Here is a 57,671-nt window from a genome sequence, read left to right as displayed (position 1 = left end):
TTGTGGCGGGGTTGTCGAGATCGTGTGCCCTAATTGGCCGATTTCGGTGGGTCTTCGCCCGGATACGCTCACCGAGGTCACTTGCCGGAGGGAGCAGGGTGCCCGGGCCAGGGGAACTGCGGGTGCTGGGCCCGGTCGAAGCGATCGGCCCCACCGGGCGGGCGGAGTTGCACGGCGCCCGCCAGAGAGCCGTGCTCGGCGTTCTCGCCCTGCACGCGGGCTCGGTCGTCCCGATCCCCCGGCTGGTCGACGTGCTCTGGGGCGAGGATCCGCCCCGCACCGCGGTGAAGACCCTGCACAGCCACGTCGCCCGGATCCGGCAGGCGCTGGAGGACTGCGGATTCCCGCCGATCCTGCTGACGCGCAAGCCCGGGTACGTCCTGACGGTCGCACCGTCCTCTGTCGACGCTCTCCGCTTCGAAGAGGAACTTCGTGCCGCCAAGCGGAGCAATCCCGGCCAAGCGGTGGCGGCGTTGCGTGAGGCGTTACGGCTCTGGCGCGGCGAAGCCTTCGCAGATGCCGAACTCGACGGCTGGGGCCAACGCGAAGTCGAACGGCTTCAGGAACTGCGGCTGTCCGCCTGGGAAGAACTCTGGGACGCCGAACTCAGGCTCGGCGAACACGAAGAAGTCCTCCGGGAGCTTCCGCGGCTTCGGGCCGAGCAGCCGTACCGCGAACGGCTCGCCGCGCTGCACATGCTCGCCCTGCATCGCTGCGGAAGGCATGCCGAGGCGTTGGAGACGTTCCGGGCCGTGCGCCGCGGACTGGCCGACGAGTTCGGCGTCGATCCAGGCCCCGAACTGGTCGAGCTGCATACCTCGATCCTGCGGCGCGCGCCCGAACTCGACGCGCCGGCGCGAGGCACCGCGCCCGCGCAACTCCCCGCCCGTGTCGGGCATTTCACCGGACGGCAGCAGGAACTCGCTTCGCTCGACAAGCTCCTCGACGAACCCGAACCACCGGTCGTGGTCATCTCCGGTGCGGCCGGGATGGGCAAATCCGCGCTGGCCGTGCAGTGGGCGCACCTCATCGCGGACCGCTTCCCCGACGGTCAGCTCTTCCTCGACCTCGCCGGGCACGACCCGAACGAAGCACTCTCACCGGGTGACGCGCTCGCGCATTTGTCGCGTGGACTCGGCCTCCCCGACGATCGGCTGCCCGACGCGACGGCCGAACGCGCGGCGCTCTACCGCTCCTTGCTGCACGGCAGACGTTGCGTGATCGTCGCCGACAACGCGGGTGGCGTCGACCAGATCCTCCCGCTCGTCCCCGGCACGGCGAAGGCGATGCTGATCGTCACGAGCAGGCAGACGCTGGCCGCGCTCGGAAGCAGGCACGCCGTCCACGTATTCGCCCTCGACGCGCTGGCCGACCCGGAGTCGATGACCCTGCTCACCCGGGTGCTGGGCGCCGAACGGGTCGCCCGAGAACCCGCGCAGGCCGCGCGGCTGGCCAGGCTCTGCGACGGGATGCCGTTGGCGCTGCGGATCGCCGCCGCGCGCCTGACCGGTGAACCGGGCCGTCCGATCGCGGCACTCACCGCCGAACTGACCGGCGTCGGCCGACTGGAAACCCTTGCGGTACAGGGAGATTCCCGGACGGTCAAAACCGTTCTCGCGAGCGCCTATCTGCCGTTGGACCGGGCGCCGGCTCGGCTGTTCCGGCTGTCCGGGCTGATCCCGGGGGCGTCGTTCAGCTCGGCTCTCGGCAGCGCGTTGTGCGGGGTGCCCGTCGAAGCGGGCCGGGCCGCGGCCGCCGAACTGTCCGCGGCGCATCTGATCACCCCGGCGGGCCCGGATCGCTTTCGCCTCCACGACCTGATCCGCGAGTTCGCCGTCGGGTGTGCCCGCGCCGACGAAACGACGTCGAGCCGCGCCGAGGCCGCGGACCGCCTGATCGATTGGTACCTGCACGTGGCCGCCGAGGCGAACCGGGTCATCGACCCGAACCGCGATCTGGTGGTCCCGGCGCTGCGCCACTCGCCGCCCGAGCGGCCGTTCCCGGCGGAAAGGCGTTCGGCGCTGGCGTTCCTGAGTGCCGAACGCGCGAATCTGCTGCCCGTGGTGCGGTTCGCGCGCGAACACGGCCGCAACACCGCCGCCTGGCAGCTCACCTATCTGCTCACCAGCTTCTACGACACCACGGGTGGTTGGAACGAGCGGATCGGGCTCTGCCGCGAAGGGGCCGCGGCGGCGGCCGAACTCGAAGATCCCTTGGCGGAGGCGGAAATGCTGCGCGCGCTGGGTGCGGCCTACTTCATGACCCGCAGGCTGACGGACGCGCTCGAAACCAACGCCCGCGCGTTGAAGGCGGCACGCGCGGCCGGTGATCTCGAAGGCGAAGGGCATATCTACAACAACACCGCGAACGCCTACGCCGCGCTGCGCCGGTTCGACGAGGCGATCACCGCGTACCGGCTCGCGGTCCAGCGGTGCACCTCGGCGGGCAACCGGCTCGGGCGCGCACTGTCCCAGCGCAACCTCGGCCACGCCTACATCCGCCGGGGCCAGCCGATGGACGGCCTCAGCCCGCTGACGGACGCACTGGAGACGTTCCGCGCACTCGGCAACGCGCGGCTGGAGGCCGCCACCCTCGACACGCTCGGTGAGGCCTACGAGGAACTCGGCGATCACGACGTCGCGCTGGACCACCTCGGCAAGGCGCTGGCCGCGTCCCGGGCGATCGGCGACCGGTGGCAGGAGTGGGAATCACTGCTGCACGCCGGCCAGGTCCACCTCGCCCGCCGGGATTTCCGGGCCGCGCGGGACGATTTCGACCAGGCGCTGCTGATCAGCCGGGACGTCGGGAACCGGCACAGTGAGGCGGCCGCGCTCGATCGGCTCGGCCGCGCCCACCTGGGGCTCGGTGATCTGGTGGCCGCGCGGGAACACCTCGAGCGCGGCGTCGCCGTCCGGGCGAGCGTCCCGGATCCGTACGAGGAGGCGCACCTGCACCGCGACCTCGGCGACCTGGAGGCGCGTTGTGGTGACACGGCCGCCGCGGCCGCCCACTGGGCTCGAGCGATCGAGCTGTACCGGCGGGCGAACGCGACGGCCGATGCCGACCTCGTCACCGGGCGGAACTGATCACCACGGTCGAGGTCGCGTACACGAGCTTGCCCTGCGACGGCTCGAAGAATTCGACCCGCGCCTTCCCCGTTTGACCGGACAAGACCGTGAACTCGGCGTATCCCCTGGTTTCGCCGGGCCGGAAGGTGACGACACCGTCCTTCACCGGCACGTGAGCGGACCCTTCGGTGCGATAGCGGATCGTGAGCGGCCCCGCGAGCCACGGGCGGGACAGCACGAGCGGCACCTTGCAGCTGGTGCCTTGCGCGAAGTTGGGCGGGATCGACCAGCAGATCTCGCCTTCCTGAGTGGTGGCGAGCGGTGGAGCCTTCGTGACGTCGTCGTCGGCGATCCAGGCGACGCCGACGCTGTGCCCGATCCGCAGCCCCTTCTCACCGGACAGACGCAGGGAGAACATCTCGTCGTTCTCCACGAGGGAGTCGGCGCGGACCCTGACCGCGACGGTGCGCGTGTCCGCCGTCCCGGACCAGGTCAGCGTGCCCGCACTCGGCAGGTAGTCGACGCTCTCCTTCGCGATGAACGCCGGGTCGACCGGCGAGCCGTTGCCCTCGATCGTCCGGTATTCGACCGCGCCCTGCGGCGCGCAGCCGCCATCGGCGAGCGAAACGGTGAAAAGAAGGGTGGTGTATCCGGCGCTGGTTCCCTCGGCCTGGCTGACCCCGCTGACGTTGACCACGGGAGCCGTGCAGCCCGTTTCCCCGCCTTCGGCCACCGGAACCGCGAGCCCGAACGTGACCGCGAGCGCCGCCCCCAGCGTCGCGATCCGTCTCATCTTCGTTCCCATCGAGCTTCCACCCCTTCCGGCGGGCCGTCGCGGCCCGCTGCGACATGGGTAGCCGAGTGAGGTTGTCGTGAGGTTGTGACCACCGGAAAGCAAACATGAAAATGATTCATGGCCATCCCCGCCCACGACGTACTACGCTTCGGTAACCAGGCAAAGAAGCGTGAGGAAGGGCAGTCGATGGGCGATGTTGCGGCACGGTTCGCCGAAATCGTCGGGGACGCGAACTTGCTGTCAGGCGAGGCGATCCCCGAGGACTACGCACACGACGAGGCTTTGACCACCTCCGCGCAGATACCCGCCTACCTGGCGAAACCGGGTAGCGCCGAAGAGGTCGCGGAGCTGCTCAAGGCGGCGACCGAACACGGCGTGCCCGTCACCGCGCGAGGGTCGGGCACCGGACTTTCGGGTGGTGCGCGGCCACGCGAAGACAGCCTGGTGATCTCCTTCGAGCGAATGAACGCGGTGCTGGAGATCGACACCGAAAACCATGTCGCCGTCGTCCAGCCCGGCGTCACCTTGTCCGAATTGGACGAAAAGACCACGGAAGCCGGACTCGGCTACACCGTCTATCCCGGGGAACTGAGCGCGAGCGTCGGCGGCAACGTCGGGACGAACGCGGGCGGTATGCGCGCGGTCAAGTACGGCGTCACTCGGCACAACGTCGTGGGTCTGCAGGCCGTGCTGCCCACCGGCGAGATCATCCGGACCGGCGGCAAGACCTCGAAGGTGTCGACGGGGTACGACCTGACGCAGCTGATCATCGGTTCCGAAGGCACCCTCGCGATCGCGACCGAGGTCATCGTGAAGCTGTACCCGCGCCTGCCACACGGCGCCACGGTGTTCGCCCCGTTCGAGACCTTCGACGAGGTGATGACCGTCGTCCCGAAGATCATCGCCAGCGGGCTCGCGCCGCACATCCTCGAGTACATCGACAACCTCACGCTCGCGGCGATCAGCTACAACGAGAAGCTCAGCCTCGGTGTCCCGGACGCCATCCGTGACAAGGCGCAGGCGTATCTGGTGGTGGCGCTGGAAAATCGCGACAACGACAGGCTGCACGCCGACATCGAGGAACTCGGTGGGCTGCTGGGTGATGTCGGCGCGATGGACGTGTACGTGCTCGAAGGCGCTTCGGCGCGCAAGCTCATCGAGGCGCGTGAGAAGGCGTTCTGGACAGCCAAGGCGGCCGGCGCCGACGACGTCATCGACGTGGTGGTCCCGCGGTCCGCCATGCCCGAGTTCCTGCGCAAGGCCAGGGAAATGGCGTTGTCGCGCGAGGCGGGCGCGCTCGGTTGCGGGCACGCCGGCGACGGCAACGTCCACCTCGCCATCTTCTGCAAGGACCCGGACAAGCGGAAGCAGCTGCTGACCGACATCTTCGCGCTCGGGATGGAACTCGGCGGCGCGATCTCCGGCGAGCACGGCCTCGGGAGGGCCAAGTCGGGGTACTTCCTCGATCTGGAGGACCCGGCGAAGATCGCGCTGATGCGCCGGATCAAAGAGAGCTTCGACCCGGCCGGGATCCTCAACCCCGGCGTTCTTTTCGCTGAGAGGGCTTGAAAAGTGAGTGAGATGAACGGCGCCCAGTCCCTGATCCGCACGCTCGTCGACAGCGGTGTCGACGTGTGCTTCTCGAATCCGGGCACCTCGGAGATGCACTTCGTGGCCGCGCTCGACACCGTGCCCGAGATGCGCGGCGTGCTCGGCCTGTTCGAAGGCGTCGTCACCGGTGCCGCGGACGGGTACGCGCGAATCGCCGACAAGCCGGCGGCCACGCTGCTGCACCTCGGCCCCGGTCTCGGCAACGGGCTGGCGAACCTGCACAACGCGCGCCGCGCGCACACCCCGATCGTCAACGTGATCGGCGATCACGCGACCTATCACAAGCAGTACGACGCCCCGCTCGAATCGGATATCGAAGGCGTCGCCGGTTCGCTCGAAGGCTGGGTCCGCCGTTCCGAGCACACGAAGGACGTCGGTGCCGACGCCGCCGCGGCGGTCGCCGCGTCTCGGGACGCCCCCGGGCAGATCGCGACGCTGATCCTCCCCGCCGACGCGTCCTGGGGTGAGGGCGGCGAGACCTGCGCGCCCATCCCGCCGCGGATCCCGCAGGCCGTCGACGCGACGACGGTGAAGAACATCGCCGAAGTGCTGGCCAGTGGTGAACCGGTGGCGCTGCTCGTCGGCGGCAGCGGCTGCCGTGAGGCCGGCTTGCTCGCGACCAGCCGGATCGCCGCCGCGACCGGGGTGAAGGCGTTCGTCGAGACCTTCCCCGCCCGGCTCGAGCGTGGCGAGGGCCTGCCGACGATCGAGCGGCTGGGTTACCTCGCCGAGCAGGTCGCGTACCAGCTCGACGGGATCAAGCACGTGATCGTCGCCGGGACGAAGGCGCCCGTGTCGTTCTTCGCCTACCCCGGCAAGGCGAGCAATCTGGTTCCCGAAGGCGCGCAGGTCCATGTGCTGGCAGAGGTCGGGCAGGACGTGCCGCGTGCCCTGAACGACGTCGCGGCCCTGGTCGCCGCCGAGACGGAGCCCGTACTGCAGCAGGCCGCCAGGCCCGCGCTGCCGTCCGGGACGTTGACCCCGCAGAACTGGGTCGACGTGATCGGCGCGCTGCTGCCGGAGCGCGCGATCATCGCAGACGAGGCGAACACCTCCGGTCTGCTGTTGCCGGCCGCGACCGCGGGCGCGCCGCGGCACGACCTGCTGACCCTGACCGGCGGCGCGATCGGCTACGGCATGCCGGTGGCGACCGGGGCGGCCGTCGCCGCGCCGGACCGGCCGGTGATCAACCTGCAGTCCGACGGCAGCGCGCTGTACACGATTTCGGCGCTGTGGACGCAGGCGCGGGAGAACCTCAACGTCACCACGGTCCTGCTGAACAACCGCGCGTACGCGATCCTCCGGCTGGAGTTGCAGCGGGTCGGCGCGGACGCCAACGGGCCCAAGGCGAACGAACTGCTCGATCTTTCCCGGCCCGACATGGACTTCGTCAAGATCGCCGAAGGCATGGGTGTCCCGGCGACCCGGGCGACGACCGCGGAAGAGCTGGCCGAGCAGTTCCAGCGCGCGCTCGCCGAGCCGGGACCGCATCTGATCGACGCGATCGTCCCGACGCTGTTCTGAGTACGTGACATGAAAGGCCCCTTCATTGCGAAATGTGCGATGAAGGGCCTTTCATGTCATGCGGGCTAGTGGACCGAGGCGACCAGAGGTTCTGGCCGACGTTGCTTCGGGACGAAAGCGGTCAAGACGAGGCCCAGGAGCGCCGCCCCGGCGGCGACCACGAAGCTCAGCCGGAAACCCGCCGCGGACGGAACGGAAACCCCGCCGACGGTGATCGCCAGCGACGCGAGCATGGTCGCCATCACCGCACTGGACGTCGATGTGCCGACGGAGCGCATCAGCGAGTTCAACCCGTTCGCGGACGCGGTTTCGGTGACCGGGACGGAACCCATGATCAGCGCGGGCATGGCCGCGTACGCGATGCCGACGCCGCCACCGATGATGATCGACGCCGTGATCAGCTCGAAGGCGTTGTCCATCAACACGGTCGCGAAGATGTATCCGGCCGCGATGGTGGTGGCACCGACCATCAGCGTCGTACGCGGGCCGTAGCGCTCGATGAGCCGGGCCGAAACCGGCGACAGCATGAACATCACCAGCCCGTTCGGCGCCAGGCAGAGCCCGGCCTGGACCATCGTCAAGCCGAGCCCATAGCCGGTCGACGCGGGCGCTTGCAGCAGCTGCGGGAACGACAACGCCATCGAGTACAGCGCGAACCCGATCATGATCGACGCGAGGTTGGTGAACAGCACCGGCCGCCGCGCGGAGACCCGCAGGTCCACGAGCGGATCGCGGCGCCGCAACTGGTAGGCACCCCAGACCAGCAGGATCGCCACCGCCGTCCCGGCGAAGCCGAGGGTGCGGCCGCTGCCCCAGCCCCATTCGCCGCCCTTGACGATCGGCAGCAGCAGGCAGACCAGCCCGACCGTCAGTCCCAGAGCTCCGAGGTAGTCGAACGGCGCTGGTGTCTTCACCGGCGACTCCGGCACCACGAACAGGATCAGCAGGCCGCAGACGAGCCCGAGCCCGGCCGACGCCCAGAAGAGGACGTGCCAGTCGGCGTTCTGCGCGACCAGCGCCGAGACCGGGAGACCGATGGCGCCGCCGACGCCGAGCGTCGAACTCATCACCGAGATCGCGGCGCCGACCCGTTCCGGCGCGAGTTCGTCGCGCATGATGCTGATCCCCAGTGGGATCGCGCCCATCGCGCAGCCCTGCAGCCCGCGGCCGACGACCATCAACGCGAGTGAGCTGGTCAGCGCGGACACCACCGAACCGGCGACCAGGAAACCCAGGCTGATCAGCAGCAATTTGCGCTTGCCGTAGAGGTCGCCGAGCCTGCCGCTCACCGGCATCACCACGGCTCCGGCGATCAGGGTCGCCGTCACCACCCACGACGCGTCGGACGGGGTCGTGTCGAGCAGCCGGGGGAACGCCGGGATGAGCGGGACGACGAGCGTCTGCATGAACGAGGCCACCAGACCGCAGGTGGCGAGCACGACGACGAAGATCCGGGGCGAAGGTGCCCGTCCGACCGGTTTCACCATGCGCATCCCATGATCCGACCTTACACAGCACCACCCTTCTCAGTGAACGGTTGACCGACGGGATCACAACCAGGTGCGGACCCCACCGTGTCCGGAACAGGTACCGCGACGATTCTGGCTGTAGCTATAGGAACCGTCCTTGCAGATGGCAGTCGCGCCGTCTGCCGCGCCCGGTCCGGTCGCCGGCCGGTGGACACAGACACCGTCGGAGTTGCGGTAGTGGTCGCTTCCGCATTCCGCCAGGTTCGGCGCCTTTGCCGTCGGCGTCGTTTTCGGCCGGGTTTTCGTCGGAGCCGGCTCGACCTGCTTCGGCACGTCGACCGCGGCCGTGGTCTGCGGCACGAGCTGCTGAAGTGTCGGAGTCGGCGTGGCTGTACTCGTAGGCGGTGCCCAGCTACTGCTCGGCGTCGATGTTGTGGACGTTGCCGACGCGGGGCCGTTCTGCGGCGTGACCCGCCCGGTGGGCACGGTCTCCACACCGCAGCCCCCGGCGACCAGAAGCCCGATCGCCAGCGCCATGCCCAGCTTCGTCGCTCTCTTCGGCACAACGGCCTCCCCGGCACTTGGTGTAGTGCCGCATAGTCGGGAGAGCGTTCGCCGTCGTTACAGAGAGAACGTCAATCGACCATCGCGCCGCAACTGATGTTCAGTGCCGTCGCCGTCATGCTGCGCGCGTGATCCGACGCGGCGAAGGCGGCCACACGGGCGACGTCATCGAGCGATGCCGTCCGCCTGAGCATCGTGGCTTCTTCCATGTCGCGGATGGCGTCGTCGAGTCCGGCGCCCGCCGGTATCGTCTCCGGGATCCCGCCGGTGCGCAGGGTGACGACACGGATGCCGCTCGGTCCGAGTTCGCACGCCAGCCCTCGCCGCAACGCCTCCATCGCACTGAACGCGACCTGCAGCCCGCCGAGGTGGTACCCCGGCAACGGATCACCGTCGCCGCCGAACATCAGGATCACCCCGGACCCCTGCCCGATCATGTGCCGGGCGGCCGCCCGCGCGGTCAGGAAGTTCGTCCGTACCGCCGTCCGGACCGGGCTTTCGAGGTCCGCCAACGACATCTCGACCAGTGGAGTGCCCTGGACGTCGTTGTGCGTGATCACGTTCATCGAGATGTCGACACTGCCCGCCGACGAAGCCACCGAAGCGGCGTGCTCGTCGATGGCCGTTTCGTCGAGTGCGTCGAACTCCGCGGTTTCCGCTTTTCCGCCCGCCGCGCGGATTTCGTCGGCCAGGACGTCGAGTTTCTTCAGTGTGCGGCCGGTGAGATGGACGGTCGCGCCCTCCCTGGCGAAGCCGCGGGCCACCGCGCTCCCGATTCCGCCGGCCGCCCCGTAGACGATCGCGTTCCTGCCTTCGAGCAACATCGGATCCTCCTATTTCCCGTCCAGTGTGATGAGTCCTTCGGGTGTCCCCTCCAGGCGGACGTCGACCCAAATCGGGAGCCACGGGTCGACCTCGTGGAACCTGCGCAGTTCCGCCAAACCACTGAGCCAGCCCATCCACATGCCGTACGGCGGTTTCCCTTCGGAGAATCCACTTTGGACGAAGGTCAGCTTCGTGCCGCCGCCGGATTCTTCGAGTTCCCAGGAGGCGACGATGCCGTCCTCGTACGCGAGCGACATCTTGGAATCGGGCACCAGATCGACGATCTTCGCCGGATCCGGGTCGTTCTCCAGCGAACCCATCGCCCAGCGGCCGCCGACGTGGGTCTCCGCCTCGATGCGGGCACCGAACCAGCGCGTGAACACGGCGGGGTCGGCGATCGAGGAGTAGACCTCGCCTCGCGGCGCGTCGATCCGCACTTCTTCGTTCATCAGCGAGGAAGTGAGGTCGCAGCGGGCGGTGAGCGGCCGTCCTTCGACGTGGTCCACGAGGTTCGCGACGGACAACGCCCAGAACGTGTACATCATGCCGAGCGACGAGTCGGGGTCGGCCAGCATCGCGGCATAGTCCGGCAAACCGGTCTGGCTGAACGACAGGGAGGTCGCCTCCCCGTCTTCGGTCAGCGCGATCTCGACGACGGTCTCCGTCTCGCCGAGGGTCCAGGCGAACCGCAGGACCTTGCCGTCGGCCAGCAGGAGTCGCTGACGCGGACGATCTCCCTCCGGCGTGTAGCGACCCCAGAATTCGTACCGGGACGGCAGATCGACTTCCGCGTACTCGGAAAGCCAGATACACAGCGCCCCGGGATCGACCAGCGCGTGCCAGACCTCGTCGATCGGCGCGCGCACCCGCACCTGGAATCTCGTCGGCTCAGTCACGGACATTTCCCTTCGGGTAACAGGCCACGGCGAGCTTGAAGGCGTCGCCTTCCGCTCCGCCGTAGCGGGTGAACAGATCCTGCAAAGTCGTCTTCAGTTCGTCGAGGAACTCCTGGCGCCGCTCCGGCTCCACCCGGATCTCGCCGGAGACTCCGATCGACGGCAGTTCCCGCACCGTCCTGTCGAGCGCGGCGACGTCCGACTGGACCTCCTCCATGAGGTCCACCAGATAGCCGAGACTCAGCTCGTCCCGCGCTGCCCGTGGGCCGATCCGGCCGACCAGCCCGGGCGACAGCCAGTACGAACGCGCGCTCGCCTGGTACACGCCTTCACTGACGGCGCGCACCTTCCGCTCCGACACCTGCTTCACCAAACCGGCTTCCACCAGTCGTTTCACGTGGTAGTAGACGCGCTGCGGGGTCTGGTCCAGCACCGCCGCCACCTCGGTGCAGGACCGCGGCTCCGCCAGCTGCCGCAGGACGTCCACCCGCTGCGGTTTCAGCAACGCCTCCGCCTGCTCGAGCCGCTCGAGGTACTCCACGTCCTTCACGGCCGCACATCCTTGATCACAAAAATGAGTTTGAACGTAAAAATCATTTTTGTCAATCGCGCCGGATCGCGCTACTCTCGTCGTGTGGCGATCCTGCGGCGGTACTCGGCGGACATCGCGATCACCGTCGCGGTGCTCGCGGGGTCCGCCATGGCCTTCTTCGGTGACAACGCCGAGGCGCCGCGCAACGCCGCCCTCGGCTGGGTCTGCGCGGTGCTCGCCTGTGCCGCACTGTTCCTGCGCCGCCGGTATCCGCTCCCCGTCGCGATCTTCACCGCGGTCTGCTGCGCGATCTACTACCCGAACACCGATCCCGACGGGTTCGTGCTGCTCGCCTTCGCCTTCGCGCTGTACAACAACGCCTCCACCGGGCGGATCCGCAGCGCGGCGGTCGTCGCGGCGGCTTCGATGGGCGGCGTCGCGATCGGCGAGTCACGGGCCGGCGCCTCACGGCAGGTGGACGACTTCGCGTTCCTGCTGATGGCTGGTTGGTTCATCGCGCTGGTCGCGGTCGGAGCGGTGACGTACTACCGCCGCGAAGCCGAGCGCACCAAGGAGGCCGAGGCACAACGAAGGGCAGCGGATGAGCGGCTCCGGATCGCCCGCGAACTGCACGACGTCCTCGGCCACAACCTCGCACTCATCAACGTCCAAGCGGGTGCGGCACTGCACGGCAAGGATCCGGCGAAATCCGAGGAGGCGCTGGCCACGATCAAACAGACCAGCAAGGAGGCGTTGCGCGAACTCCGCGCCACCCTGGGCATGCTGCGGCAGGCGGACACACCGAGCCTGGCCAGGGTCGCCGAATTGGCGAAGGCCGCGGGCGCGCACGGGCTGACCGTCCGGACCGAGATCGACGGCACGGCGACGGAGCTGCCGCCCGACGTCGAACACGCCGCCTTCCGCGTCGTCCAGGAGGCGCTGACCAACGTCGCGCGCCACGCCGCCGCGAACACCGTCGTGGTGCGGATCGGCTACACACCCCATGATGTGTCCGTGCAGATCGACGACGACGGCCGGGGAGGCGCGGCGAAACCCGGCAACGGGATCCGAGGGATGACCGAACGGGCCGAGGCCCTCGGCGGTGAGCTCACCGCCGCCGCGCGCGAAGACGGCGGATTCCGGGTGCGTGCCCGGCTTCCCTTGCGGGTGAGGAAATGATCCGGGTCCTGCTCGTCGACGACCAGCGGCTGGTCCGCGCCGGGTTCAAATCCATTTTGGACGGTGAACCCGACATCACCGTGGTCGCCGAAGCGGCCGACGGGCGTGAGTCCCTCGAAGCGGCGCGCGAACACAAACCCGATGTCGTCCTGATGGACATCCGGATGCCGGTGATGGACGGACTCACCGCGACCCGGCATCTGCTCGAAGATCCGGTGCTGACCGGGACCAGGGTCGTCATCCTCACCACCTTCGATCTCGACGAAGACGTCTACGGCGCACTGCGCGCCGGTGCCAGCGGGTTCCTGGTCAAGGACACCGAACCGGACGAACTGATCCGCGGTGTCCGAGTGGTCGCCGGGGGCGACGCGCTGCTCGCGCCGTCGATCACCCGCCGCCTGATCTCCGAATTCGCCGGCCGGGTCGCCAGGCCCGGCCCCTCGCCCACCCTGAACCGGCTCACCGAAAGGGAACGCGAAGTGATGAGCCTTGTCGCGGCCGGCCTGTCCAACGACGAGATCGCGAAGGAACTCGTGCTCAGCCCGGCGACGGCGAAGACGCACGTCAGCCGGATCATGACCAAAGTGGACGTCCGTGATCGCGCGCAACTCGTCGTGCTCGCCTACGAATCGGGCATGGTCACCCCTCGCTGGTTGACCCCGTGACCACAACCCCGGTAGTACGGGAGGAGCCTTAGGGGTACCCAGAAGTTGTGGCCCGAGTGCCCGCCGGAGCCCGACGCCATCCGGGCCGGGAAAGCCGATGCTTTCCGCCATGGACACCATCACTCTTCCCCGGCGACAGCCGCCTGGGGGTGCGCTCTCGAAGCTGGCGGGCTGGTCTCAGCGCCACCGCTGGCTGGCCGTTTCGCTCTGGCTGCTCACCCTCATCGGTGTCACGCTGGGCTCACAGCTGGCGGGCAGCGCCTACCACGACGACCATTCTTTGCCGGGCACCGAATCCCAGCAGATCATGGACCTGTTCAAGGCACAGGCTCCCGCGCAGACCGGTGCGACGGCGGAAATCGTCTTCAAGAGCGAGACCGGACTCGCGACCGCACGCGGACCGATCGACGGGATGCTCGCCGAGGTCCGTGGCCAGCCGCATGTGAAGTCGGTGACGAGTCCCTTCGACACCCCGTCGGCCATCTCCCGTGAGGGCACGATCGGTTACGCGGCGATCGCTTTCGACCTCGAGTCGAATGATCTGCCGTACGACGACATCGTGCGCGTCGTCGACACCGCGAAGAAGGCGGAGGCGGCCGGGCTCCAGGTCGAACTCGGTGGCGAGCCGATCAAACGGACCAGTGAAAGCGGCGGTCCGTCGGAGGGCGTCGGGTTGCTGGCCGCGCTGGTGGTCCTCGTCTTCCTGTTCCGCTCGATCCTCGCCGCCGGGCTCCCGGTGATCGCGGCGGTCTTCGCCGTCGGCAGCACACTCGGCGTGATCGTGCTCGTCAGCAGGTTTGTCGACATCGCGAGCTACACGGTGCCGCTGATGATGCTGGTCGGGTTCGGGGTGGGCGTGGACTACGCGCTGCTCATCTTTTCCCGGTACCGCAGCGAAATCCTGGGCGGTCTCGACCGGGAACAGGCGGCGCGACGGGCGCTCGACACCGCGGGCCGATCGGTGCTGTTCGCCGGCGGCACGGTGATCATCGCGTTGCTCGGCCTGCTCGCGCTGGGCCTCGGTTCGCTGCGCGGGGTCGCCCTCGCGGTGGCGCTGACCGTGCTCGTGACGATGCTCGCGTCGATCACCCTGCTGCCCGCGCTGCTCTCCCTTTTCGGCCGCCGTCTGGAAAAGGGCATCCGCAAGCACGCCGGGAAACGGGAACACGGCAAAGCCTGGGGCCGGCTCGGGGACGCGGTGCAACGACGGCCGATGGTTCCACTCGCGATCGGCCTGCTCGTTCTCGTCGGGCTTTCCTTGCCCGCGCTCGGCATGCGCCTCGGATTCGCCGACGCCGGGACGGATCCGGAGACCTCGACCACCAGGCAGGCCTACGACCTGATGTCGGAGGGTTTCGGCCCCGGGTTCAGTGAGCCGCTGGTCGTGGTCACCGAAAACGGTGATGGCGTCGCGCTGCAGCGGAAACTCGAAGCCACGCCCGGAATCGCCGAGGTGACGCCGCCGATGGGCCAGGGCGTCACGACGGTCCTCGCCTTCCCGACCTCTTCGCCGCAGGACGAGGCGACCGCCGATCTGGTGGAACGGTTGCGGACGGAAGTGTTGCCGGGACTGCCGGGTAAGTACCTGGTCGGCGGGAGTGTCGCGGCGGCGGTGGACTTCGCGGACGCCGTCGGCGACCGGTTACCCCTGTTCGTGCTGGTGGTCGTCGGTTTGTCGGCGCTGCTGCTGATGGTCGTGTTCCGCTCGATCCTCATCCCGCTCAAGGCGGCCCTGTTGAACCTGCTGAGCATCGGTGCCGCGCTCGGCGTGATGACGGCGGTGTTCGGCGATGGCCTGTTCGGGGCGCAGCCGGGACCGATCGAGGCGTTCGTGCCGGTGCTGATCTTCGCGATCGTGTTCGGGCTTTCCATGGACTACGAGGTGTTCCTGGTTTCCCGGATGCACGAGGAATGGCGGCGCACCGGCGACGCTCGTCATGCCGTCCGTCAGGGGCTCGCCTCCACCGGCGGGGTGATCACGGCGGCGGCGGTGATCATGATCCTGGTGTTCGGGGCGTTCCTGCTCAACCCCGACCGGATGCTGGCGCAGTTCGGTCTCGGGCTGGCGGTGGCGGTGCTGGTGGACGCGTTCGTGATCCGCTGTCTCGTGGTGCCCGCGGTGATGCGGCTGCTCGGGAAACGCGCCTGGTGGCTGCCGCGATGGCTGGACCGGCGGTTGCCGCATGTGGCGCTGGAACCGTCTTCCCGCTGACCCCCGATGCAATGAACGGTCCTTTCCTTGCAAATTTCGCAAGGAAAGGACCGTTCCTAGCACGTTAAAGCGAGTGAAGCGGCTTATTCGTAGATCTCGCCCTTCGCGGCCTTCGCGACCAGCGACTCCGGCGGGGTGAAGTGGTCGCCGTAGCGCTCCGCCAGCTCACGGGCGCGGTCGACGAAGCCCTGCAGGCCACCCTCGTACTGGTTGATGTACTGGATGACACCACCGGTCCACGCCGGGAAGCCGATGCCGAAGATCGAGCCGATGTTGGCGTCGGCGACGGTGGTGAGCACGCCCTCGTCGAAGCACTTCACGGTCTCGAGCGCCTCGGCGAACAGCATGCGCTCCTTGAGGTCCTCGAACGGCACCTCGGCGCTGCCCGACTTGAACGCGTCGCGCAGGCCCGGCCAGAGACCGGTCCGCTTGCCGGCTTCGTCGTAGTCGTAGAAGCCCGAACCGGTGGAACGGCCCTTGCGGTCGAATTCCTCCACCATCCGGTCGATGACACCTTCGGACGCGTGCGCGTTCCAGGTGCCGCCGGCGGCCTCGATCGCTTCGCGGGTCTCCTTGCGGATCTTGCGCGGCAGCGTCAGGGTCAGCTCGTCCATCAGCTGCAGCGGCGGGGCCGGGTAACCGGCCTGGGCACCGGCCTGCTCGATCGACGCGGGCTCGACACCCTCGCCCAGCGCGGCGACGGCCTCGTTGAGGAACGTGCCGATGACGCGCGAGGTGAAGAAGCCGCGGCTGTCGTTGACGACGATCGGGGTCTTCTTGATCTGCAGCGTGTAGTCGAAGACCTTCGCCAGCGTGGCGGGCGAGGTCTTCTCACCGCAGATGATCTCGACGAGCGGCATCTTGTCCACCGGCGAGAAGAAGTGGATTCCGATGAAGTCCTCGCTCCGCTGCACGCCCTCGGCGAGCGCGGTGATCGGCAGGGTCGAGGTGTTGGAGCCGAGTACGGCGTCCGGGTTGACGAAGCCCTCGATCTCCTGGAACACCTTGTGCTTCAGCTCGACGCTCTCGAAGACGGCCTCGATCACGAAGTCGACGCCGGCGAAGTCCTCCGCCTTGTCGGTCGGCTTGATCTTGGCGAGCAGCGCGTCGGACTTCTCCTGCGTGGTCTTGCCGCGGGAAAGAGCCTTCTCCTCCAGCTTGACCGCGTAGCCCTTGCCCTTTTCGGCGCCTTCGAGCGTGACGTCCTTGAGCACGACGTCGATGCCGGCCTTCGCCGAGACGTACGCGATCGCGGCGCCCATCATGCCCGCGCCGACGACGCCGACCTTCTTGGCGGTGTACTTCTCGAAGCCGTCCGGACGCGAGCCGCCGGAGTTGATGCTCTGCAGGTCGAAGAAGAACGCCTTCGTCATGTTCTTCGAAACCTGGCCGGTGGCGAGGCTGATGAAGTAGCGGGTCTCGACGGTGATCGCGGTGTCGAAGTCGACCTGCGAACCCTCGATGGCCGCGGCCAGGATCGCCCGCGGGGCGGGCATGTTCGCGCCCTTGATCTGCTTGCGCAGGTTGGCCGGGAACGCGGGCAGGTTCGCCGCGAAGCTCGGGTTCGACGGGGTGCCGCCCGGGATCTTGTAGCCCTTGACGTCCCACGGCTGCACGCCGCCTTCGGGGTTCGCCTTGATCCACGCCTTCGCGGCCGGGACCAGTTCGTCGACCGTGCCGACGAGCTCGTGCACGAGGCCCAGTTCCTTCGCCTTGGCCGGGCGGTGCCGCTGGCCCTGCAGCAGCACGTTCAGCAGCGCGCTCTGGATGCCGAGCAGGCGCACGGTGCGGACCACGCCACCGCCGCCGGGGAGCAGGCCGAGGGTGACCTCGGGGAGACCGATCTGGCTTCCCTTGACGTCGGCCGCGATGCGGTGGTGCGTCGCGAGGGCGAGTTCGAGACCGCCGCCGAGCGCGGCGCCGTTGATGGCGGCCACGAACGGCTTGCCCAGCTGCTCCAGCCGCCGCATCTGGCCCTTCATCAGGCCGCTGCTCTCGGTGATCTCGGCCGCGTTCTCCGGCTTGGCCTGGATCAGGTCGTTGAGGTCACCGCCGGCGAAGAAGGTCTTCTTGGCCGAGGTGAGGACGACACCGGTGATGCTGTCCTTCTCCGCCTCCAGGCGGTCCACGACGACGCCGAGCGACTCGCGGAAGTCGGCGTTCATCGTGTTGGCGGACTGCTTCGGGTCGTCAAGGGTGAGCACGACGATGCCGTCGGCGTCCTGCTCCCAGCGGATGGTCTTCGCTTCAGTCATTGTCTCTTCCTCAGACCCGCTCGATGATGGTCGCGACGCCCATGCCGCCGCCAATGCACAGGGTGACCAGGGCGCGGCGCGCCTGACGGCGCTCCAGCTCGTCGACGACGGTGCCGACCAGCATCGCGCCGGTGGCGCCCAGCGGGTGCCCCATCGCGATGGCTCCGCCGTTGACGTTGACCTTCTCCTCGTCGAGGTGCAGGTCCTTGATCCACTTGAGGACGACCGAGGCGAAGGCCTCGTTCAGCTCCCACAGGTCGATGTCGTCCGGGGTGAGACCGGCGATCTTGAGGACCTTCTCGGTGGCCGGGGTCGGGCCGGTGAGCATGATCGTGGGCTCGGAGCCGACGGTCGCGGTCGCCACGATGCGGGCGCGCGGGGTCAGGCCGAAGTCCTTGCCGATCTGCTCGTTGCCGACCAGCACCACCGCGGCGCCGTCGACGATGCCGGAAGAGTTGCCACCGGTGTGGACGTGGTTGATCTTCTCGACCGAGTGGTACTTCTGGAGCGCGACGGCGTCGAAGCCGCCCAGCTCACCGATGCCGGCGAAGGCGGGCTTGAGCTTGCCGAGGCCCTCGACGGTGCTGCCGGGGCGACGGTGCTCGTCGTGGTCGAGGATCGTGACGCCGTTGATGTCCTTCACCGGGACGACGGACTTCGCGAAGTAGCCGCCGGACCAGGCCGCTTCGGCCCTTTCCTGCGAGCGGACGGCCCACGCGTCGACGTCCTCGCGGGAGAAGCCCTCGATGGTCGCGATCAGGTCGGCGCCGGTGCCCTGCGGGACGATGTAGTTGTCGTACGCGGTGGCCGGGTCCATGAACAGCGCGCCGCCGTCGGAGCCCATCGGCACGCGCGACATCGACTCGACACCGCCGGCGATGATCAGCTGGTCCCAGCCGGAGCGCACCTTCTGCGCGGCGGTGTTGGTGGCTTCGAGGCCGGAGGCGCAGAAGCGGTTCAGCTGTACGCCGGCGACCGTCTCGGGAAGACCCGCGTTCAAGGCGGCGGTGCGCGCGATCACGGCGCCCTGCTCGCCGACCGGGGACACGACGCCGAGGACGATGTCGTCGATCACCGCGGGGTCGAGGTTCGGGTGCCGGACCTTCAGTTCTTCGATGAGGCCGACCACGAGATCGACCGGCTTGGTGCCGTGGAGGGCACCACCCTTGTTCTTGCCGCGAGGCGTACGGATCGCCTCGTAGATGTAGGCCTCGCTACTCACAGAAAAACTCCTCCGCGTACGGCGCTGTATCAGGATGAAACGTACCGGCCAGTAGCCATGCTAATGCCGATTAACATAAACCGCGATAACCCCATGGTGTCAATGGGTTGCGATGCACGCAACCGACGCTATGGTGAGTTCACCTATGGATCACCCGACCGAGCGTTCAGCCCGACCGCGCGACCGCAAGGCCCAGCTGGCAGGCCTCGCCGCGGAGCTGTTTCGCGCCCGCGGGTTCCACGGTGTCGGCATCAACGACATCGCCGCCGCGGCCGGCATCACCGGGCCCGCGCTGTACCGGCATTTCACGGACAAGCAGGCGGTGCTGTCCTACGTCGTGTTGTCCGGTATCGACGACATGGAGACCGCCACCACCGAGACCCTCGCTGACGTCGACCTTCCCGTTCCCGCGCAGGTCAACGCCCTGTTGGGGACTCTCGCCGCGCAAGCCGTGGAGCGGCGCGAAGTCGCTGCGCTGTGGCGCTGGGAGGGCAGGCATCTGCCCCGGGAGGAACGGCGGGAGATCCGCCGCCGGTCCGGCGCGGTGCTCGAAGCGTGGTCGAAGGCGCTACTCGCGCTGCGTCCGGAACTGACCGCCGACGACGCCGAGCTGCTGTGCTGGGCGGGGCTGAGCGTGTTCGGCAGCGTCTCCGTACATCACACGTCCGTGGCGAAGAAACGCTTCGCGCAGATCCTGGTGCAGCTGGCGGAGTCGGTGCTGCATGTCACACTGCCCGAGCCCGAGAACCGGCCGGAAGAGACGCCGTCGATGGCACTCCGCGAGCCGTCCCGCCGCGAGCAGATCCTCGCGGCCGCGACCGGGCTGTTCGGGCAGCGCGGCTTCCGCGCGGTCAGCATGGAGGAGATCGGCGCGGCGGCCGGGATCGCCGGACCCAGCGTGTACCGGCATTTCCCCAGCAAGGCCGCGTTGATGGTGGCGATCGGGCATCGCGCGGCCGACAGGCTGGCGCTCGCCGCGGAACGCGCGTTGCGGACCGACGACGAACGCGACGCGCTGCGGAGGCTCGCGGCGTCCTATGTACACACCTTGCTGCACACGCCCGAGCTGCTGGTGTCGTTCTCCGGCAGCCCCATGGAGCTGCCGGAACGCGACAAGGCTGACCTGATCCGCGTCCAGCGGGACTACGTCGCGCGCTGGATCGCGCTGGTATCGGAAGTCCGCCCGGAACTGAGCCTGCGCGAAGTGAAGATCACCGTGCACGCGGCGCTGACCATCGCGAACGACCTCGCGCGCACCCGCCGGGTCAACGGCCGCCCGAACATCGAAGCCGAGCTGACCACGCTGATGCACGCCGTTCTCGGCGTCTGAGAGCAGGCTCGCGCTCAGTGGCGCGGGCGCGGCGTGCTCATCCCTGCCATCTCTTCATCTTGTGAGCAATCTGCCTCATGAGAACGACCCGAATCACTCACGAGCGTGACGTTCGCCTCCCCCGTGGTAGCGCATCCGCCCAAGGGGAGTTAACCTACTCACGAGTAGGTAAGCGAGGCAGGGAGACTCACCGTGGGTGCGCCTAGGAAACGAGACGCGATGGGCCTTGGCCTGTCCGCGCTCACCCGGCTGGCCGGGAGCAAGGTCATTGAACGGGCCGGACTTCGGAAGCCCGTGCAGAACCTGGTCAGTGCCGGGACGCGCAACGGCTTCCGGGTCGCGGGCGCGGCGGGACGGACCTTCAAATCCGCCCAAAAGCTCGGCAAGCCCGCGCGGCTCGCGCCTGCCGAGGACACCGGGCTGTTCGACCTCACCCCGAGTGAGGACCAGCAGCTCATCGTCGAAACCGTGACGGAGTTCGCGGCCGAGCAGCTGCGGCCCGCCGCGTCCGACGCCGACGCGAAGCTCCATGCGCCCGAGGGCCTGTTGAGCCGTGCCGCCGAACTCGGCATCACGCTCGTCGGCATCCCCGAGGAGCTGGGCGGCGTCGGCACCGAACGGTCGGTCGTCACGAACGCGCTGGTCGCCGAGGCCCTCGCGCACGGCGACCTCGGCCTCGCGGTCGCGGTGCTCGCGCCGTCCGCGGTCAGCACCGCGCTGGTGTCCTACGGCGACGAGCAGCAGCAGGCGGACTACCTGCCCGCGTTCGTCGGCGAGAACGTCCCGGCCGCGGCGCTCGCGCTGCAGGAGCGCACCGCGCTGTTCGACCCGTTCAAGCCCGCCACCAAGGCCCGCCGCACGCCGAAGGGCTACCAGCTCGACGGCGTGAAGTCGCTGGTGCCGAGGGCGGCGGACGCCGAGCTGTTCATCGTCTCGGCCGACCTCGAAGGCCGGGGTCCCGCGCTGTTCCTCGTGGAGTCGGCCAACTCGGGCGTCACCATCGAGTCCGAACCGGCGATGGGCCTGCGCGGCGCGGCGACCGGGAAGCTGCACCTGGAGAAGGTCGCGTTGCCCGCCGGAGCACTGCTCGGCGGCGGCAAGGCCGAGGTCTTCACCGAGGTCGTCCGGCTCTCGCGGCTCGGCTGGGCCGCGCTGGCCGCCGGTACCGCGAAGGCCGTCCTCGACTACGTGGTGCCTTACGTCAACGAGCGCAAGGCGTTCGGCGAACCGGTGAGCCACCGGCAGGCCGTCGCGTTCTCGGTGGCCGACATCGCCATCGAGCTGGAAGGACTGCGGCTGGTCACGCTCCGCGCCGCTTCCCGCGCCGAACAGGGCAAGCCGTACGCCCGCGAGGTCGCGCTGGCCCGGAAGCTGGCCGTCGACAAGGGAATGCAGATCGGCAGCGTCGGCGTGCAGCTGCTCGGCGGGCACGGCTTCGTCAAGGAACACCCGGTCGAACGCTGGTACCGCGATCTCCGTGCGATCGGCGTGATGGAAGGCGCCGTCCTTCTCTAGGTCGCGCCCTGCAAGCCCTGTTCGCGGTCTTCGCGCCCAGGCGGCCCCTGACGGCACGGGCGGCTCGGCCGAGTACAACCCGGTACGAGACCGAACCGCCCGCACCGCCAGAAACCACCTGGATCACGAAGCCCATCGAACGGACTCACAGGACACGACCAGGACTTTCGAAAGGCAATCATGATCAACCTTGAGGTTCCGAAGAAGGCCGGCACCCTGATCAACCAGGCGTACCAGGCCGCGGCCGAGGTGTTCCGGCCGATCTCGCGCAAGTACGACCGCGCCGAGCACACCTACCCCGCCGAACTCGACATGTTCGCCGCGCTGCTGGACGGGCTGAACTCCTCCGGCGAGGGCGGCGCGGGCGCGGCGGGCGTCCGCCGGTCAGAGAAGAACGAGAAACCGGGCAACCGCAACGGTTCCAACCTCAACATCGTGCTCGGCACGATCGAGATGTGCTGGGGTGACGTCGGTCTGCTGCTGTCGATGCCGCGTCAGGGGCTCGGCAACGCCGCCATCGGCTCGGTCGCCACCGACGAACAGCTCAAGAAGTTCTCCGGGCTGTGGGCCGCGATGGCGATCACCGAACCGGACTGCGGCTCGGACTCGGCCGCGATCACCGCCACCGCGCGGCTCGACGGCGACGAGTACGTGATCAACGGCGAGAAGATCTTCGTGACCGCCGGCGAGCGCGCCGACGCCGTCGTCGTCTGGGCCACTCTGGACAAGACGAAGGGCCGCGCGGCGATCAAGTCGTTCGTCGTCGAGAAGGGCACGCCGGGCTTCGAGGTGGTGCGCGTCGAGCACAAACTCGGCATCCGCGCCTCCGACACCGCCGTGCTGCGCTTCGAGAACGTCCGCGTACCCAAAGAGAATCTCCTCGGCACGCCGGAGATCGACACCGCCAAGGGTTTCGCCGGGGTCATGCAGACCTTCGACAACACCCGTCCGCTGGTCGCCGCCATGGCCATCGGCGTCGCCCGCGCGGCGCTGGAGGAGACCCGGAAGATCCTCACCGACGCCGGCGTGGTCATCGACTACGACAAGCCCGTCCACAGCCAGCACGCCGCGGCCGCGGCGTTCCTTCAGCTGGAGGCGGACTACGAATCGGCGTACCTGCTGACGATGGAGTCGGCGTGGATGGCCGACAACCGCAAGCCGAACTCGCTGCAGGCCTCGATGGCCAAGGCGAAGGCGGGCCGGTCGGTCGTCGAGATCACGCTGAAATGCGTCGAGCTCGCCGGAACGTTGGGTTACACCGAGGAATCGCTGCTGGAGAAGTGGAGCCGGGACGCGAAGATTCTCGACATCTTCGAAGGCACGCAACAGATCCAGCAGCTGATCGTGGCGCGCCGGATCCTGGGCAAGACGAGCTCCGAGCTCAAGTAGCCTCCGTCCTGGACCGGGTCGCGCGGGGTCGTGTTCTATTGAGCCGTAAGGCAAAGGTGGCGTGGTCGGTGCCGGGGGTCGTGAGTGGCGTTTCGGGTTAGAACCCGAAACGCCACTCACGACCCCATTTCGGCAGTGATCCAGGAGACCAGGTCCGGACGCGACAGGCCGGCGTCCTGCACGAGCAGCTCTTCGTAGCGCTCCTCGCCGAAATGCTCGCGAAGGTCGTCGATGAGCTGCCTGATGCCGGGTTCCCCGAGGTCCTGCCTGCCGCGCAGCAGTTTCGCCGCGCCGAGCAGCCGGACAGCCGCCTCGGGCCGCCCCTGCCGGAACCGGATCAGCCCGCAGACCTCGACGATCCGCGCGAGGTCGGGCATGTCGCCGCGTTCCGCGGTGGACTTCACGACGATCGCGGCACCGCGTCCGGCGCCGTCCGGATCTCCGGCGGCCAGCGCGATCTCCGTGTCGATGTATCCGCCGTACTCGTCGCCGAACATGCCCGGCATCGGCACCGTCTCCATCAGCTCCCGGAACCGGACGCCGACCGCGCGTGCCTCGTCGACGCGTCCGGCGCGGCAGAGCAGATCGGCCTTCCCCACCAGCACCATCACCGCGAGCTGGTCGTTGCCCGTGTCGATCGCGTAGCGCTCCGCGTCGCGCATCTCACGCATCGCCGTGTCGAGGTCACCGGCCCGCGCGTACTCCGTCGCGAGCCGCCAGCGCTGCTGGATCACGTCGTCCTGCGACCCCAGTTCGAGTGCGAGGTCGAGGCCTCGCCGGTACAGCGCGAGCGCGGCGTCGTGATCGCCCGACATCGAGATGTCGCTCGCCTTCATGCCAACGGCCATCGCGGTTCCCCAGCGGTCGCCCACGGCCGTGAACCCTTCGTAGGCCCTGTCCCTGGCCCTGTCCGCGCCTTCGGGGTCGCCGTCGTCGGCGAGGATGAAGCTGTACGCCCACGACCCCGCCGACCTGGCCCACGGGTCCGGGCTCGCCAGCGCCCTCTCGACCTCGCGATGCGCGAGTTCCTTGTTCTGGCTGAAGAAGGCCAGCATCGGCAGGCCGATGGCCAGTCCGGCGAACCGGGTGTGCGCGTTCGTCCGCACGCAGTCTTCGATGAGTTCCCGCACGGCTTCGCGGTCGCCGGCTCCCGGCACCATCGAGGTGATCTCGCCCATCGCCCGGAACGCTGCCGCGAAGTCCTCCTCCAGCCGGTCACCGAAACCGAGCACTTCGGCGACGAAGGACTCGACCCGGTCGCTGTCGCCCTTGACCAGCCAGTACCAGAAGGTGTTGCCGAGCAGGCGCGTCGCCATTTCCGCGTCGCCCGCGTCGATGGCCTGGCGAAGCGCTGTCACGATGTTGCCGTGTTCCGCGTCGTAGCGGGAGATGGCGACGAGCTGATCCGCGGTCCGCAGCATCGGCTCCAGCCGCTCGGCGAGCTGGGCGTAGTAGCGGTGATAGGCCTTCGTGAGCTGTTCTCGCTCTTCGGCCTCGTCGAGCCGTTCCGCCGCGTACGCCCGGATGGTCTCCAGCATGCGGTACCGCGGCTCGCCGTGATCGCCGGTCATCGCGTCCACAATGGACTTCTCGACGAGCGAACCGAGGACGTACAGGACGTCTTCGGCGGCCAGGCCGTCTCCGGCGCAGACCCCTTCGACGGCTTCGACCTCGGCACCCGCCCCGAAGACCGAGAGCCGCCTGGCGAGCACGCGCTCGGCGTCGTCGAGCAGATCCCAGCTCCACTCGACGACGGCACGCAGCGTGCGCTGCCTCGGCAACGCCGTCCGGCTGCCCGAGGTCAGCAGGCGGAACCGGTCGTCGAGACGCTGCGAGATCTGCGCGACGGTCATCGACCGCAGCCGCGCGGCGGCCAGTTCCAGTGCCAGCGGCATGCCGTCGAGCCGCCGGCAGATCTGCGCGACGGCGTCCACAGTGGACTCGTCGAGGAGGAAGTCCGGGCGCACGGCCACCGCCCTGTCGACGAACAGCCGGATCGCGCCCGCCTCGGCCGCCTGCGGGACGGTCGGCGTCCCCTCCGGGACGGACAGCGGGCCGAGCGGGCACAGCGTCTCGCCGTCGATGGCCAGCGCCTCGCGGCTCGTCGCGAGGATGCGCAGCGTCGGCACGCGGCGCAGCAGGGTGTTCGCCAGCTCCGCGGCCGCGTCGACCAGATGCTCGCAGTTGTCCAGCACCAGCACCGACTCGCCGGCGCCGAGCGTCTCCACGACCCTGGCCAGCGCGTCCACCGGGCGCCGCATCGGATCGCCGCCATGCGAAAGGCCGAGATCCCACAGCTCCAGCGCGGCGAAGACCGCGCCGGGCAGGTCGCCGGGGTCGCGGACGCCGGCGAGCGGCACGAACCAGACGCGTCCGCGCGCGTGCGCCGGATGCCGCGTCGCGACCTCGGTGGCCAGCCGCGTCTTCCCGGCGCCGCCGGACCCGACGAGCGTCACCAGCCGCGCACCCGCGAGGAGCTCCGCGACCAGCTTCAACTCGTCGTCACGGCCGACGAAACTGGTCAGCCGGACCGGGAGGTGATCGGCGGCCGCGGGCGGCGGGCCGAGCTCACCGCGCAACGCGGCGAGATGGATCTCCTGGAGTTCGGCCGACGGGTCGACACCGAGCTGATCGGCCAGCGCCGCGCGGACCTCCTCGTAGACGGCGAGGGCGTCGGACTGCCGGTCCGCCGCGCACAACGCCCGGATCCACAGCCCGGCGAGCCGTTCGCGCAGCGGATTCCGCGCGGCCGCCTCCTTCAGATCCGCCAGCACCCGGCCGTGCCCACCGAGCCGGATCTCCGCTTCGAAGCGATCTTCGGCGGCTTCGAGCCGCAGATCCTCCAGCCGGGTCGCTGGTGCCTGCGCGAAAGGGGCTTCGAGCACGTCGGACAGCGCTTGACCACGCCAGAGGCCGAGCGCTTCGGCGAGGACCGCGGCCGCACCCGCGTCCCGGCCGGCCGCCAGCTCCGCGCGGCCCTCGGCCGCCAGCCGTTCGAAACGGAAGACGTCGACGTCCTCGCGGGCGACGTCCAGCCGGTAGCCGCCAGGGCCGGAGTCGAGCGCGACGCCATCGGCACGCAGGACCTTGCGCAACCGCGAGACCAGCGACTGCAACGCGTTCGCCGCGTCGGCCGGCGGTTCCGCGCCCCAGAGACCGTCGATGAGGGCGGTCGCCGGGACCGCGCGACCGGCGTCCAGCGCGAGCCTGGCCAAGAGCATGCGGAGGCGGGCACCGCCGATGTCGACCGGGGTGCCGTCACCGGCCTCCGCTCCGACCGGGCCCAGCAGCGTCACACGCACGACCCCAGCTTTCCAGAAGCCGCAAACCGATAGCCCCATCAGGCTGTGTCTATCGGAGCGCGCTGTCGGACTTCCGGACCTCGTTCAGGCGACGGAAGTGGGGATTATCCGGGCACGAAGGATCTTTCCGGGCGGACGGCCGAGGTCACGGCGCTACGTTCGTGACCGAGTCACAGCCGATCGACTGGGAGCGTGAATGAGGTACCGGAGTGCGGCCGTCATCGCCGCCGTTCTGGCCGCGAGTGTCCTCGGCGGCGGGGCCGCCGTCGCCGACACCGGGAAACCCGGCGCCGACGGCGCGGGCGACGGCTACTACCCGCAGGACGGCAACGGCGGCTATGACGTCGGCGACTACAACCTGAAAATCGGCTACGAGCCCGCCACCAAACAGCTCACCGGCCTCCAGACGATCACCGGCCGGACCACCCAGGCGCTGAGCTCGTTCAACCTCGACCTGCGCGGGCTGACCGTCGACTCGGTCAAGGTCAACGGGCGGAAGGCGGCCTTCACCCGCACCGGTGACCACGAACTCGTGATCACCCCGGCGCGGTCGCTGCGGAACCACGAGCGGTTCACCGCCGAGATCGCCTACCACGGCGTCCCGCGGCCGATCGAGGATCCGTCGCTGGGCGAGAACGGCTGGCAGTACGCGAAATCCGGCGGCGCGTTCGTCGCGGGCGAGCCGAAGTCCGCGACCACCTGGTACCCGGTCAACGACACCCCGCGGGACAAGGCGACCTTCCACCTCGCGGTCACCGTTCCCTCGGAATGGGGCGTCATCTCGAACGGCCGCGAGCGCGGGCGGTTCGCTTCGGGGAAGAACACCACGTACGTCTGGGCCGAAGAGACCCCGGCCGTGCCGTACATGACGACGGTCGCGATCGACAAATGGGAGTTCGAGCGGACGAAGCTGTCCGACGGCACCCCGGTCGTCAACGCCTACGCCCCCGGCACCCCCGCGGCGACGAAGCAGGCCGAGGCGCGGCTGCCGGAGATCATCGACTTCCTGGCGTCGAAGTTCGGGCGCTACCCGGTGGACGCGGCGGGCGGCATCTTCCTCGCCGAGCCGATCGGCTTCTCCCTGGAGACGCTGAGCAGGCCGATCTACTCGGGCGCGGCGGGCAACGTCCCGACGATCGTGCACGAGAACGCCCACCAGTGGTGGGGCGACTCGGTCGCCGTCGACAAGTGGAAGGACGTCTGCCTCAACGAATGCTTCGCCTCGTACGCGGAATGGCTCTGGTCCGAGGCGAAGTCGGGGCAGGACCTCAAGGCGCGCTACCTGACCGCCGTGCAGAAGGCGACGGACCGGTTCTGGGCCGGGAAACTGTACGACATGGGGCCCGGCAACGAGTTCACGTACGTCTACTCGAAGGGCCCGGTGGCGCTGCACGCGCTGAAGAACTACATCGGCGCGGCGCCGTTCGACCGCGTCCTGAAGACGTGGCCCGCCATCCACCGCGACGGCAACGCGAGCCTGCCGGAGTTCCAGAAGTTCGCCGAACGCGTCGCGCACAAGGACCTTCAGGGCTTCTTCGACGCGTGGTTCTACGGCAACACCAAACCGGCGCCCGAGTTCCTCTACCCCGGGGACCTCAAGCCCGCTGCCTGACCGTCGTCACACGTTAGGGTGAGGGCATGACGTCAGTGCTCCTCACCGGTTTCGAACCGTTCGGCGGTGAGCGGGTGAACCCGTCGTGGCAGGCGGTTTCCCTGCTCACCGGCCGTCGGCACGACGCCGTGGCCGTCGAACTGCCGTGCGTGTTCTCGCGTTCGCTGGTCACCTTGCGCGACGCGATCGACGAGTACCGGCCGGAACTGGTGATCTGCGTCGGACAGGCGGGCGGCCGCGCCGGCGTCACCCCGGAACGCGTCGCGATCAACCTGATCGACGCCCGCATCCCGGACAACGCCGGCTCGCAACCCGTCGACGTCCCGGTGATCCCCGGCGGGCCCAACGCGTACTTCACCACTCTGCCGGTGAAAGCGTGTGTCGCGGGGATCGAGCACGCGGGACTTCCCGCGTCGGTCTCGCACACCGCCGGGACGTACGTGTGCAACCAGGTCTTCTACGGGCTGATGCACTTGCTGGACAACGACTTTCCCGGCGTACGCGGCGGTTTCGTGCACGTGCCGTACACGCCGGAACAGGCCGCGCGGACGACCGCGCCGAGCCTGGCCGTGCACCGCGCGGCGGAGGCACTGGAGATCATCGTGGACACCGCGCTTTCGGTGACCGAGGATCTCGCGACCCCGGCGGGCACCCTGCACTGATCAGGGCTTGAGCTGTGCGGTGAAGAACTCGACCATCTCCGCGGTGGTGCGCGAGGTGCCGTCGCTGCTGGTCGAGACGAGCATCGCGCTCAACGGCGCGTCCTCGGTGCCGAAGAGCACGATGCCGCTTCGCTTGCCCGCGCCCGCCATGTAGCGCCCGCGGAGCCCGTCGGCCGCCCAGGTGCCCTCAACGGGCTTGCCCTTGGTCATCCGCTGCCGGACGCCGTCCTCCAGACCGGTCATCGCGACGCCCTGGTAGTAGTTGATCGCGTTCGACGCCTTGTCGTCGGAGAACACACAGGTGACCGCCGACGACGCCCCCACCGTGGCGGCCGCGTCCGGCGCCTCCCGGCAGTCGTCCCCCTTCGGGACGACCGCGGCGATCCGGCGGAGACAGTCCGTGAAGCCCTGCGCGTCCTTCGTCCCCGCCTGATCGCAGCTCACCGGTTTCGCCGGGGCCGGTCCGGCGACCGGCGCTTCCTCGCCGCCGGTGAGCAGGACGATCGTCGTCACGATCGCCGCGAGGGCGAGCACGATGACGCCGTACGTCGTGGGCTTCTGCCAGCTCCGGCCCGGCGGGGGCGGAGTCGGCGTCCAGCGCGGCGGCTGCGGGCGGCGCGGCTGTTGTTGTATGGGTTGTGGCTGCACGGGCTGCTGCTGAACGGGCTGTTGCCGCACCGGCGGCGCGACCGGCGCGAAGGCGGGCACGGTCAGCTGGGAATCATCGCCACCCGCGGGCACGTGGTGCAGCCCGAACGCGACCGCCGTCTCCGGCTGATCCTGCGTGGTCGGCGCGATCCTGAGCTGATTCGCCAGCAGGCTCGCCAGCAACGGCATCCGGCTCGGCCCGCCGACGAGGTAGACGCCGCCGAGCCGCTCCGGCGACAGTCCTGCGCGGCGGATCGTGGTGGCCAGCAGCTCGGCGCTACGCAGGAAACTCGGCCGGACGAGCGCCTCGAGCTCCGTCCGCGTCACCCGCACGTCGCCGAACGGCTCCGGCATCGGGATCTCGGTCTGCTGGTGCCGGGACAGGCTTTCCTTGGCGTCACGGACATCCTGCAGCAACGACCGGCGCGTCCGGCGGTCGCTGACCGACTGCGGACGCAGGATCCGTTGCCACCGCGCGGGTTCGGAATGCGACACCTCACGGCCGATGTGCACCAGCAGCGCCTGGTCGATGTCGAGACTGCCGAGATCGGGCAGGCCGTCCTCGGCGAGCACGGCGAACCCCTGTGCGCTGACACCGACGACCGCGCAGTCGAAGGTGCCTGCCCCGAGGTCGTACACCGCGATCGGACCGGGCGGCCGCTGACCATGGTTGAGGGAGGCGTAGTGCGCGGCTGCGGCGACCGGCTCGGGAATGAGCACCGTCGTGGGAAAACCGGCCTTGAGCGCGGCGTCGCGGAGGATCTGTTTGCGATCCGGGCCCCAGCCCGCGGGATGGGAGATCCGCACCTGCGCGGGCAGGCGCTGGAGGAGTAGCTCGGCCTCCTCACCGACCCGGCGCAGGACCGCGGCGAAGGCGTCGGCGATGGGCAACGTGACCTCACCGAGCTGGAGAGCGCCCTCGTCGATGCGCCGCTTCGGATTCGCCTCGAACCGGCTCGGATCCAGCCGGGCCCGGCGTTCGGCGTCGCGGCCGACGAAGACGGTGCCGTCCTTGTCGACGTAGATCGCGGACGACATCGTCACCGACCCGTCGATCTCGACGACCTGCGTCCCCCTGCCGTGGATCGAAAGCACCCCCACCGTGCTGGAGGTACCGAAATCGATCGCCAGAACGTCCACCTGACCCCCTCCCGGACCCGAAGGCATCGTCTCACGCCCCCCGATCACGCGAGTTCCGCCTCTGATCACGCGAGTTACGTCCCTGATCACGCGAGTTCCGCGCCCAATCACGCGAGTTACGTCCCTGATCACGCGAGTTCGCCATCCACGCACGCCGACCCCCTGTGCGGAAAAGACGAACTCACGTGATTGAGCACGTAACTCACGTGATTGAGCGCGTAACTCACGTGATCAGAAGGCGCAGACGCGAAAGTGCCCGCCGCGGCAAACCCGCGACGGGCACTTCCGGAACCACAGGGCGTTACTCGCCCTCGGCTTCACCGTTCTCTTCGGTCGAGCCGGCACCGATGCTCACCGGCGGGGCGTCCGGGACCGACGAGGGCCGGGCTTCGCCACGGAAGACGAAGTGCGCCTTGTCGTCCTTCTCGCCCTCTTCGTCGTTCCAGCCTTCGACGTCGACCAGGATGATCTGGCCGGCCTGGATCTCGCCGAACAGGATCTTCTCCGACAGCTGGTCCTCGATCTCGCGCTGGATCGTGCGGCGCAGCGGCCGCGCGCCCAGCACCGGGTCGAAGCCGCGCTTGGCGAGCAGCGCCTTGGCCTTGGGCGTGAGCTCGAGCTCCATGTCCTTGGCCTTGAGCTGCTTCTCGACCCGGGCGGCCATCAGATCGACCATCTGGATGATCTGGTCCTTGGTCAGCTGGTGGAAGACGATGATGTCGTCGATCCGGTTCAGGAACTCAGGCCGGAAATGCTTCTTCATTTCCTCGTTGACCTTTTGCTTCATCTTCTCGTACCGGTTGGCGGTGTCGCCTCCCTGCGAGAACCCGAGCGAGACGGACTTGGAGATGTCCGAGGTACCCAGGTTCGAGGTGAAGATGAGCACGGTGTTCTTGAAGTCGACCGTACGACCCTGGCCGTCGGTGAGACGGCCGTCTTCGAGGACCTGCAGGAGCGTGTTGTAGATCTCCTGGTGGGCCTTCTCGATCTCGTCGAACAGCACCACCGAGAACGGCTTGCGCCGCACCTTCTCGGTCAGCTGGCCGCCCTCTTCGTAGCCGACGTAGCCCGGAGGGGCACCGAAGAGCCGCGAAGCGGTGTAGCGGTCGTGGAACTCGCCCATGTCGATCTGGATGAGCGCGTCGTCCTCGCCGAACAGGAACGCCGCGAGCGCCTTGGACAGCTCGGTCTTACCGACACCGGACGGGCCGGCGAAGATGAACGAGCCGGAGGGGCGCTTCGGGTCCTTCAGGCCGGCACGGGTGCGGCGGATCGCCTGGGAGACGGCCTTGACGGCGTCCTCCTGGCCGATGATCCGCTTGTGCAGCTCGTCCTCCATGCGGAGCAGACGCGTGGTCTCCTCCTCGGTGAGCTTGAACACCGGGATGCCGGTCCAGTTGGCGAGGACCTCGGCGATCTGCTCCTCGTCGACCTCGGCGACGACGTCGAGGTCGCCGTCCTTCCACTGCTTCTCCCGCTCACCCTTCTGGCCGAGGAGGGTCTTCTCCTCGTCACGGAGGCGGGCGGCGCGCTCGAAGTCCTGCGCGTCTATCGCGGACTCCTTGTCCCTGCGCACGTCGGCGATCTTCTCGTCGAACTCGCGCAGGTCCGGCGGCGCGGTCATGCGGCGGATGCGCATCCGGGCACCGGCCTCGTCGATCAGGTCGATCGCCTTGTCCGGGAGGAAGCGGTCGTTGATGTAGCGGTCCGCGAGGGTGGCCGCCTGCACCAGCGCGCCGTCGGTGATCGAGACGCGGTGGTGCGCCTCGTACCGGTCGCGGAGACCCTTCAGGATCTCGATCGTGTGCTCGAGCGACGGCTCGCCGACCTGGATCGGCTGGAAGCGGCGCTCCAGCGCGGCGTCCTTCTCGATGTACTTGCGGTACTCCTCGAGGGTGGTCGCGCCGATCGTCTGCAGCTCACCACGGGCCAGCATCGGCTTCAGGATCGACGCGGCGTCGATCGCGCCCTCGGCGGCACCCGCGCCGACGAGCGTGTGCAGCTCGTCGATGAACAGGATGATGTCGCCGCGGGTCTTGATCTCTTTGAGCACCTTCTTGAGGCGCTCTTCGAAGTCACCGCGGTACCGGGAACCGGCGACCAGGGAGCCGAGGTCGAGGGTGTAGAGCTGCTTGTCCTTCAGCGTCTCGGGCACCTCGCCCTTGACGATGTTCTGCGCGAGCCCCTCGACGACGGCGGTCTTGCCGACGCCGGGCTCACCGATCAGGACCGGGTTGTTCTTGGTGCGCCGCGACAGCACCTGCATGACCCGCTCGATCTCTTTACCGCGGCCGATGACCGGGTCGAGCTTGCCTTCGCGGGCCTGCACGGTCAGGTTGCGGCCGAACTGGTCGAGCACCAGCGACGACGACGGGGTGCCTTCACCGCGTCCGGAGCCGGTCTCGGTCGACTCCTTGCCACCCTGGTAGCCCGACAGCAGCTGCAGGACCTGCTGACGCACCCGGTTGAGGTCCGCGCCGAGCTTGACGAGCACCTGTGCGGCGACGCCTTCGCCCTCGCGGATGAGCCCGAGCAGGATGTGCTCGGTGCCGATGTAGTTGTGGCCGAGCTGCAGCGCTTCGCGCAGCGACAGCTCAAGCACCTTCTTGGCCCGCGGGGTGAAGGGGATGTGCCCGCTCGGGGCCTGCTGCCCCTGGCCGATGATCTCCTCGACCTGTTGGCGGACGCCCTCCAGCGCGATGCCCAGCGATTCCAGCGCCTTGGCGGCGACACCTTCACCCTCGTGGATCAGACCCAGGAGGATGTGCTCGGTGCCGATGTAGTTGTGGTTGAGCATCCTGGCTTCTTCTTGGGCCAGGACGACCACCCGCCTCGCGCGGTCGGTGAACCTCTCAAACATGTGCACTCCCTCGACTGCTGCGACGGCGGCCCGTTTCCATCGTGCTTTCACCGCGATGGATTCAGCACCGTGAGACCACTCTAGTAGCCACGCGGTCGCGCTGGCGTACCACTACGGCTGATTGCGGCCCGTTCGCGCCCGGCCCGTTCTCGGGCCGTGCGCTCTTTCATCTTCCGGTTGCCCTGCACCTTTACGTCAAGCACAACGTGCGGACACGCGTCCGGATTCCGCCGGACGGGCGTTGTCCGCTGAGCGCGAACACGGGTCCGCCGTGTGAATGGACACCCGTCCGGAGTACACGGATCACATGTAAGGTAAGGCGAACCTAATGACGGGAGGCCGGTGTGTCCCCACGCTACGCGCTCGCGTTCCCGGCGGACGGGCTCAGGGCCTCCCTCTCCAGGATGCCCGAGGACGCCCGGCTCCGCGGAGACGTGCCGGACGGGGAGCCGGACTGGGTCCGCTGCGACGATCTACTCGACGAGCCGGCCCGGCTCGTGCGCTGGCGGGAGCGGCTCACCGGCTGGCTGGCCGAGACGTATCCGGACGCGCCTGTGATCCCGGAGCGGACCCCGGCGAGCTGGATCCTGTCCTGGTATCTGCACGTCCCGGCCTTCGCCGGCGCGATGCTGCTGCACCACGAACGCCGCGTCCCCTCGCTGGCGCCGTCCGCGCTGGCGTTCCGGATCGGCGGCGACCGGCCGCATCCGGACTCGGTCGCCGTCCTCGGCGGCGGCTTCCACTGCCTGCCGACGGACCCGGGATCGGCACATCCCAGGGCAGTCGTCGCCCCGGACGAACGGACACTGGGCACCGTGCTGCGGGGCAGGTTCGTCGCCCACGCGAGCCTGTTCATCGACGTCTACGGGCCGATGACGAGGCTCGGGCGGCGGCAGCTGTGGGCGGCCGCCACGGACGCGCTCGACAACGCGCTGTGGTCGGCGGGACGGCTGGGCGGGACCCCGGAGGCCGAGGGCGCCGGGGTCGCGGACGCCGCACTGGTCCTCGAATCACGGTTCCCGCCGCTGACGTCGGCGTCGAAGCTGACGTCGGCTCCGGGAGCCGACGGCCGCCGCGAGTGGACGAGAAACCGCGAAAGCTGCTGTTTCTCCTATCTGCTGCCCGCGGAATCGGAATGCGGCGGCTGTCCGCGAATCCGTTAAGGGGTCCAGGCGGGATTCCGGCCCGTCGCGCCCAACGCGCGTTCGAACGTCGTCGCGCCTTCGGCGACGGCCACTTCGTCGCCGTACACCTTCATCGCCCGCGCCTGATCGCCGATCTCCAGCGCGATGGCGTACACGGCGTCGGCGACTTCGGGGAGAACGGTGAACTCCGCGCCGGTCGCCTTGGCGAGGTCCCAGGCGTGGAAGACGAACTCGTCCAGCACCATGTACCCGGCCATCGACGCGGGCATCGGGTTGCCGCCGAAGGTGGTCTGCCCCTGCCACGCCTCGGGCGTCCCGAAGACGTCCACGAGCCGCGCGGTCTGCTTCTCGATGTCACCGAGCCATCCGTCGCCGACGAGCCCCGCTTCCGCCTCACCGGAGGACACCTCGGGCGACGGCGCCTTGCGCCCGGCGGCTTCGAGCCAGGGGCCCCAGTAGAGAAGGTGGTTCAGCAGGGCGCGGACGTCGTATTCGGCGCACGGGGTGCGGGCGGCGAGGTCGGACTCGCCGATCCCGCGCAGGATTCCGGCGAATTCCGCGGCGGCGGGGGTGATCAGGGCAATGTGTTCGGGCATGGGGGCATGAGTTCACAGGAACCCGCGCACCGTCTTGAAGAAACGCGACAGGGTTAGGTTGAGGGGGTGAACGGGCACCGGATCCCGGCGGGGATCGTCAACGCGCGGCAGGCGAAGTTCAGCCTCGTGCGGTATCAGCCCGCGCCGGAGCTGCGCCCGTTCGTCGACCACCACTGGGTGCTGCGCTGGGATCTGAGCGGCCGTCCACCCCACGAACAGGTGGTACTGCCCAATCTCGCGGTGAACGTCACGTTCTTCCGCCACGCGGAAGGTGCGTTCGGTCCCGGGAAACGACCTTTCCGCCGCACCATCGCGGGCACCGACCACGGTATCGGTGTGCGATTCCGGCCGGGGGCTTTCCGGGCATTCCTCACCGGCCCGGTCACGATGATCTCCGGCGGTTCCGTTCCGCTCACCGATCTCTTCCCCGGCGCCGGAGGAGTGACGGAATCGGTACGGAATGCGACGAACGACTTCGAAATGGTCCGCCGGTGCGAGGAACTGCTCCTCGGAGGAGATCCCGTGCTCACCGCCGCGGCCAGGTCGGCCATCGAAGCGGTCGAAACAATCGCGGCCGATCCGGCCATTACCAGAGTCGGCGAGCTGTCAAGCCGAACGGGCCTGTCTCAGCGAAGCCTGCAACGCCTGTTCGCCGAACATGTCGGCGCCGCCCCCAAATGGGCGATTCAGGTGTACCGATTGAACGAGGCGGCGGCACGGATCGCCGCCGAGGATCGGCCGGACTACGCGGAACTGGCGTTCACGCTGGGCTATAGCGACCAAGCCCACTTCATCCGGGATTTCCGCTCCGTGACCGGATGGGCGCCCACCGAGTACGCCCGCTTGAACCATGTACAAGAACAAGAAAGCCGCCGGGAACAGTTTCCCGGCGGCGTTCGAGTCTGAAAGACCTCAGTTCTTCTTGTGGTAGGCCTCCACGACCTCGGACGGGATACGTCCACGGTCGGAAACCTGGAAGCCGTTCTTGCGAGCCCAGGCGCGAATGGCCTGGTTCTGCTCGCGGTCCACGGTCGCGGGGCGGGCGGCGGCCTTCACGCCGGCGACCGGACGAATGGCGGTGCGCTTACGGCCACCCGCGCGACGGGCGTGCTCCACATACTGGGCCAGCGCGTCACGAAGCTCTTCCGCGTTTTCCGCGGAAAGGTCGATCTGGTAGCTCACACCGTCCAAACCGAACTCGACGGTCTCTTCCGCCTCAGTGCCGTCGAGGTCGTCGACGAGAGAGACGAGCACCTTCTGTGCCATCTGTTTCCTCCTGCTGGGGGCTTACACGAATGATCTGGTACGGGGCATGCCCCGGACAGAAGACTTTGTCTAGCGACATTAATACCCGCTACCGAGACATAACGCAAATCTTGTTTACGAGAACGATCGAGGTATCTGTCACGCGGACGGGTTATTCGGGTCGGACGAGCGGGAAGAGGATGGTCTCCCGGATACCAAGGCCGGTCAGCGCCATCAGCAACCGGTCGATCCCCATTCCGACACCACCGCTCGGCGGCATTCCGTACTCCAGCGCACGGAGGAAATCCTCATCCAGGTTCATGGCCTCACTATCACCCTGCGCACCCAGCCGAGCCTGTTCCACCAGACGCTGACGCTCCACCACGGGATCGACGAGCTCGGAGTATCCGGTGGCCAGTTCGAATCCGCGCACGTACAGATCCCACTTCTCGGCCACCCCCGGCTTGCTGCGATGTTGCCTGGTCAGCGGGGATGTCTCGACCGGAAAATCACGGACAAAAGTGGGTTCGTGGAGATGATCTCCGACGAGATGTTCCCAAAGTTCTTCGACGAGTTTGCCGTGGCCTAACTTCGGGTCGAGCTCCAGCTCTCGCGCTTCGGCATAGGAACGCAGCTTGTCCGCCGATGTCTCGGGAGTGACCTCTTCCGACAACGCCCCGGACAGCGACTCGTACATTCCGAGCGTGGTCCACTCGCCGGAGAGGTCGTACTCCGAACCGTCGGCGAGAGTGACCACCTGAGTACCGAGAACGTTCTGCGCCGCCTCCTGGATGAGCTGGCGCGTCATCACCGCATTGGAGTCATAGGTCGCATACGCTTCGTAGTACTCGAGCATCGCGAACTCCGGCGAGTGGGACGAGTCGCTGCCCTCGTTCCGGAAGTTCCGGTTGATCTCGAAGACCTTCTCGATACCGCCGACCACGCAACGCTTGAGGTACAGCTCCGGTGCGATCCTCAAGTAGAGGTCGAGGTCGAAGGCATTCGAATGTGTGACGAATGGCCGCGCCGCCGCGCCGCCGTGCAGCGTTTGCAGCATCGGGGTCTCGACCTCGAGGAATCCGCGGCCGTGAAACGAGTCACGCAGGGAACGCAGCACACCGGCCCGGGTACGGACCACGTCCCGCGCCTTGGGACGCACGATCAGATCGACATAACGCTGCCGGATCCGCGTTTCCTCGGCCAGCTCTTTGTACATCACCGGCAGCGGGCGCAATGCTTTCGACGTGATCCGCCATGAGTCGGCCATCACGGAAAGCTCACCGCGCTTGGAGGTGATGACCTCGCCCTCGACGAATACGTGATCGCCGAGATCGACATCGGACTTCCACGCCGCGAGCGCGTCCGCGCCCACCTTCGCGAGGCTGATCATCGCCTGCAACTCGGTGCCGTCGCCTTCACGGAGACTCGCGAAACACAGTTTGCCGGTATTGCGCATGAACATGACCCGGCCGGTGACGCCGACGATCTCGCCGGTGGCGGTGTCGGCCGGAAGACCGGAATGCTTCTCGCGCACTTCGGCCAGCGAGTGCGTCCGGGGCACCTCGACCGGATACGGATCGATACCCTCCGCGATTATCCGGTCGCGCTTGTCCCGGCGCACCCGCATCTGTTCCGGCAGGTCTTCGTCGGGGCTCACGCCCTCGGATGCGGGGATTTCAGTCATGGCGCACAGCGTACGAACCCGCCGCTTCCCTACGCCAACCGGATTACCTTTTCCGAGTCCGGACCGGCCGGTTTTCTGTCCATTAACCTGGTTCGCGTGAACTCATCCACTCCCGGCATCGAAGCCGAACTGCACGCACGGCGCGCCGCCTCGTTCGGCGCGAAGGCCGCCGCCTATGCCGCCCATCGGCCCGACTATCCGGAAAAGGCACTGGCCTGGGGGCTGGCGGGCGCGAGCAGCGGCCCCAAGCAGGTCCTCGACCTGGGCGCGGGGACCGGCAAGCTCACCGGAGGGCTGCTCGCCCTCGGCCTCGCGGTCACCGCGGTCGAACCGGACGCGAAGATGCTCGAAGAGCTCACCAAGGCATTCCCGGCGGCGACCCCGCTCATCGGGACGGCCGAAAGCATCCCCTTGCCGGATGAATCCGTGGACGCCGTGGTCGTGGGCCAGGCCTTCCACTGGTTCGACCTCGACCGGGCCTACCCGGAGATGGCCAGGGTGCTGAAACCGGGCGGAGTCGTTGCCGCGCTGTGGAACCACGACGACGAGTCCGTCGGCTGGCTGGCCGAGTTGAACGCGCTGATCAAGACCTCGGCGAGCAGGCGCTGGCTGAGCGACTACGAATCGCTGCCGGACCACGAAGCCTTCGAACCGTTCGAGAAGGAGACCTTCGGCCACGAACAGCCAAGGACGGCGGAAAGCCTGGTGGAGACTCTCGCCACCCATTCGCACATCGTGGTGGTTCCGGCGGAGGAACGCGAAGCCAAACTTCGTACGGCGCGGGAATTCCTCGACCGGAACCCGGAAACCGCCTCGGGGGAATTCGACCTGCCGCTCACCACCATCGTCTTCCGGACGCGTAAACGATGACCGACTGGAAGGCCACGTTCACCACGACGTTCGGCGCGCCCGCGTCCGCGGTCTCGGCGGGGATCTGGGCCGAGGTCTACGGCGACGAGTATCCCGCCGAACTGGACACCTACAGCTTCGTGACCCGGACCGACCTGCGCGACATCGTGACCGGGGCGCGACTGGAACCCGGCGGGCGGCTGGCCGACATCGGCTGCGGGCGCGGCGGACCGGGCCTGTGGGTCGCCGCGCGCACCTACGCGACGCTCACCGGCGTCGACATCGCGGAGACGGCGCTGGCTTCGGCGCGGCGTCGCGCGGAGGCGATGGACGTCGAGGCGACCGACTTCCAGGTCGGCAGTTTCTCGGACACGGGGCTGGAGGACGCGTCGTTCGACGCGGTGATGAGCGTCGACGCGCTGCTGTTCGCGCCCGACAAGCAGCGCGCCTGCGAGGAGTTCGCGCGGATCCTCGTGCCAGGCGGGCGCCTGCTCGTCACGACCTGGGACTTCGACGGGCAGCCGGAGAACCGGCCACCGCAGGTGCCCGACCACCGGCCGCTGCTGGAAGCGGCCGGATTCGACGTCCATTCCTACGAGGAGACGGCGGACTGGCGGGCGCGGCAGCGGCGGACCGGGGAACTCTCGCTGGAGCGCGTGGCGGAACTGGCGGCGGAATCCGGCGCGGATCCGGCGAAACTGCGGGCGAGCATCGAGCTCGCGCTGCGAAACCAGGACCTGATGACGCGGCGGGTGCTGATCGTCGCCTCACGCCGGTGACCGAAGGCGTGACTCGCGTGATTGAAGGCGTAACTCGCGTGATTGGAGGCGTATCTCGCGTGAGTTACGTGTCTGATCACGTGAGTTACGGGTTTCGTCACGGGCGGGCGGAGGCGTGGTTGCGCTCGTAGACCAGCCGGAGGCCGAGCAGGGTGAGATCCGGCGCGTGCTCGGTGATCGTTTCGGACTCCTCGAGCACCAAGGGCGCGAGGCCGCCGGTCGCGATCACCGCGACCGGATCGGTCCCGCCGGGCGAGAGCTCGCGCTTGATCCGCTTCACCAGGCCGTCGACCTGGCCGGCGAAACCGTAGAGGATGCCGGATTGCAGGCATTCCACAGTGTTCTTCCCGATCACCGACCGCGGTGGCACCAGTTCCACCTTGCGCAGCGCCGCGGCCCGCGCGGCCAGCGCGTCGACCGAGATCTCGATGCCGGGCGCGAACGCGCCGCCGAGGAACTCGCCCTTGGCGGAGATGGCGTCCACATTGGTCGAAGTCCCGAAATCCACCACCACGCAAGCGGTGGACGGGTGCAGATGGTGCGCGGCCAGGGTGTTCACCAGCCTGTCCGCGCCCACCTCCTTGGGATTGTCGACCAGGAGCGGCACGCCGGTGCGCACCCCCGGCTCGATGACGATCTTCGGCAACCGCCCGTAGTAGCGCGAAAGCATGACGCGCAGCTCCCGCAGCACGGCGGGAACCGTGGACAGCGCGCTGATCCCGGTGATCGCGTCCGCGTGCGAGCCGAGGAGGCCGCGCATGGTCAACGCCAGTTCGTCGGCGGTCATCCGCGCGTCGGTGCGCATCCGCCAGTCGCCGATCAGCTCCTGTCCCGAGTACAGGCCGAGCACGATGTTGGTGTTGCCGACGTCGACCGTGAGCAGCAAGGGCTCAGCTTTCGGCGTGCAGCAGCGCGTCGAGACGGCGGGCGTCGGCGGTTTCGGCGACCGGGAAGGTCATCGTGTCGTCGTCGGCCAGCGTCACGGTTCCGCTCAACAGACCGGAACCCTCCGGCGCGTGACCGGGGTTGGCGCCCTTCTCGACGATCCGGTTGTCCGCGTCGACGAAGACGACCCGCGGCCGGAACGAGGCCGCCTCGGCGTTCTCCATCTGCGCGTACGAAATCAGGATCACCAGATCCCCGGGGTGCACCAGATGCGCCGCGGCGCCGTTGATGCCGAGCACCCCGCTGCCGCGTTCGCCAGCGATCACGTAGGTCTCGAGCCGCGCGCCATTGGTCACGTCCACAATGGACACCTGTTCACCCGGCAGCAGATCCGCCGCGTCCATCAGGTCCTCGTCGACGGTCACCGAACCGACGTAGTGGAGATCGGCCTGGGTGACCGTCGCCCTGTGGATCTTCGATTTCAGCATCGTGCGGTACATCGTGGACTCTCCTTATTCCCCTGCGTCCAGCGCGTGTTCCGGATGGTCGACGGCCGCGCCGAGCATCACCGGGACGTTGTCGATCAGCCGGGTACTCCCCACCCTGGCCGCGATCAGCAACCGCGCTTCACCGTCCGCGGGCGCGGGCCCGAGGTCGGTTCCCCTCAACTCCAGATAGTCGACCTCGACCGCGGGGCGCGCGGAGAGGGTCTGCCTGGCGGTCGCCAGCACGGCTTCCGCGCCGTCGCGTCCGACGAAGGCACCCGCGGTGAGTGCCGCCGACAACACGATCGCGTCCTCGCGCTGTTCCGGAGTCAGGTAGACGTTGCGCGAGGACAACGCCAGCCCGTCGCGTTCCCGGACCGTCGGCACCCCGATGACACGGGTGTCGAAGTTCAGGTCACGCACCATCTTCTTGATCAGCACCAGCTGCTGGTAGTCCTTCTCCCCGAAGAAGGCGTAGTCCGGCCGCACGATGTTGAACAGTTTCGCCACCACGGTCAGCACGCCGGCGAAATGCCCCGGCCGCACCGCGCCTTCCAGCTCGTCGCCGAGCGCGCCGGGATGCACCGTGACGGTGGCCCCGTCGGGATACAGATCCGACGCCTTGGGCAGGAAGCCCAGCTCGACGCCGTCCTCCTTCAGCACTTCGAGGTCCTTGTCCAGCGGACGCGGGTACGCCTCGAAGTCCTCGCCCTCCCCGAACTGCAGGGGATTCACGAAGATCGACGTCGCGACGACCGTGTTCGGCAGCCGCTTCGCCCGGCGGATCAGCTCGCGGTGCCCCGCGTGCAGGGCGCCCATCGTGGGCACCAGCGCGACCTTGCGGCCGACGCCGTGCAGGGCACGCGTCACCTTGCTGACCTGCTCGGGCGGCTGGAAGGTGTGCAGCGTGCCTCGGGCGAATTTCGGTGTGGTCACTGGTTTTGCTGCCCTTCGGCGGGATCTGCGGGATCACTCAGGAGTTCGGTGAGCTCGGCGGCGGCCGAGGCATCCAGTAACCCGGCTGCGTCGCCGCGCGCCAGCGTGCGCCTGGCCAGCGCGCGATAGCTCGGGGCGACGTCGGGGCCACGTTCGGCCAGCACCGCGAGATGCTTACGCACGGTGCCGAGGTCACCACGGGCCACCGGCCCGGTCAGCGCCCGGTCCCCGTGTCGGAGAACATTATCCAACGCCGCCGACAACAACGGAGCCACCAGGCGTTCGGGCTGGGCGATTCCCGCCTCCCGCAACAATTCCGCGCAATCGGCGACCAGGGTCATCAGGTGGTTCGCGCCGTGTGCCAACGCCGCGTGATAGAGCGCTCGCGCTTCGTCAGGGACCCGGACGGGCTCCGCGCCCATCTCCACGGTCAGCGCCTCACCGACGTTCCATGCCGCTTCGTCACCCTCTGTGGCTGTGACGCCGATGCTGCACGCGGCCAGCCTGTCGAGGTCTTCGGCACGGCCGGTGAAGGTCATCACGGGGTGCAGGGCCAGCGGCAGCGCCCCGGCCTCGGCGGCGGGCGCGAGGACGTCGATGCTGTGTGCCCCGGAGGTGTGCACGACGATCTGGCCGGGCCGCAGGGAGCCGGTGGCGACGAGACCGCGCACCATCCCCGCGAGCGCGTCGTCCGGCAGGGCCAGCAGGACGAGGTCGGCGCGGCGGGCGACCTCGTCGGGAGGCAGGAGGGGTACGTCGGGGAGCAGTTGCTCCGCCCGGCGAACCGAAGCGTTGGAAAGGCCCGAAGCGGCGACGACGGTGTGGCCGGCCCTGGAGAGCGCGGCACCGACGACACTACCGACCCGGCCCGCGGAAACGACGCCGACGGCCAGTCGAGCGGGCCTCATCATGGCGTGCGCCAGTGGACGCTCATGGGCGAAAACTCCTCAACTCGTTCCAGTCCCGCTCGGTGGGCGCGGGTACCAGACGACGGCGCGAGGGTAACCCTCCGGCCGTGTCTGAACCGACCCTCGTGACCAGCTTCACCTGACAGTGGTCACCCGCGTGGCGCGCCGTCGGCCAGCCGCACGGCCTCGGCGCGCGACGTCTTGAGCATCCGGAGCAGCTCACGCTGCCGCTGTTTGGCCTCGTCGGTGAGCTTCCGGCCACGCCGCAGGAACGCGAGCTCGGTCACGCTGGCCTGGTAGCGGCCGACGGCCTTCGCCGCCTCCCGCCCCGACTGCTTCCGCGCCTGTTTCCGCCACGACCGCCGTCCGGACAGGCTGGCCAGCAACGGCACCTCGGACGGCGCGATCCAGCGCGCGTCGACCATCAGCGGCAAGGCGGCCGCGACGATCCGCTGCTCGCGGCGCCGCTGCATGACCACCACCGAGAAGACCCCGATGAACAGCGGCACCATGATCAGGAAGTAGACGTTCAGGAAGGTCTTGGCGCCGCCGAGCAGCGCGGCGCCGTTCCACAGCGCGTGCAGCAGCACCGCGACGACGTAACCGCCGATCGGCGCCAGGATCCGCAGCGAGCGCACCTTGCTGCTCGCGGCGATGCCGAGCCCGATCCCGGTCATGACGGCGAACAGCGGATGGGTGAATGGCGAAAGCACGCCTCGGAGGAAGAACGCCGCGAGCACGCCGGCGCTCGTGCCGTCACCGAAGCCGTGCTCGGCGAAGGCGCGGCCGAAGTAATAGATGTTCTCGGTGAACGCGAACCCAGCCGCGGTGAAGCCGGCGTAGACGATGCCGTCCACGACGCCGTCGAACTCGATCGGGCGGCGCCACCACAGCAGCAGGATGAAGGCGGCCTTCGCGGCTTCCTCGACCAACGGCGCGGAGACCAGTCCGCTGATCTTGCTTCCGACGCCGGTGCCGAGCAGCAGGTCACCGACGGCCTCAGCGCCGCTGTTGAGCAGCAGCGCGATGATCGTCGCGACGCAAGCGCCCCAGACGAAGGACAGCAGCAGGAGCTTCGGCGGTTCCGGTTCCCAGCGGTCGACCCACAGGAAGGCCGTGACCACCACGCCGACCGGGACCAGCGCCGCGAGCACACCGATCGTCACCGCGGGCAACCCGACCTTCTCGGTCACCGTGCCGAACACGAACAGCCCGCACAGGGCGACGGCGATCAGCCCGAGCACCGGCAGCAGCACGGTGATCGACCGAGACCGGCGTGGCCGGTCGAGACCGGGCGCCGGGGAGGAAGGCTCGCTCACAGCGGGTCACCCTACCGTCGGTATGCGGTCAGTCCTCGGCGCGCCGCCTGCGCCGCGGGGTGGACTCGTTCGCGCCGTTCGCCGCGAGCAGGTCCATCACCGATCGGCCGGAGGCGTGGGAACCGGCGGCGGGCGTCTCCGGACGGCTGTGCGACGACCCGTTGCGGGACGGCGCCTCCTCGTCCGGCTTCGCCCGCCTGCCGCCGTGACGGCCGCCGGAGGACTCGGAGCTCTGCCAAGCCGGGGGCTCGCCCTCCGGGCGACGGCGACGGCCACCACCGGTGGGCTCCGGAACGTTCGGGGCCGGGGTGAGCGAGACCGAGGAGTCCTCCGCCGCCCGGCGACGGCGTCCGCCACCGTTCTGCGTCATGCGGACCTCTTCGGGCAGCGTCGGGTTGACCGCGGGCGGCTCCTCGGCGCCACCGCCGTGCCTCGACGGCGCCTCGGCGGCCGGACGGCGCACCGGTTCGGGCTCCGGCTGCCGCACGGGCTCCGCCCGGCGAGGCGGCTCGGACACGACCGGGATCGACATGGGAATCGACAGCGGGGTCGGCGGCTCCGGATCACGACGCGGTTCGGGGCGCGGCTGGGACGCCGACGGCTGGGGCTGCTGCGGTTTCGGCGGCGTGGGGCGCAGCCGGTCCTGGAAGTCGTCCTTCCTGGGGAACGCCGCGCTCAGGTCGGACACCGGGCGCTCCTGCGTCCACGACGGCTTCCACTCGCCGGTGGCCTCCATCGGCTCCTGCGCGGCGGGTTTGTTCGCGGGCGGCGGCGTGCCACCGGCCGGGTGGGACCGTTCGACCGGCTTCATCCCGGGACGGGTCAGGCCGAGCTCGCGGTTCGGCCGCGGACGGTCCGGCTCGACCCGCTTGACCGGCTTCGCCTGCGCGGCGGGCTTCACCGGCGGCGTCTCCTTGCGGGTCTGCTCGTCCGGACGCGGCGCGGGCGGCCGCTGCACGGTGCCGGCGTCGAGCCGCTGCTGCAACGAAGGCTGCTGCGGACGGCGAGGCGGTTCGTTGCGCTGGGGCTCCGGGCGCTGCGGTTCCGGACGCTGGGGCTGCCGGGCGATGGCGGGCATCGACGGCTGCGAGACCTCGGCGCGGGAGACGCCTGGCATGGACGGACGCGACACCTCCGCGGGTGTCACCGGCGGCGGGGTCTTGCGCTGGGGTTCTGGACGCTGGGGCTGCGAAACCTCGGCGGGCGACATGCCGGGGTTGGACATCTCGAGCCGCTCGCGGCGGGCGGCTTCGGCGGCGAGCGCCTCGGCCGCCTTCGAAGCGCGGGCGTCCGCCTTGCGCATGCTGCGGCGAGTGGATTCGTCGACCGGCTTCGGCCGCTGGACCTGATTGCTCTGGCCGTAGCCGCCTGCGCCGTTGACCTGGCCGTTCGACGGCTTGCGACGGGCGGCGGGCGGCGTGCCCGCCCGCGCGGAGGCGGGTTCGAGGACGCGGTCGATCATCTCGGTCGGGCGGTCGCGCTCACGCTCGTCGACGTCGATGGTGGTGCTCTTGGCGGGCATCAGCTGGGGTTTGCCGTTGCCGTTCTCGGATCCGGCGCTCATCAGCTGCTTGTTGTCGAGGGACCGCATCCGGGTGGCCTGCGCGGTGAGCGCGACGCGTTCGAGGAGAACCTCGCCGCCGCCGAAGAGCGACTGGAGGCTTTCACGCAGGGCGGTCACCTCGGCTCTGAGCGCTTCGAGCTCGTCATGGGAGCGGTTCTCGGCGACCTGCCTGCTCTCCGCTTCGATCTCCAGCTCGAACTCGCGGCGGGCGGCGATCTCGCGTTCCAGCTCAAGCTCGTAGACGGCCTGCGCCTCGGCGACGGCGTCCTCGCTCTGTGACACGTGCTTGCGGTAGCGGACCGCCAGGAACGCACCGATCAAGGCGGCCCACAGCGCCGCGACGATGCCCAGCCGCAAGTAGCGGAGGTCGTCGGAAAGCACCAATGCGAGAGTCGCGCCGACGGCGAGAACCAAGCCGACGACAAGCCACGGCCTACCCGCAAGGCGGCCGCGCGAGTCGTCACCCACCCCGGTCATGCCCAACACCGTACCTTCTAGTAATCCGAACGAGACCTAGTCGGTACTTCGAGCGGTGGCTCTCGAGCGTTAACCGGTCGGCTCGGGATCGCGGTCCCGATCACCGCCCTCGGGGGTCCGGCAGCAGTGTTCGAGCCACAAAGCCGCAGCTACCAGGGCCACCGAGCTGACGATCCCGACCGTCGCCGAACGGAGGTCACCGCCCGCCGCGAGGAGTTCGTCACGTCGCGGAAAAAGATACGCGAAAGCCGCCAGCCAGACCCCCGTCATGGCGGATCCGGCGAGCGACGAGGCCTTCGCGAGGGCCACCGATCGGGCGACGGAGATCGCGGCGAGCACGCGGCCCTCCTTGATCCGCGAACGGATGATGAAGGCGAGCACGACCTCGCAGAGCGCGAGGACGAGCAACGTGATTCCGGCGAAGAGCGGAAGCGCGGGGATCGATCCGTAGGCGACCTGGAAGACCAGATAGGCCAGGACCAGACCCAGTAGGCCGGCCACCGCCAGCTCGCGTGGCCGGGTGAAGTGCATGGAACAACGCTACCTGGCAGGCTTGACTCTCCACCAACTGGAGAGTCGACGATGAAGCATATGGGCACCGCAGCGGTTTTCACCATCGGGGAGCTGGCCAAACGGACCGGCCTGCCGGTGAAGACCATCCGCTTCTACTCCGACGAAGGACTCCTGCCACCGACCGACCGCACCGACGCCGGCTACCGCCTCTACGACGCCACCGCGATGGCGCGCCTGGAGCTGGTCCGGACGCTGCGGGAACTCGGGCTGGGCCTCGCGGACGTAGAGCGGGCGCTGACCAGGGAAGCGACCATCGGGGACCTCGCGGTCCAGCACGTCGCCGCCCTGGACGAGCAGATCCGGCGGCTGGAACTGCGCCGCGCGGTCCTGCGAGCGGTGGCCAAACGGGACTCACCACTGGAGGAGGTCGAACTGATGAACAAACTCGCGTCGATGGCGGACGAAGACCGCAAACGTTTGCTCGACGAGTTCTGGGCGGACATGGTCGAAGGACTCGAACTGGACCCGCAGTTCTACGAGCGGATGCGCTCGGCGAAACCGGAACTGCCCGACGACCCGACGCCCGAGCAGCTGGAGGCCTGGATCGAGTTCGCCGAACTCGTCCAGGACGAGGAGTTCCGCGCGTCGATCCGCCGGATGAGCGAGTGGCACTCGAAGCTCCGGAAGGAGGACGGAGCGGACTTCGGCGAGAAGCAGCAGCAGCTCTGGATCGCGTGGAGCGCGAAGGCGACCGAAGCGCTCGAAGCCGGCCTCGCGCCTGATTCGGCCGAGGGCCGCGAACTGGCGGAGACGATCTTCACGCAGTCTTCGCGGAACGGCCGTGACCCGGCCGACCCCGCCTGGCGGAAGCGGCTGACCGACGGGATGGCGATCAGCTCCGACCCGCGCGCCGAGCGGTACTGGCACCTGCTGGGGAAGATGAACGGCTGGCCGTCGTTCCCCTCGCAGATGCGGGAGGCCGAGTGGATCATCGCCGCCCTGCGCTCCGCGTTGGGATAGCCCGCAATTCGTCATCTGGTTGCGGTGGTTCGTGTTGCCAACTTCCGCAACCAGATGACGAATTGCGGAGGCGGGCGGCGACCGTGTGGGTTTCTGGTCATCCAACGCCACAAAATCCACACGGTCCCCGCACCACCGGCCCGGTCACGACCGAGAGGTGACCGAACGTGAGGGGTGTGTGGATATAGGGACACTCAACGTCCCTATATCCACACACCCCTCCGCCCGAGGCGCGTTTCGTCACCTGCTTGCGATGGTCGGCATCGCGAACTATCGCAAGTAGGTGACGAATTGCGGAGGGGGACGGGCGGGTCAGGCGAGGGTGAGCGACGTCAGTCGGACGGAGTCGCGGTCCGAAGCGGGGCGGGCGGCGAGGAGGTCGGCGACGGGACCGTGGCCGGGGAGCACCGCGCCGGGCTCGATCTCCAGCCAGGGGATCAGCACGCTCGCGCGCTCCGGCGTGCCGGGATGCGGAAGCAGCAACTGGGGGTCGTCGGAGCGCACCCCGTCCACGGTCACTATGTCGACATCCAGCGTGCGCGGACCCCAGCGGAGTTCGCGCACGCGTTCCGCCGCCTGCTCGGCGGCCTGCCCGGTGCGCAGCCAGTCCCAATGGTCACGCGCCGGGTCGTCGACCAGGACGACGGCGTTGAGGAAGTCCGGCTGGTCCTCGACGCCCCACGCCTTGGTCTCGTAAACACTCGAAACGGCGACGACCGCCGGCCGCACGGCGTCGACGGCGGACTGAAGGAACGCGAGCCGGTCCCCCAGGTTGGAACCGAGCGAAAGCAGCGCGCGGCTCATCGTTCGCGTCGTCTCTGTGAGTGCGCGCCGGTCATGACAACCGCCGGGAAGACTCCGGCGCGTTTTCGCGTCGTACCGTGACGGCGACGTCGTCGAAGTTCAGCGGGATCGGCGCGGACGGTTTGTGCACCGTCACCTCGACGGCGCTCAGCCGCTCGTCGCGCAGCACCTCGTCGGCGATCTTCCCGGCGACACTCTCGATGAGGTCGTACGGCTCGCCCGCCACGATCCCGGCGGCGAGTTCCGCGAGTTCGCCGTAGTGCAGCGTCTTGGTCAGATCGTCGGAGGCGGCGGCCGGGCCGAGGTCCAGCCACACCACGATGTCGACGACGAACTCCTGCCCGTCCCGCTTCTCGTGGTCGAAGACCCCGTGCCTGCCGAAGACCCTCAATCCGGTCAACGTGATCCGGTCAGACAACAGGACTCCCCTTCCGCCAAGCCGCCGCGACGGTCACGGCGTCGATGCTCGCGCCGACCTCGTGCACCCGCACTCCCCAGGCACCGGCCGCCGCGGCGAGCGCGGACACGGCCGCGGTCGCGTTCTCGCGGCCGTCCGGCGGAGCGGGCTTTCCGTCCTTTCCGGACAAAAGGCGCCCGAGGAACCGTTTGCGCGAGGCGCCGACGAGAACCGGGAAACCCAGTGACAGAAAGGAATCCAGCCTGTTCAGCAGCGCCCAGTCGTGTTCGGCGTTCTTTGCGAACCCGAGCCCGGGGTCGAGCACGATCGCACTCTGGTCGACGCCCGCGGCGACCGCTTCGTCCACTCGGGACAGCAGTTCGGCGCGCACGTCCGCGACGACGTCCTCATAGGACGCCAGCGCGTTCATGTCCTTGCTGTGCCCACGCCAGTGCATCAGGACATACGGGACACCGGTCTCGGCGGCGACCTTCGCCATGTTCGGATCGGCCAGCCCGCCGGAGACGTCGTTGATGACGGACGCGCCCGCCTCGACCGCGGCGAGGGCGACCTCGGCCCGCGTGGTGTCCACGGACATCGCGACACCATCGGCGGCGAGTGCGCGGATCACCGGCATGATCCGGGAAATCTCGGTCTCGGCGTCCACTCGGGACGCTCCCGGCCGCGTCGACTCCCCGCCGACGTCGATCAGATCCGCCCCGCGCGCCCACATCTCGTGCGCGTGCTCCAGCGCCTGCTCGACGCCGAGGTAACGGCCACCGTCCGAAAAGGAATCCGGGGTGACGTTCAGAATCCCCATCACCGCGCACCGGCCGGGCCGGGGCAGGGCGGTCATCGACGGCCCTTGATCAGATCCAGCGCCTCCGACCGCGAGGACGCCGAAGTCTGCAGCAGCCCGCGCACGGCGGACGTCGTCGTCCTGGCGCCGGGTTTGCGGATGCCGCGCATGGCCATGCAGAGATGTTCGGCCTCGACCACAACGATCGCGCCGCGGGGTTCGAGTTTGCGCATGAGCGCGTCGGCGACCTGGGAGGTGAGGCGTTCCTGGACCTGCGGGCGCTTGGCGTAGAGGTCGACGAGGCGGGCCAGTTTGGACAGGCCGGTGACCTTGCCGTGGCTGTTCGGGATGTAGCCGACGTGGGCGACACCGTGGATGGGCACGAGGTGGTGTTCACAGTTATGCGTCAGGTGCCCGGCGATCAGGAAGGTCGGGTGGGGCTCGCATTTGAAGCTGTACACCGTGTAAGGCTTGGTCCCCGCGGCCTTCATCGGCCGGACGGACTCGACCTCGACGTACTCCGACTCGATGAGATCGGTCGTGTAGTCATCCTGTGGGAAGCCGTGTCGCCGGAACCAGCTGTCAGCGACCCACAGCTGCGAAGTGGCCTTAAGGCTCGGCGAGAAGCGAGCGCCGATGACAGTGGCCAAGTCCTCCAGGAAGTGAACGTTCGCGCTCGTGATCCGGCGCCCTGATCTACCGGGATCGTCACAGCCGTCTCCGTCCACGTACCCGTCGAGAAATCCGTTGAAGGTGCTCAAGTCGTTGAGCACGACCATCGGGAAGCGCTGCCGCTGGTGATGGGCGTCGCCGCCGACGTACTGCCGCATGAGATCCGCGAGGAACGATGAGACGACTCGTACTCGAAAGCCCGGCGCTTCACGTCCGAGGTAACCCGACGGCCGCGAAACCGGCTCGAGTTTCGCCTCGATCCCGAAGGCCCGGTAAAGCGACTCGGCGTACTTCTTCGCGAAGTCGCGGTCGTTCACCACAAGAGACACGTAGCGCTCGGCGACCGTCCCGTCCGAGCAGGTCGCGCCGATGACATAGCCGAAGTCGTATCCGAACTTCGGCTTCCAGCGATCCCGGCAAAGCTTGCGCGCGTGGGTCCACTCGATGAAGGAACCCTCGACATCCTTGGCCTCCATCCATCCCTTGGGCGTCGCCAGGGGATGGTCAGGAGTGACCTTGAAGCTTCCACTCGCAGTCGTGACCTCGACAAGCTCGCGAGTCTGGTGCGAGCTGATCTCGGTCACTGTGGTCTCTTCGACCTTGCCGCCGGAGAGGGTCCACAGCTTGTCGCCGACTTCGACCTTCGCGGCTTGCTTAGTGCCATCGACAGCATTCACAGTCTGCCTACTGGGCACACAGGTGCTGAACATCGGGATGTCCGTCACGAGCACGAGTTCTTCGTGTGCCTCGTCGAACGTGCGGTCCAGGACGTGGTCCGGCTCGGTGTAGAGCCCGGCGAACATTTCCCGGTAAGCGCGAGCGACCCGGGCCGGGGTCTCAAGGAGACCGTCCCGGTCCGGGTCCTCACCACAGGCGAGCAGGAGTTCGCGTACGGCTTTCTCGGCCCGGTCCTGGTCGAAGACCGGGCTTGCGCCGTTATCGCTTGGTGTCGTCCTGTCCGTCGTCACGCCGTTGCTGTCCTTCGTCCTGCTGACCGCCGGGCTGGTCAGCGAACCAGCCGTCGCGCGGGCGGTCTTCGGCGGGACGCCAGGGCTGGTTCGGCTGGCCGCCCGGCTGCGTGGCCGGGGTCCATCCGGGAGGAGCCCCGTAGTTCGGCGGGCCGCCAACGGGCCCACCCTGGTAACCGCCTGCCGGACCACCCGGCTGCTGCCCACCATATGCCTGGGGCCAGTGACCGGTGCCGTTCGGCCCACCGTTGGGGCGACCACCGTTGGGGTAGGCGCCCGGCGGCGGCGGGGCGTACGGGTTCGCGTTCGGGTCCGGCGGCGGAGCGGGCTGCGTGTACGGCGGGCCACCGGGAAGGTCGCCGCCGCCCTGCGCGGTGCCGACCGGGGTCGGCGCCGGCTGCAGCACCGGCTGCTCCTTCTTCTCCTCCGGCGGCGGCCACGGCTCGCCGCGCTCCATCGCCAGCTCGCCGGGGGTCTTGATCGGCGGCTTGTCGGACGGCTTGCGGTCGCCGAACTCGTTGAAGATGGTGATGTGCGGGCGCTTCTCGACGGTCGCGAAGATCCGCTCGAGGTCCTTGCGGGTCAGCGTCTCCTTTTCGAGGAGCTCGATGACCAGCTCGTCCAGCACGTCACGGTAGGTGCTCAGCACGTGCCACGCCTCGGTGTGCGCGGTCTCGATGAGCTTGCGCACCTCCTCGTCGATCTCGTGCGCGACTTCCAGCGAGTAGTCCGCCTGGCGGCCTGCCGAGCGGCCGAGGAACGGGTCGCCCTGCTCCTGGCCGTACTTGACCGCGCCGAGCCGGGCGCTCATGCCGTATTCGGTGACCATCGCGCGGGCGATCTTGGTCGCCTGCTCGATGTCGGAGGAGGCACCGGTGGTGGGCTCGTGGAAGACGAGCTCCTCCGCCGTCCGGCCGCCCATCGCGAAGACCAGGCGCCCGAGCATTTCCGAACGGGTCATCAGCTCCTTGTCGTCCTCCGGGACGAGCAGGGCGTGACCGCCGGTGCGCCCGCGCGGCAGGATCGTCAGCTTGTAGACCGGTTCGATGTCCGGCATCGCCCACGCGGCGAGCGCGTGCCCGCCCTCGTGGTAGGCCGTGATCTTCTTCTCCTTCTCGGAGATGATCCGGCTCTTGCGGGCGGGGCCGCCGACGACGCGGTCGACCGACTCCTCCAGCGCGGCGTCGGTGATCACGTGCCCGTTCTCGCGGGCGGTGAGCAGCGCGGCCTCGTTGAGCACGTTCGCGAGGTCGGCGCCGGACATGCCGACGGTCCGCTTCGCGAGACCGCTCAGGTCGGTGCCCTGCGCGATCGGCTTGCCCTTGGCGTGCACCTCGAGGATCGCCTTGCGGCCGCGCATGTCCGGCGCGGACACCGGGATCTGGCGGTCGAAGCGGCCGGGACGCAGGAGCGCCGGGTCGAGGATGTCGGGACGGTTGGTCGCGGCGATCAGGATGATGCCGCCGCGTGCGTCGAAGCCGTCCATCTCGACGAGGAGCTGGTTCAGCGTCTGCTCACGTTCGTCGTGGCCACCGCCGAGGCCGGCGCCGCGCTGGCGGCCGACCGCGTCGATCTCGTCGACGAAGATGATGCAGGGCGCGTTCTGCTTGGCCTGCTCGAACAGGTCGCGGACGCGGGACGCGCCGACACCGACGAACATCTCGACGAAGTCCGAACCGGAGATCGTGTAGAACGGCACGCCGGCCTCACCGGCGACGGCTCGCGCGAGCAGCGTCTTACCGGTACCGGGCGGCCCGTAGAGCAGCACGCCCTTGGGGATCTTCGCGCCGAGCGCCTGGTAGCGCGCCGGGTTCTGCAGGAAGTCCTTGATCTCGTACAGCTCTTCGACGGCCTCGTCGGCGCCCGCGACGTCCCCGAAGGTCGTCTTGGGCATGTCCTTGTTGAGCTGCTTGGCCTTCGACTTGCCGAAGTTGAGGACGCGGTTCCCGCCGCCTTGGGCGTTGTTCATCATCCACATCAGCAGGCCGAGCACCAGCGCCAACGGGATGGCGAAGATCAGGATCTGGGTGAGGACGTTCTGCTGGGTGACCTTGGTGGTGAACTTGACCGGGTTGTCACCGCTCTTCAGGCCGATGAGCTGGCCGTAGATGGTGCCCGCGACGTTCGCCGGGTACTGCGCGATGATCTGGTCGACCTGCTGGCCTTCGACCTCGATCTTCTTGTTCAGCAGCAGCTTGATCTGCTGCTCCTTGTCCTCTTGCGAGGCTTCCTTGACGTTGTTCGTGGTGATCTGCTGGTTCGCGATCGAGATCGGCACCTGGGTATAGCCACGATCACTGTCGAAGATCGTGTTGTATGCGAGAAACGCCAGTACCGCCGCGAGAATCCAGAGCACTGGGTTCTTGAGCACGCTCTTCCGGTTCATACGACTCGGCCCTGGTGGCCTCGACCCTTCCTGGTTGGGCGGCTCCTGCTGTTTCCCGCCATCACGATCTTGACGACCCATGGTGCTCCGACACCCGCCCCTCAGGATACCGCCCGCCTGGACGGACGAGGGTGGTGAGCCTCTCGGACGTAAACGGCGGACGTCGCGCGAGGGTTCCCGGAGCGTGACCGGGGCAGCCACCCTAACGTGTGTCAACCGCCACACCGGCGGCTATTTCGCCCAGTCGCGTGCGGAGTGTCTTGATGTCGGCGGGTGACACGGTGACCCATTCGCGGCCGTCCGGACCCGCCTGTGACGTGCTGAGGTAGCGCCCGCTGGCGGTGTCGAACCAGCCGAGGACCCGTGACCGCTGCTTGGCGCCCACGTGGGACCGGCTGTTCGCTGCCAGCTGACCGCCGCGCAGCCTCGGCTGGCCGGTGAGCTTGCCGAACGCCTCACGCGGATCCGCGGAGATGCGTTCACTGAGCGAGACGCGGGACTTCTCCTTGCGACGGACCTTCGCCGCTTCGGGCTCCTCGGCCTTCTTCGTCGGGTTGACGGCGGCACGGATCGGCTCGGTGCGGCGGGCGTCGTCGATCGGCAGCGTGACGGACGCCTCGGAGCCGCGCTGACCCGGCGGCAGCAGCTCGACGACCGCTGTCGGGAGACCGTCTGCGGGGGCCTCCCGCAGCCAGATCCCGGACTGGTCCTGGATCGCGATCACCCCGTCACGGCCGTCGGTGGCGCCGAGCAGGGCGACCGTCGGGGCCTGGAACTCGGGGATGTGCAGCGCGTCGATGGTCAGCGAACCGCGGGCGAGGAGGTACAGCCAGTCCTCGATCCTCCGCTCCAGCCTTCCCCGGCCGTCGCGGATCCCGCGGGCCTGGAGTTCGACGTCGGTGCGCTGGCGCAGCGCCCGGCGCTCGGCCTCCGTCGCGCCGTGCGAACGGACGCGCAGCGGATAAGGCAGGTCGCCGAGCTCGGCGGACTCCCAGAGGAAGTCGAACGCCATCGGTGTGAAGTGTTCTTGGTGCATGCTCCGTGCCCTCCCGGCACCTTGGCTCCTGGGCCTCGGGACACCCAGGGGGTTCACGATAGCGAAGGGGTACGACAGTCGGCGGCCGGATCCGGGAAACGTCCGTGTTTCGGGCGCCGGGGCGTGCAATGAAAGGTCCTTTCCTTGCAAAATTTGCAAGGAAAGGACCTTTCATTGCACGCGAAGGGACCGAGAGATCAGCGTGCGGGCGAAGCGTCCGCCGCGATCTTCCCCAGCATTTCCGTGAGTCGGTGCCGCAGCGTCGCCGGGTCCGCGGGCGCGATGGTGATCCAGTCCCGTCCGTCGGAACCGCGCGTGGCCTGGGTGAAGTACCGGCCGGACTGGGTGTCGAACCAGCTCAGCACCGAAGACCGGGTGCGCGTGCCGTGTTTGCTGCGCGCGTTGGCGCCGAACTGGCCGCCGCGAAGCCGCGGCTGCGCCTGGAGCCGCGACAGGGCCTTGCGGTCCTCGTCGGACGTCGCCGAGCCGTCGACCTGCGGCTGACGACGCTGGAGGAAGTCCGCGCCCGAAGCGCCGACCAGGCCGTCCAGCGGGAGGGTGATCGACTTCTCCGTGCCGCGCGAACCCGGCGGCAGGAGGGAGACGATCGCGCTCGCGAGGCCGTCCGGGGCGATGGGGTGGAAGTGGAATCCGCGCGGATCCTGCACCGTCAGCAGGCCTTGCCCGCCGACCAGCGACGCGACCGCGAGCAGCGGTTCGGTGTTGGGATTGTTGAGCTGGACGCAGTCCAGGCTCAGGTCCGGCCGCGCGAGGACACCGAAGTAGTCCTCGATATGCGGTTCGGGACGGCCGCGTTCGTCGGCGAGACGACGCTGGTTCAGCGACTGGAGCGTCTGCGTCCGCAGCGCGCCGCGCTCGTCCATGGTCGCCCCGTGCGAGCGGAGCCGCAGCGGGTACGGCAGCTCACCGGCGTTCGCGCTCTCCCACAGGAAGTCCAGCTCGACCGGGGTGAGCAGGTCACCGTTCGCCATCTTCCGCCCCAAATGTCTGTTGGTGAACCCGCCGGTGAATCGGCACAGCGGGTCACGCGTGGTCGCCTTTCGGCGTCGATCTTCAGCTCCGCCGACAGGCTCTCGCACAAGTCAGCGGGCGCGCGGCCGGATCGGCCGCGCGCCCGGTGAAAACCGCTCTAGCGTTCGTCGTCTTCGGTCCAGGCGCCGATGACCGGCGGCGGGGTCGCCTCGTTGGCGCCGAAGGCGTCGTCCGGGTCCGGCTCGATGAGGAACGACGCGTGCGTGTGCTCCTCTTCCTGCTCGGCCTGCGCGCCGGGGGCGCCCATGCCCATGCCGCCGCCCATGCCCTGCATCGGCGGCGGGGTGGCGCCGATGGTGCCACTGGAGGACACGATGCCCTGCTGCGGCACGGCCTGGGACGCGGCGCTCTGCGCGGGGGCCTTCTCGGTGGCCGACGCGTCGGTGCTGTCGGTGTCCTTGGCGCCGGACTTGTTGCCCTGTCCGAGCGCCTTGGCACCGGCGTAGCCGAGGCCGCCGCCGAGCGCGGCCGCGGTGAGGGCCTGGCCGAGTCCGTTGCCGCCGCTCGCCGGGGCGTGCGGGGTCGCCATCGGGGCACCCGCGCCGGAGGCGACGCCGGCACCCGGCGCGACACCGGAAGCCGGCAGGTTCCCCGCGGCGGGGGTGTAGCCGGCCTGCGAGAACGAACCCGCGTCCGGACCGGCCTGGAGCGGGGCCCCGACGCTGCCCTGCGCGCCGCCGTAGCCGTGCGTGCCGGCGAGGACCGGCGTACCGGAGACCGCGCCCGAGTTGAGGCCCGCGCCGCCGACACTGCCGACACCGCTGAACGAAGCGCTGTTGTGCGAGGCGGTCGGCTTCATGCCGAGGGATTCGGGGCCGAAGCTCGGGGTCGAGCTGTCGACCTCGCTCATCTCCTTGGTGTAGGCCTCGAGGAACCTGGCCTGCTCCGCCCGCACTTCCTTGTCCTGGTCGGCGAGGGGCTTCTGGTCGGTGATCATGCCGACCGGGCCGGCCGCGAGGGCCTGCGCCATCGCCTTCTCCGGGCTGTAGTCGGTCGGCTTCGGCATGAGCTTGACCTTGGTGGCCGCGTCGGCCTGCTTCTGCAGCCTGTCCGACATCGTGCGCGCGGCTTCGGAGGCCTGCGAACCCGAGTTCGCGATGGCGACCAGCGAACCCTGCGCGGCGGCCGCGCCCTGTCCGATCCAGGCGGCGCCGAGTTCGGAGATCGCGTTGTAGAGGTCGTTCGAGGCCTGGCTCAGCTTGCTGCCGTGCGAACCCCAGGACTGGCTGATGCTGGTCGCGGTGCTCGGGTCGTTGCCGAGGTTGGCCTGGTTCCACAGGTCCTGGCTGCTCGGGGCGCTTTCCCAGTTCGGCGGGTTGGTGATGGCGCGGTCGGCGCCGATGTCGAACCCGTCGGAACGGCCGCGGGCGGACGACACGATGCCCTCGGCGTGCGAGTTGTCGCCGAGCTGGACCGGCGTGCTGGTGCTGCTCTCGCCGTAAGAGTCGGCGCTGTGCTTCGGTGGCATGGCTTTCTGACTCCCCCTCAGACGTTACGGAACGGCTCGGCGGCGGCCTGGTCGATCTCGTGGTACCGGGCCATCGCGGTCACGATGCCGGACTCCGCGGCCTCGTACTGCTGGTACAGGTTCTGGAGCGCCGCGGCGTACGAGTCGCCGCCGCCGTCGGCGCGGTTCGCCACCTTCGCGGCGATCGCGTTGCCGACCGGGTTGTTGCCCAGCTTCGGCGCCTGCCCGAGGTCACCCGCGCGCTGCAGCAGGGCCTCGACGGCGTCCTTGCCGGTGCGGATCTTGTTCAGGGCGGTCTGGGCCGCGTCCGGGTCGATCCCGACCTGGCCCTGGGCCGCGGCGTTCTTGAACGCGTTCGCGTCCGCCAAGCTGCTGTTCCCCATCTGAGCTCTCTCCGTTTCCCCCGG

The 57,671-nt window shown here is 68.8% G+C and carries 45 protein-coding genes and 2 pseudogenes; 16 read left to right on the top strand and 31 right to left on the bottom strand.

What is annotated here, in order from left to right; all coding sequences use genetic code 11:
* Positions 1-122 precede the first annotated feature (122 nt).
* Complete coding sequence (locus ACLJO0_RS04705; RefSeq protein WP_410576972.1) at positions 123-3,086, top strand: BTAD domain-containing putative transcriptional regulator; 2,964 nt, start codon at positions 123-125, stop codon at positions 3,084-3,086.
* Here ACLJO0_RS04705 and ACLJO0_RS04700 read toward each other — a convergent pair.
* Positions 3,070-3,861, bottom strand: a complete 792-nt coding sequence (locus ACLJO0_RS04700; RefSeq protein WP_410576695.1) for a Calx-beta domain-containing protein — start codon at positions 3,859-3,861, stop codon at positions 3,070-3,072. The genes ACLJO0_RS04705 and ACLJO0_RS04700 overlap by 17 nt on opposite strands.
* Before the next feature lie 189 nt (positions 3,862-4,050).
* Between ACLJO0_RS04700 and ACLJO0_RS04695 the strand changes: the two genes are divergently transcribed.
* Both ACLJO0_RS04695 and ACLJO0_RS04690 read left to right on the top strand, forming a co-directional pair.
* Complete coding sequence (locus ACLJO0_RS04695; protein WP_410576694.1) at positions 4,051-5,433, top strand: FAD-binding oxidoreductase; 1,383 nt, start codon at positions 4,051-4,053, stop codon at positions 5,431-5,433.
* Positions 5,434-5,445: 12 nt separating this feature from the next.
* Positions 5,446-6,999, top strand: a complete 1,554-nt coding sequence (locus ACLJO0_RS04690; RefSeq protein WP_410576693.1) for an acetolactate synthase large subunit — start codon at positions 5,446-5,448, stop codon at positions 6,997-6,999.
* Positions 7,000-7,064: 65 nt separating this feature from the next.
* Here the strand turns inward: ACLJO0_RS04690 and ACLJO0_RS04685 are convergent, their stop codons facing one another.
* The 5 genes from ACLJO0_RS04685 to ACLJO0_RS04665 form a co-directional block, all read right to left on the bottom strand.
* Entirely contained in the window at positions 7,065-8,492 is a 1,428-nt protein-coding gene (locus tag ACLJO0_RS04685) for an MFS transporter (protein ID WP_410576692.1), read from the bottom strand.
* A gap of 57 nt (positions 8,493-8,549) precedes the next feature.
* A complete protein-coding gene (locus ACLJO0_RS04680) occupies positions 8,550-9,005 on the bottom strand; it encodes a DUF3761 domain-containing protein (protein ID WP_410576971.1) in 456 nt (151 codons plus the stop codon).
* A gap of 98 nt (positions 9,006-9,103) precedes the next feature.
* A complete protein-coding gene (locus ACLJO0_RS04675) occupies positions 9,104-9,856 on the bottom strand; it encodes an SDR family NAD(P)-dependent oxidoreductase (protein ID WP_410576691.1) in 753 nt (250 codons plus the stop codon).
* Positions 9,857-9,865: 9 nt separating this feature from the next.
* Complete coding sequence (locus tag ACLJO0_RS04670; RefSeq protein ID WP_410576690.1) at positions 9,866-10,759, bottom strand: SRPBCC family protein; 894 nt, start codon at positions 10,757-10,759, stop codon at positions 9,866-9,868.
* Complete coding sequence (locus ACLJO0_RS04665) at positions 10,746-11,303, bottom strand: helix-turn-helix domain-containing protein (RefSeq protein WP_410576689.1); 558 nt, start codon at positions 11,301-11,303, stop codon at positions 10,746-10,748. Before ACLJO0_RS04665 ends, ACLJO0_RS04670 begins: the two co-directional genes overlap by 14 nt.
* Before the next feature lie 84 nt (positions 11,304-11,387).
* Here ACLJO0_RS04665 and ACLJO0_RS04660 point away from each other — a divergent pair, with 84 nt between their 5' ends.
* The 3 genes from ACLJO0_RS04660 (at position 11,388) to ACLJO0_RS04650 (ending at position 15,341) form a co-directional block, all read left to right on the top strand.
* A complete protein-coding gene (locus ACLJO0_RS04660) occupies positions 11,388-12,464 on the top strand; it encodes a sensor histidine kinase (protein ID WP_410576688.1) in 1,077 nt (358 codons plus the stop codon).
* Positions 12,461-13,129, top strand: a complete 669-nt coding sequence (locus ACLJO0_RS04655) for a response regulator (RefSeq protein WP_410576687.1) — start codon at positions 12,461-12,463, stop codon at positions 13,127-13,129. The genes ACLJO0_RS04660 and ACLJO0_RS04655 overlap by 4 nt, the downstream gene beginning before the upstream one ends.
* Positions 13,130-13,238: 109 nt before the next feature.
* Positions 13,239-15,341 carry an MMPL family transporter gene (locus ACLJO0_RS04650; RefSeq protein WP_410576686.1) on the top strand — a complete coding sequence of 701 codons (2,103 nt, stop codon included), beginning with the start codon at positions 13,239-13,241 and terminating at the stop codon, positions 15,339-15,341.
* 83 nt (positions 15,342-15,424) lie between these two features.
* Here the strand turns inward: ACLJO0_RS04650 and ACLJO0_RS04645 are convergent, their stop codons facing one another.
* Positions 15,425-17,596 (bottom strand): 3-hydroxyacyl-CoA dehydrogenase NAD-binding domain-containing protein, encoded by a 2,172-nt coding sequence (locus tag ACLJO0_RS04645; RefSeq protein ID WP_410576685.1) that lies wholly within the window; start codon positions 17,594-17,596, stop codon positions 15,425-15,427.
* Between the two features lie 10 nt (positions 17,597-17,606).
* Complete coding sequence (locus ACLJO0_RS04640; protein ID WP_125673897.1) at positions 17,607-18,818, bottom strand: acetyl-CoA C-acetyltransferase; 1,212 nt, start codon at positions 18,816-18,818, stop codon at positions 17,607-17,609.
* 145 nt (positions 18,819-18,963) lie between these two features.
* Here ACLJO0_RS04640 and ACLJO0_RS04635 point away from each other — a divergent pair, with 145 nt between their 5' ends.
* The 3 genes from ACLJO0_RS04635 (at position 18,964) to ACLJO0_RS04625 (ending at position 23,052) form a co-directional block, all read left to right on the top strand.
* Complete coding sequence (locus ACLJO0_RS04635; RefSeq protein WP_410576684.1) at positions 18,964-20,148, top strand: TetR/AcrR family transcriptional regulator; 1,185 nt, start codon at positions 18,964-18,966, stop codon at positions 20,146-20,148.
* 219 nt (positions 20,149-20,367) lie between these two features.
* Positions 20,368-21,663 carry an acyl-CoA dehydrogenase family protein gene (locus ACLJO0_RS04630; protein ID WP_410576970.1) on the top strand — a complete coding sequence of 432 codons (1,296 nt, stop codon included), beginning with the start codon at positions 20,368-20,370 and terminating at the stop codon, positions 21,661-21,663.
* A 180-nt stretch (positions 21,664-21,843) separates the two neighbouring features.
* The gene (locus tag ACLJO0_RS04625; RefSeq protein ID WP_410576683.1) at positions 21,844-23,052 is read left to right on the top strand and encodes an acyl-CoA dehydrogenase family protein; all 1,209 of its coding nucleotides are present in this window, start codon (positions 21,844-21,846) and stop codon (positions 23,050-23,052) included.
* A gap of 116 nt (positions 23,053-23,168) precedes the next feature.
* Here the strand turns inward: ACLJO0_RS04625 and ACLJO0_RS04620 are convergent, their stop codons facing one another.
* Entirely contained in the window at positions 23,169-26,354 is a 3,186-nt protein-coding gene (locus ACLJO0_RS04620; RefSeq protein ID WP_410576682.1) for a BTAD domain-containing putative transcriptional regulator, read from the bottom strand.
* A 196-nt stretch (positions 26,355-26,550) separates the two neighbouring features.
* On the opposite strand from ACLJO0_RS04620, the gene ACLJO0_RS04615 reads away from it, so the two are divergent.
* Entirely contained in the window at positions 26,551-27,966 is a 1,416-nt protein-coding gene (locus ACLJO0_RS04615) for a M1 family metallopeptidase (RefSeq protein WP_410576681.1), read from the top strand.
* A 26-nt stretch (positions 27,967-27,992) separates the two neighbouring features.
* On the top strand, positions 27,993-28,628 hold the full coding sequence (gene pcp, locus ACLJO0_RS04610) for a pyroglutamyl-peptidase I (protein ID WP_410576680.1): 636 nt from the start codon (positions 27,993-27,995) through the stop codon (positions 28,626-28,628).
* Here pcp and ACLJO0_RS04605 read toward each other — a convergent pair whose 3' ends face one another.
* Positions 28,629-30,416 carry an Hsp70 family protein gene (locus ACLJO0_RS04605; RefSeq protein ID WP_410576679.1) on the bottom strand — a complete coding sequence of 596 codons (1,788 nt, stop codon included), beginning with the start codon at positions 30,414-30,416 and terminating at the stop codon, positions 28,629-28,631.
* A 301-nt stretch (positions 30,417-30,717) separates the two neighbouring features.
* Positions 30,718-33,276, bottom strand: coding sequence for an ATP-dependent Clp protease ATP-binding subunit (locus ACLJO0_RS04600; protein ID WP_125791213.1), 2,559 nt, complete (start codon positions 33,274-33,276; stop codon positions 30,718-30,720).
* A gap of 404 nt (positions 33,277-33,680) precedes the next feature.
* Between ACLJO0_RS04600 and ACLJO0_RS04595 the strand changes: the two genes are divergently transcribed.
* Positions 33,681-34,439: a (2Fe-2S)-binding protein gene (locus ACLJO0_RS04595; protein ID WP_410576969.1), complete on the top strand. Its 759-nt coding sequence runs from the start codon at positions 33,681-33,683 to the stop codon at positions 34,437-34,439.
* On the opposite strand, the gene ACLJO0_RS04590 is transcribed toward ACLJO0_RS04595, so the two are convergent.
* Positions 34,436-35,017, bottom strand: coding sequence for a TIGR03086 family metal-binding protein (locus tag ACLJO0_RS04590; protein WP_410576678.1), 582 nt, complete (start codon positions 35,015-35,017; stop codon positions 34,436-34,438). The genes ACLJO0_RS04595 and ACLJO0_RS04590 overlap by 4 nt on opposite strands.
* Before the next feature lie 66 nt (positions 35,018-35,083).
* Here ACLJO0_RS04590 and ACLJO0_RS04585 point away from each other — a divergent pair, with 66 nt between their 5' ends.
* A complete protein-coding gene (locus ACLJO0_RS04585) occupies positions 35,084-35,923 on the top strand; it encodes a DUF6597 domain-containing transcriptional factor (RefSeq protein ID WP_410576677.1) in 840 nt (279 codons plus the stop codon).
* A 6-nt stretch (positions 35,924-35,929) separates the two neighbouring features.
* Here the strand turns inward: ACLJO0_RS04585 and ACLJO0_RS04580 are convergent, their stop codons facing one another.
* On the bottom strand, positions 35,930-36,283 hold the full coding sequence (locus tag ACLJO0_RS04580) for a histone-like nucleoid-structuring protein Lsr2 (protein ID WP_005165380.1): 354 nt from the start codon (positions 36,281-36,283) through the stop codon (positions 35,930-35,932).
* 151 nt (positions 36,284-36,434) lie between these two features.
* On the bottom strand, positions 36,435-37,946 hold the full coding sequence (gene lysS, locus ACLJO0_RS04575; protein ID WP_125791210.1) for a lysine--tRNA ligase: 1,512 nt from the start codon (positions 37,944-37,946) through the stop codon (positions 36,435-36,437).
* 96 nt (positions 37,947-38,042) lie between these two features.
* On the opposite strand from lysS, the gene ACLJO0_RS04570 reads away from it, so the two are divergent.
* A complete protein-coding gene (locus tag ACLJO0_RS04570) occupies positions 38,043-38,816 on the top strand; it encodes a methyltransferase domain-containing protein (RefSeq protein ID WP_410576676.1) in 774 nt (257 codons plus the stop codon).
* On the top strand, positions 38,813-39,574 hold the full coding sequence (locus ACLJO0_RS04565; RefSeq protein ID WP_410576675.1) for a class I SAM-dependent methyltransferase: 762 nt from the start codon (positions 38,813-38,815) through the stop codon (positions 39,572-39,574). Before ACLJO0_RS04570 ends, ACLJO0_RS04565 begins: the two co-directional genes overlap by 4 nt.
* Positions 39,575-39,671: 97 nt before the next feature.
* Here ACLJO0_RS04565 and ACLJO0_RS04560 read toward each other — a convergent pair whose 3' ends face one another.
* The 7 genes from ACLJO0_RS04560 to ACLJO0_RS04530 form a co-directional block, all read right to left on the bottom strand.
* Positions 39,672-40,460 carry a type III pantothenate kinase gene (locus ACLJO0_RS04560; protein WP_125786161.1) on the bottom strand — a complete coding sequence of 263 codons (789 nt, stop codon included), beginning with the start codon at positions 40,458-40,460 and terminating at the stop codon, positions 39,672-39,674.
* A gap of 4 nt (positions 40,461-40,464) precedes the next feature.
* Entirely contained in the window at positions 40,465-40,959 is a 495-nt protein-coding gene (gene panD / locus ACLJO0_RS04555; protein ID WP_125683507.1) for an aspartate 1-decarboxylase, read from the bottom strand.
* 12 nt (positions 40,960-40,971) lie between these two features.
* A complete protein-coding gene (gene panC, locus ACLJO0_RS04550; RefSeq protein WP_410576674.1) occupies positions 40,972-41,880 on the bottom strand; it encodes a pantoate--beta-alanine ligase in 909 nt (302 codons plus the stop codon).
* Complete coding sequence (locus ACLJO0_RS04545; RefSeq protein ID WP_410576968.1) at positions 41,877-42,803, bottom strand: Rossmann-like and DUF2520 domain-containing protein; 927 nt, start codon at positions 42,801-42,803, stop codon at positions 41,877-41,879. The genes panC and ACLJO0_RS04545 overlap by 4 nt, the downstream gene beginning before the upstream one ends.
* A 134-nt stretch (positions 42,804-42,937) precedes the next feature.
* Positions 42,938-44,107, bottom strand: a complete 1,170-nt coding sequence (locus ACLJO0_RS04540; protein WP_410576673.1) for a PrsW family intramembrane metalloprotease — start codon at positions 44,105-44,107, stop codon at positions 42,938-42,940.
* Positions 44,108-44,135: 28 nt separating this feature from the next.
* On the bottom strand, positions 44,136-46,148 hold the full coding sequence (locus tag ACLJO0_RS04535; RefSeq protein WP_410576672.1) for a DUF6779 domain-containing protein: 2,013 nt from the start codon (positions 46,146-46,148) through the stop codon (positions 44,136-44,138).
* A 69-nt stretch (positions 46,149-46,217) separates the two neighbouring features.
* On the bottom strand, positions 46,218-46,679 hold the full coding sequence (locus ACLJO0_RS04530) for a DUF3180 domain-containing protein (RefSeq protein ID WP_410576671.1): 462 nt from the start codon (positions 46,677-46,679) through the stop codon (positions 46,218-46,220).
* A gap of 60 nt (positions 46,680-46,739) precedes the next feature.
* Between ACLJO0_RS04530 and ACLJO0_RS04525 the strand changes: the two genes are divergently transcribed.
* Positions 46,740-47,681, top strand: coding sequence for a MerR family transcriptional regulator (locus ACLJO0_RS04525; protein ID WP_410576670.1), 942 nt, complete (start codon positions 46,740-46,742; stop codon positions 47,679-47,681).
* A gap of 312 nt (positions 47,682-47,993) precedes the next feature.
* Here the strand turns inward: ACLJO0_RS04525 and folK are convergent, their stop codons facing one another.
* From folK to ACLJO0_RS04475, 10 genes and pseudogenes are all read right to left on the bottom strand, one after another.
* A complete protein-coding gene (gene folK / locus ACLJO0_RS04520; RefSeq protein WP_125791200.1) occupies positions 47,994-48,485 on the bottom strand; it encodes a 2-amino-4-hydroxy-6-hydroxymethyldihydropteridine diphosphokinase in 492 nt (163 codons plus the stop codon).
* A gap of 31 nt (positions 48,486-48,516) precedes the next feature.
* On the bottom strand, positions 48,517-48,903 hold the full coding sequence (gene folB / locus ACLJO0_RS04515; protein WP_410576669.1) for a dihydroneopterin aldolase: 387 nt from the start codon (positions 48,901-48,903) through the stop codon (positions 48,517-48,519).
* Positions 48,896-49,738, bottom strand: a complete 843-nt coding sequence (gene folP, locus ACLJO0_RS04510; protein WP_410576668.1) for a dihydropteroate synthase — start codon at positions 49,736-49,738, stop codon at positions 48,896-48,898. Before folP ends, folB begins: the two co-directional genes overlap by 8 nt.
* Positions 49,735-50,079: pseudogene (gene folE / locus ACLJO0_RS04505) on the bottom strand (GTP cyclohydrolase I); the annotation flags it as partial. The gene folP and the pseudogene folE, both read right to left, overlap by 4 nt.
* Positions 50,080-51,048: 969 nt before the next feature.
* A pseudogene (locus ACLJO0_RS04500) lies at positions 51,049-51,321 on the bottom strand (GTP cyclohydrolase I); the annotation flags it as partial.
* Positions 51,290-53,707 (bottom strand): ATP-dependent zinc metalloprotease FtsH, encoded by a 2,418-nt coding sequence (ftsH, locus tag ACLJO0_RS04495; RefSeq protein ID WP_410576667.1) that lies wholly within the window; start codon positions 53,705-53,707, stop codon positions 51,290-51,292. The gene ftsH and the pseudogene ACLJO0_RS04500, both read right to left, overlap by 32 nt.
* Before the next feature lie 202 nt (positions 53,708-53,909).
* Complete coding sequence (locus ACLJO0_RS04490) at positions 53,910-54,743, bottom strand: ESX secretion-associated protein EspG (RefSeq protein ID WP_410576666.1); 834 nt, start codon at positions 54,741-54,743, stop codon at positions 53,910-53,912.
* A gap of 197 nt (positions 54,744-54,940) precedes the next feature.
* Complete coding sequence (locus ACLJO0_RS04485; protein ID WP_125786173.1) at positions 54,941-55,735, bottom strand: ESX secretion-associated protein EspG; 795 nt, start codon at positions 55,733-55,735, stop codon at positions 54,941-54,943.
* Between the two features lie 158 nt (positions 55,736-55,893).
* A complete protein-coding gene (locus ACLJO0_RS04480) occupies positions 55,894-57,264 on the bottom strand; it encodes a WXG100 family type VII secretion target (protein WP_410576665.1) in 1,371 nt (456 codons plus the stop codon).
* 17 nt (positions 57,265-57,281) lie between these two features.
* The gene (locus tag ACLJO0_RS04475; RefSeq protein ID WP_101611078.1) at positions 57,282-57,647 is read right to left on the bottom strand and encodes a hypothetical protein; all 366 of its coding nucleotides are present in this window, start codon (positions 57,645-57,647) and stop codon (positions 57,282-57,284) included.
* Positions 57,648-57,671 lie beyond the last annotated feature (24 nt).

The sequence above is a fragment of the Amycolatopsis sp. lyj-108 genome, from assembly GCF_046549005.1.
Taxonomy (GTDB): domain Bacteria; phylum Actinomycetota; class Actinomycetes; order Mycobacteriales; family Pseudonocardiaceae; genus Amycolatopsis.
Note: the sequence above shows the minus strand (reverse complement) of the source record. Positions and strands in the feature narration are given on the sequence as shown.

Bases quoted from the DNA above. Each gene is read 5' to 3' on its own strand.
- ACLJO0_RS04590 (WP_410576678.1), bottom strand. From the start codon at position 35,017: ATGCCCGAACACATTGCCCTGATCACCCCCGCCGCCGCGGAATTCGCC.
- ACLJO0_RS04565 (WP_410576675.1), top strand. From the start codon at position 38,813: ATGACCGACTGGAAGGCCACGTTCACCACGACGTTCGGCGCGCCCGCG.
- ACLJO0_RS04615 (WP_410576681.1), top strand. From the start codon at position 26,551: ATGAGGTACCGGAGTGCGGCCGTCATCGCCGCCGTTCTGGCCGCGAGT.
- ACLJO0_RS04690 (WP_410576693.1), top strand. From the start codon at position 5,446: ATGAACGGCGCCCAGTCCCTGATCCGCACGCTCGTCGACAGCGGTGTC.
- ACLJO0_RS04685 (WP_410576692.1), bottom strand. From the start codon at position 8,492: ATGCGCATGGTGAAACCGGTCGGACGGGCACCTTCGCCCCGGATCTTC.
- ACLJO0_RS04670 (WP_410576690.1), bottom strand. From the start codon at position 10,759: ATGTCCGTGACTGAGCCGACGAGATTCCAGGTGCGGGTGCGCGCGCCG.
- ACLJO0_RS04680 (WP_410576971.1), bottom strand. From the start codon at position 9,005: ATGGCGCTGGCGATCGGGCTTCTGGTCGCCGGGGGCTGCGGTGTGGAG.
- pcp (WP_410576680.1), top strand. From the start codon at position 27,993: ATGACGTCAGTGCTCCTCACCGGTTTCGAACCGTTCGGCGGTGAGCGG.
- ftsH (WP_410576667.1), bottom strand. From the start codon at position 53,707: ATGAACCGGAAGAGCGTGCTCAAGAACCCAGTGCTCTGGATTCTCGCG.
- ACLJO0_RS04625 (WP_410576683.1), top strand. From the start codon at position 21,844: ATGATCAACCTTGAGGTTCCGAAGAAGGCCGGCACCCTGATCAACCAG.
- ACLJO0_RS04630 (WP_410576970.1), top strand. From the start codon at position 20,368: ATGGGCCTTGGCCTGTCCGCGCTCACCCGGCTGGCCGGGAGCAAGGTC.
- panD (WP_125683507.1), bottom strand. From the start codon at position 40,959: ATGTACCGCACGATGCTGAAATCGAAGATCCACAGGGCGACGGTCACC.
- ACLJO0_RS04695 (WP_410576694.1), top strand. From the start codon at position 4,051: ATGGGCGATGTTGCGGCACGGTTCGCCGAAATCGTCGGGGACGCGAAC.
- ACLJO0_RS04595 (WP_410576969.1), top strand. From the start codon at position 33,681: ATGCCCGAGGACGCCCGGCTCCGCGGAGACGTGCCGGACGGGGAGCCG.
- ACLJO0_RS04475 (WP_101611078.1), bottom strand. From the start codon at position 57,647: ATGGGGAACAGCAGCTTGGCGGACGCGAACGCGTTCAAGAACGCCGCG.
- ACLJO0_RS04600 (WP_125791213.1), bottom strand. From the start codon at position 33,276: ATGTTTGAGAGGTTCACCGACCGCGCGAGGCGGGTGGTCGTCCTGGCC.
- ACLJO0_RS04645 (WP_410576685.1), bottom strand. From the start codon at position 17,596: ATGACTGAAGCGAAGACCATCCGCTGGGAGCAGGACGCCGACGGCATC.
- ACLJO0_RS04490 (WP_410576666.1), bottom strand. From the start codon at position 54,743: ATGCACCAAGAACACTTCACACCGATGGCGTTCGACTTCCTCTGGGAG.
- ACLJO0_RS04580 (WP_005165380.1), bottom strand. From the start codon at position 36,283: ATGGCACAGAAGGTGCTCGTCTCTCTCGTCGACGACCTCGACGGCACT.
- folP (WP_410576668.1), bottom strand. From the start codon at position 49,738: ATGACCGCCCTGCCCCGGCCCGGCCGGTGCGCGGTGATGGGGATTCTG.
- ACLJO0_RS04480 (WP_410576665.1), bottom strand. From the start codon at position 57,264: ATGCCACCGAAGCACAGCGCCGACTCTTACGGCGAGAGCAGCACCAGC.
- ACLJO0_RS04525 (WP_410576670.1), top strand. From the start codon at position 46,740: ATGGGCACCGCAGCGGTTTTCACCATCGGGGAGCTGGCCAAACGGACC.
- ACLJO0_RS04650 (WP_410576686.1), top strand. From the start codon at position 13,239: ATGGACACCATCACTCTTCCCCGGCGACAGCCGCCTGGGGGTGCGCTC.
- ACLJO0_RS04700 (WP_410576695.1), bottom strand. From the start codon at position 3,861: ATGAGACGGATCGCGACGCTGGGGGCGGCGCTCGCGGTCACGTTCGGG.
- ACLJO0_RS04675 (WP_410576691.1), bottom strand. From the start codon at position 9,856: ATGTTGCTCGAAGGCAGGAACGCGATCGTCTACGGGGCGGCCGGCGGA.
- folK (WP_125791200.1), bottom strand. From the start codon at position 48,485: ATGAGCCGCGCGCTGCTTTCGCTCGGTTCCAACCTGGGGGACCGGCTC.
- ACLJO0_RS04535 (WP_410576672.1), bottom strand. From the start codon at position 46,148: ATGACCGGGGTGGGTGACGACTCGCGCGGCCGCCTTGCGGGTAGGCCG.
- ACLJO0_RS04530 (WP_410576671.1), bottom strand. From the start codon at position 46,679: ATGCACTTCACCCGGCCACGCGAGCTGGCGGTGGCCGGCCTACTGGGT.
- ACLJO0_RS04485 (WP_125786173.1), bottom strand. From the start codon at position 55,735: ATGGCGAACGGTGACCTGCTCACCCCGGTCGAGCTGGACTTCCTGTGG.
- ACLJO0_RS04635 (WP_410576684.1), top strand. From the start codon at position 18,964: ATGGATCACCCGACCGAGCGTTCAGCCCGACCGCGCGACCGCAAGGCC.
- lysS (WP_125791210.1), bottom strand. From the start codon at position 37,946: ATGACTGAAATCCCCGCATCCGAGGGCGTGAGCCCCGACGAAGACCTG.
- ACLJO0_RS04655 (WP_410576687.1), top strand. From the start codon at position 12,461: ATGATCCGGGTCCTGCTCGTCGACGACCAGCGGCTGGTCCGCGCCGGG.